At 64.6% G+C, this 56042-nt stretch carries 55 protein-coding genes (2 of these 55 cut by a window edge); 37 read left to right on the top strand and 18 right to left on the bottom strand.

What is annotated here, in order from left to right; genetic code table 11:
* The 7 genes from lptC to ACI0FO_RS13415 form a co-directional block, all read left to right on the top strand.
* Positions 1-496, top strand: the 3' portion of a protein-coding gene (gene lptC / locus ACI0FO_RS13445; protein WP_416027314.1) for an LPS export ABC transporter periplasmic protein LptC. It extends 137 nt beyond the left edge of the window; 496 of the gene's 633 nt are visible here — the last part of the coding sequence; the start codon falls outside the window, past its left edge; the stop codon is at positions 494-496.
* Positions 493-1143, top strand: coding sequence for a lipopolysaccharide transport periplasmic protein LptA (lptA, locus tag ACI0FO_RS13440; protein ID WP_416027313.1), 651 nt, complete (start codon positions 493-495; stop codon positions 1141-1143). The genes lptC and lptA overlap by 4 nt, the downstream gene beginning before the upstream one ends.
* A 33-nt stretch (positions 1144-1176) precedes the next feature.
* Complete coding sequence (gene lptB, locus ACI0FO_RS13435; RefSeq protein WP_416027311.1) at positions 1177-1971, top strand: LPS export ABC transporter ATP-binding protein; 795 nt, start codon at positions 1177-1179, stop codon at positions 1969-1971.
* A 221-nt stretch (positions 1972-2192) separates the two neighbouring features.
* Positions 2193-2531 carry a ribosome hibernation-promoting factor, HPF/YfiA family gene (gene hpf, locus ACI0FO_RS13430; RefSeq protein ID WP_006216296.1) on the top strand — a complete coding sequence of 113 codons (339 nt, stop codon included), beginning with the start codon at positions 2193-2195 and terminating at the stop codon, positions 2529-2531.
* A 376-nt stretch (positions 2532-2907) separates the two neighbouring features.
* Positions 2908-3363 (top strand): PTS sugar transporter subunit IIA, encoded by a 456-nt coding sequence (locus ACI0FO_RS13425; RefSeq protein WP_006224727.1) that lies wholly within the window; start codon positions 2908-2910, stop codon positions 3361-3363.
* 20 nt (positions 3364-3383) lie between these two features.
* Positions 3384-4310, top strand: coding sequence for an HPr(Ser) kinase/phosphatase (hprK, locus tag ACI0FO_RS13420; protein WP_006216298.1), 927 nt, complete (start codon positions 3384-3386; stop codon positions 4308-4310).
* A 22-nt stretch (positions 4311-4332) separates the two neighbouring features.
* Positions 4333-5766 (top strand): PLP-dependent aminotransferase family protein, encoded by a 1434-nt coding sequence (locus tag ACI0FO_RS13415; RefSeq protein ID WP_416027309.1) that lies wholly within the window; start codon positions 4333-4335, stop codon positions 5764-5766.
* 18 nt (positions 5767-5784) lie between these two features.
* Here ACI0FO_RS13415 and ACI0FO_RS13410 read toward each other — a convergent pair whose 3' ends face one another.
* Positions 5785-7068 (bottom strand): cytochrome c, encoded by a 1284-nt coding sequence (locus tag ACI0FO_RS13410; protein ID WP_416027307.1) that lies wholly within the window; start codon positions 7066-7068, stop codon positions 5785-5787.
* 10 nt (positions 7069-7078) lie between these two features.
* On the bottom strand, positions 7079-7837 hold the full coding sequence (locus ACI0FO_RS13405; RefSeq protein ID WP_416027305.1) for a c-type cytochrome: 759 nt from the start codon (positions 7835-7837) through the stop codon (positions 7079-7081).
* Positions 7838-8021: 184 nt separating this feature from the next.
* On the opposite strand from ACI0FO_RS13405, the gene rapZ reads away from it, so the two are divergent.
* Positions 8022-8894 (top strand): RNase adapter RapZ, encoded by an 873-nt coding sequence (gene rapZ, locus ACI0FO_RS13400; protein ID WP_105555986.1) that lies wholly within the window; start codon positions 8022-8024, stop codon positions 8892-8894.
* Positions 8891-9856 carry a septal ring lytic transglycosylase RlpA family protein gene (locus ACI0FO_RS13395; RefSeq protein ID WP_416027303.1) on the top strand — a complete coding sequence of 322 codons (966 nt, stop codon included), beginning with the start codon at positions 8891-8893 and terminating at the stop codon, positions 9854-9856. Before rapZ ends, ACI0FO_RS13395 begins: the two co-directional genes overlap by 4 nt.
* 41 nt (positions 9857-9897) lie before the next feature.
* Here ACI0FO_RS13395 and ACI0FO_RS13390 read toward each other — a convergent pair whose 3' ends face one another.
* Together ACI0FO_RS13390 and rsmI are read right to left on the bottom strand one after the other, a co-directional pair.
* Positions 9898-10482 (bottom strand): methylated-DNA--[protein]-cysteine S-methyltransferase, encoded by a 585-nt coding sequence (locus ACI0FO_RS13390; RefSeq protein WP_416027301.1) that lies wholly within the window; start codon positions 10480-10482, stop codon positions 9898-9900.
* A 3-nt stretch (positions 10483-10485) separates the two neighbouring features.
* A complete protein-coding gene (gene rsmI / locus ACI0FO_RS13385; RefSeq protein ID WP_313461987.1) occupies positions 10486-11421 on the bottom strand; it encodes a 16S rRNA (cytidine(1402)-2'-O)-methyltransferase in 936 nt (311 codons plus the stop codon).
* 65 nt (positions 11422-11486) lie between these two features.
* Here rsmI and ACI0FO_RS13380 point away from each other — a divergent pair, with 65 nt between their 5' ends.
* The 4 genes from ACI0FO_RS13380 to ACI0FO_RS13365 all read left to right on the top strand — a co-directional run bounded on the left by ACI0FO_RS13380 (position 11487) and on the right by ACI0FO_RS13365 (position 13901).
* Positions 11487-11969 (top strand): YraN family protein, encoded by a 483-nt coding sequence (locus ACI0FO_RS13380; protein ID WP_416027298.1) that lies wholly within the window; start codon positions 11487-11489, stop codon positions 11967-11969.
* Positions 11970-12079: 110 nt separating this feature from the next.
* The gene (locus ACI0FO_RS13375) at positions 12080-12673 is read left to right on the top strand and encodes a phosphoheptose isomerase (RefSeq protein WP_169274276.1); all 594 of its coding nucleotides are present in this window, start codon (positions 12080-12082) and stop codon (positions 12671-12673) included.
* Entirely contained in the window at positions 12670-13410 is a 741-nt protein-coding gene (locus ACI0FO_RS13370; RefSeq protein WP_416027296.1) for a BON domain-containing protein, read from the top strand. Before ACI0FO_RS13375 ends, ACI0FO_RS13370 begins: the two co-directional genes overlap by 4 nt.
* Positions 13407-13901, top strand: coding sequence for a peroxiredoxin family protein (locus tag ACI0FO_RS13365; RefSeq protein WP_105555897.1), 495 nt, complete (start codon positions 13407-13409; stop codon positions 13899-13901). The genes ACI0FO_RS13370 and ACI0FO_RS13365 overlap by 4 nt, the downstream gene beginning before the upstream one ends.
* Positions 13902-13976: 75 nt before the next feature.
* On the opposite strand, the gene ACI0FO_RS13360 is transcribed toward ACI0FO_RS13365, so the two are convergent.
* Positions 13977-14765, bottom strand: coding sequence for a MetQ/NlpA family ABC transporter substrate-binding protein (locus tag ACI0FO_RS13360; protein WP_416027293.1), 789 nt, complete (start codon positions 14763-14765; stop codon positions 13977-13979).
* A 263-nt stretch (positions 14766-15028) separates the two neighbouring features.
* On the opposite strand from ACI0FO_RS13360, the gene argB reads away from it, so the two are divergent.
* From argB to ACI0FO_RS13335, 5 genes are all read left to right on the top strand, one after another.
* Positions 15029-15931, top strand: a complete 903-nt coding sequence (argB, locus tag ACI0FO_RS13355; RefSeq protein WP_105555895.1) for an acetylglutamate kinase — start codon at positions 15029-15031, stop codon at positions 15929-15931.
* A 112-nt stretch (positions 15932-16043) separates the two neighbouring features.
* Complete coding sequence (locus ACI0FO_RS13350; RefSeq protein ID WP_416027291.1) at positions 16044-16790, top strand: pyrimidine 5'-nucleotidase; 747 nt, start codon at positions 16044-16046, stop codon at positions 16788-16790.
* Between the two features lie 54 nt (positions 16791-16844).
* Entirely contained in the window at positions 16845-17420 is a 576-nt protein-coding gene (gene slmA / locus ACI0FO_RS13345; protein ID WP_105555893.1) for a nucleoid occlusion factor SlmA, read from the top strand.
* A gap of 320 nt (positions 17421-17740) precedes the next feature.
* Positions 17741-19234: a DASS family sodium-coupled anion symporter gene (locus ACI0FO_RS13340; protein WP_416027289.1), complete on the top strand. Its 1494-nt coding sequence runs from the start codon at positions 17741-17743 to the stop codon at positions 19232-19234.
* 12 nt (positions 19235-19246) lie between these two features.
* On the top strand, positions 19247-20299 hold the full coding sequence (locus tag ACI0FO_RS13335) for an Ldh family oxidoreductase (protein ID WP_105555891.1): 1053 nt from the start codon (positions 19247-19249) through the stop codon (positions 20297-20299).
* 871 nt (positions 20300-21170) lie between these two features.
* On the opposite strand, the gene rodA is transcribed toward ACI0FO_RS13335, so the two are convergent.
* The 5 genes from rodA to ACI0FO_RS13310 all read right to left on the bottom strand — a co-directional run bounded on the left by rodA (position 21171) and on the right by ACI0FO_RS13310 (position 26807).
* Complete coding sequence (gene rodA, locus ACI0FO_RS13330; protein ID WP_416027287.1) at positions 21171-22307, bottom strand: rod shape-determining protein RodA; 1137 nt, start codon at positions 22305-22307, stop codon at positions 21171-21173.
* The gene (gene mrdA / locus ACI0FO_RS13325) at positions 22304-24232 is read right to left on the bottom strand and encodes a penicillin-binding protein 2 (RefSeq protein ID WP_416027286.1); all 1929 of its coding nucleotides are present in this window, start codon (positions 24230-24232) and stop codon (positions 22304-22306) included. Before mrdA ends, rodA begins: the two co-directional genes overlap by 4 nt.
* Positions 24233-24247: 15 nt before the next feature.
* Positions 24248-24808 carry a rod shape-determining protein MreD gene (gene mreD / locus ACI0FO_RS13320; RefSeq protein ID WP_035213076.1) on the bottom strand — a complete coding sequence of 187 codons (561 nt, stop codon included), beginning with the start codon at positions 24806-24808 and terminating at the stop codon, positions 24248-24250.
* Complete coding sequence (mreC, locus tag ACI0FO_RS13315; protein ID WP_105555888.1) at positions 24795-25679, bottom strand: rod shape-determining protein MreC; 885 nt, start codon at positions 25677-25679, stop codon at positions 24795-24797. The genes mreD and mreC overlap by 14 nt, the downstream gene beginning before the upstream one ends.
* Positions 25680-25763: 84 nt before the next feature.
* Positions 25764-26807 carry a rod shape-determining protein gene (locus ACI0FO_RS13310; protein ID WP_006216320.1) on the bottom strand — a complete coding sequence of 348 codons (1044 nt, stop codon included), beginning with the start codon at positions 26805-26807 and terminating at the stop codon, positions 25764-25766.
* A gap of 227 nt (positions 26808-27034) precedes the next feature.
* Between ACI0FO_RS13310 and gatC the strand changes: the two genes are divergently transcribed.
* Genes gatC through gatB form a run of 3 tightly spaced genes read left to right on the top strand, consistent with a single transcriptional unit; the run spans position 27035 to position 30335 of the window.
* Positions 27035-27343 carry an Asp-tRNA(Asn)/Glu-tRNA(Gln) amidotransferase subunit GatC gene (gatC, locus tag ACI0FO_RS13305; RefSeq protein WP_416027283.1) on the top strand — a complete coding sequence of 103 codons (309 nt, stop codon included), beginning with the start codon at positions 27035-27037 and terminating at the stop codon, positions 27341-27343.
* A 3-nt stretch (positions 27344-27346) separates the two neighbouring features.
* Positions 27347-28876, top strand: a complete 1530-nt coding sequence (gene gatA, locus ACI0FO_RS13300) for an Asp-tRNA(Asn)/Glu-tRNA(Gln) amidotransferase subunit GatA (RefSeq protein WP_416027282.1) — start codon at positions 27347-27349, stop codon at positions 28874-28876.
* Between the two features lies 1 nt (position 28877).
* Positions 28878-30335 carry an Asp-tRNA(Asn)/Glu-tRNA(Gln) amidotransferase subunit GatB gene (gene gatB, locus ACI0FO_RS13295; protein WP_416027280.1) on the top strand — a complete coding sequence of 486 codons (1458 nt, stop codon included), beginning with the start codon at positions 28878-28880 and terminating at the stop codon, positions 30333-30335.
* Between the two features lie 143 nt (positions 30336-30478).
* Here the strand turns inward: gatB and pyrE are convergent, their stop codons facing one another.
* Positions 30479-31165, bottom strand: coding sequence for an orotate phosphoribosyltransferase (pyrE, locus tag ACI0FO_RS13290; RefSeq protein WP_416027279.1), 687 nt, complete (start codon positions 31163-31165; stop codon positions 30479-30481).
* A 132-nt stretch (positions 31166-31297) separates the two neighbouring features.
* Here pyrE and ACI0FO_RS13285 point away from each other — a divergent pair, with 132 nt between their 5' ends.
* Positions 31298-32086: an exodeoxyribonuclease III gene (locus ACI0FO_RS13285; RefSeq protein WP_416027277.1), complete on the top strand. Its 789-nt coding sequence runs from the start codon at positions 31298-31300 to the stop codon at positions 32084-32086.
* On the opposite strand, the gene ACI0FO_RS13280 is transcribed toward ACI0FO_RS13285, so the two are convergent.
* On the bottom strand, positions 32068-32994 hold the full coding sequence (locus tag ACI0FO_RS13280) for a LysR substrate-binding domain-containing protein (protein WP_416027275.1): 927 nt from the start codon (positions 32992-32994) through the stop codon (positions 32068-32070). The two genes, ACI0FO_RS13285 and ACI0FO_RS13280, sit on opposite strands and share 19 nt — an antisense overlap.
* A 124-nt stretch (positions 32995-33118) precedes the next feature.
* Between ACI0FO_RS13280 and ACI0FO_RS13275 the strand changes: the two genes are divergently transcribed.
* A complete protein-coding gene (locus ACI0FO_RS13275; RefSeq protein ID WP_416027413.1) occupies positions 33119-33730 on the top strand; it encodes a LysE family translocator in 612 nt (203 codons plus the stop codon).
* A 431-nt stretch (positions 33731-34161) separates the two neighbouring features.
* Positions 34162-35508: an NADP-specific glutamate dehydrogenase gene (gdhA, locus tag ACI0FO_RS13270; protein ID WP_313458572.1), complete on the top strand. Its 1347-nt coding sequence runs from the start codon at positions 34162-34164 to the stop codon at positions 35506-35508.
* A gap of 196 nt (positions 35509-35704) precedes the next feature.
* On the opposite strand, the gene ACI0FO_RS13265 is transcribed toward gdhA, so the two are convergent.
* Both ACI0FO_RS13265 and ACI0FO_RS13260 read right to left on the bottom strand, forming a co-directional pair.
* Positions 35705-36205, bottom strand: a complete 501-nt coding sequence (locus ACI0FO_RS13265) for a copper chaperone PCu(A)C (protein WP_416027273.1) — start codon at positions 36203-36205, stop codon at positions 35705-35707.
* Positions 36206-36224: 19 nt separating this feature from the next.
* Entirely contained in the window at positions 36225-37124 is a 900-nt protein-coding gene (locus ACI0FO_RS13260) for a LysR family transcriptional regulator ArgP (protein ID WP_105555879.1), read from the bottom strand.
* Positions 37125-37272: 148 nt separating this feature from the next.
* On the opposite strand from ACI0FO_RS13260, the gene ACI0FO_RS13255 reads away from it, so the two are divergent.
* The 6 genes from ACI0FO_RS13255 to ACI0FO_RS13230 all read left to right on the top strand — a co-directional run bounded on the left by ACI0FO_RS13255 (position 37273) and on the right by ACI0FO_RS13230 (position 44150).
* The gene (locus ACI0FO_RS13255) at positions 37273-37905 is read left to right on the top strand and encodes a LysE/ArgO family amino acid transporter (protein WP_416027271.1); all 633 of its coding nucleotides are present in this window, start codon (positions 37273-37275) and stop codon (positions 37903-37905) included.
* Between the two features lie 115 nt (positions 37906-38020).
* A complete protein-coding gene (locus tag ACI0FO_RS13250) occupies positions 38021-38962 on the top strand; it encodes a LysR substrate-binding domain-containing protein (protein ID WP_416027269.1) in 942 nt (313 codons plus the stop codon).
* A gap of 284 nt (positions 38963-39246) precedes the next feature.
* On the top strand, positions 39247-40410 hold the full coding sequence (locus ACI0FO_RS13245) for an ABC transporter substrate-binding protein (protein ID WP_416027268.1): 1164 nt from the start codon (positions 39247-39249) through the stop codon (positions 40408-40410).
* A gap of 200 nt (positions 40411-40610) precedes the next feature.
* Positions 40611-41483: a branched-chain amino acid ABC transporter permease gene (locus ACI0FO_RS13240; protein ID WP_006216335.1), complete on the top strand. Its 873-nt coding sequence runs from the start codon at positions 40611-40613 to the stop codon at positions 41481-41483.
* Between the two features lie 3 nt (positions 41484-41486).
* Positions 41487-43409: an ABC transporter permease subunit gene (locus ACI0FO_RS13235; RefSeq protein WP_416027265.1), complete on the top strand. Its 1923-nt coding sequence runs from the start codon at positions 41487-41489 to the stop codon at positions 43407-43409.
* Positions 43410-43427: 18 nt separating this feature from the next.
* Positions 43428-44150 (top strand): ABC transporter ATP-binding protein, encoded by a 723-nt coding sequence (locus ACI0FO_RS13230; RefSeq protein WP_006224764.1) that lies wholly within the window; start codon positions 43428-43430, stop codon positions 44148-44150.
* A gap of 535 nt (positions 44151-44685) precedes the next feature.
* Here the strand turns inward: ACI0FO_RS13230 and ACI0FO_RS13225 are convergent.
* From ACI0FO_RS13225 to ACI0FO_RS13215, 3 genes are all read right to left on the bottom strand, one after another.
* Positions 44686-45111, bottom strand: a complete 426-nt coding sequence (locus ACI0FO_RS13225; protein WP_416027263.1) for an organic hydroperoxide resistance protein — start codon at positions 45109-45111, stop codon at positions 44686-44688.
* Between the two features lie 158 nt (positions 45112-45269).
* Positions 45270-45731, bottom strand: coding sequence for a MarR family winged helix-turn-helix transcriptional regulator (locus tag ACI0FO_RS13220; protein ID WP_416027261.1), 462 nt, complete (start codon positions 45729-45731; stop codon positions 45270-45272).
* A 59-nt stretch (positions 45732-45790) separates the two neighbouring features.
* Positions 45791-46498, bottom strand: a complete 708-nt coding sequence (locus ACI0FO_RS13215; protein ID WP_416027259.1) for a Crp/Fnr family transcriptional regulator — start codon at positions 46496-46498, stop codon at positions 45791-45793.
* 168 nt (positions 46499-46666) lie between these two features.
* On the opposite strand from ACI0FO_RS13215, the gene ACI0FO_RS13210 reads away from it, so the two are divergent.
* The 7 genes from ACI0FO_RS13210 to ACI0FO_RS13180 all read left to right on the top strand — a co-directional run bounded on the left by ACI0FO_RS13210 (position 46667) and on the right by ACI0FO_RS13180 (position 55246).
* On the top strand, positions 46667-48643 hold the full coding sequence (locus tag ACI0FO_RS13210; protein WP_416027257.1) for an AMP-dependent synthetase/ligase: 1977 nt from the start codon (positions 46667-46669) through the stop codon (positions 48641-48643).
* A gap of 5 nt (positions 48644-48648) precedes the next feature.
* Positions 48649-49446, top strand: a complete 798-nt coding sequence (locus ACI0FO_RS13205; RefSeq protein ID WP_169272591.1) for an ABC transporter ATP-binding protein — start codon at positions 48649-48651, stop codon at positions 49444-49446.
* An 11-nt stretch (positions 49447-49457) separates the two neighbouring features.
* Positions 49458-50387, top strand: coding sequence for a branched-chain amino acid ABC transporter permease (locus ACI0FO_RS13200; RefSeq protein WP_416027255.1), 930 nt, complete (start codon positions 49458-49460; stop codon positions 50385-50387).
* Positions 50388-50412: 25 nt separating this feature from the next.
* Positions 50413-51477, top strand: a complete 1065-nt coding sequence (locus ACI0FO_RS13195; protein ID WP_105555868.1) for a branched-chain amino acid ABC transporter permease — start codon at positions 50413-50415, stop codon at positions 51475-51477.
* Between the two features lie 150 nt (positions 51478-51627).
* Entirely contained in the window at positions 51628-52968 is a 1341-nt protein-coding gene (locus tag ACI0FO_RS13190; RefSeq protein WP_416027253.1) for an ABC transporter substrate-binding protein, read from the top strand.
* Positions 52969-53028: 60 nt separating this feature from the next.
* Positions 53029-53895 (top strand): ABC transporter ATP-binding protein, encoded by an 867-nt coding sequence (locus ACI0FO_RS13185; protein WP_416027252.1) that lies wholly within the window; start codon positions 53029-53031, stop codon positions 53893-53895.
* A gap of 82 nt (positions 53896-53977) precedes the next feature.
* On the top strand, positions 53978-55246 hold the full coding sequence (locus ACI0FO_RS13180) for a phenylacetate--CoA ligase family protein (protein ID WP_416027250.1): 1269 nt from the start codon (positions 53978-53980) through the stop codon (positions 55244-55246).
* A 7-nt stretch (positions 55247-55253) separates the two neighbouring features.
* Here the strand turns inward: ACI0FO_RS13180 and ACI0FO_RS13175 are convergent, their stop codons facing one another.
* Positions 55254-56042 carry the 3' portion of an NAD(P)/FAD-dependent oxidoreductase gene (locus ACI0FO_RS13175; RefSeq protein WP_416027248.1) on the bottom strand. The gene runs 459 nt beyond the window's last position, so the window shows 789 of its 1248 coding nt (coding positions 460-1248); the start codon falls outside the window, past its right edge; it ends in the stop codon at positions 55254-55256.

Raw genomic sequence — 56042 nt, 5'->3', positions numbered from 1 at the left:
GTGGTCGCGCGATTTCGTCATGCTGCGCACCGATCCATCGGGACGCCCCATCAACCGGCTGGAAGGCGAATACGCCGAACACTTCCCGGACGATGATTCGTACCACATCACGGCGCCGCGTGCGGTGGGCCAACGCGAAGCCAACCCCATCACGGTGGGCGTCTCGAAGACCGCCGTGATGGAGCAAGGCGGCAAGCGCATCGTCATGAACGGCGATGCCCACGTACACCGCCAGCCCGACGCCAACAACGACGTGCTGGACGTGCGCAGCCAGCAGTTGATCATCCTGCCGGACGAAGATGTGGTTTTCACCGACCTGCCCGCCGAGGTGATCAAGGGCCGTTCGCGCATGAACGGCAAGGGCATGCACTACAACAACAAAACACGCCAATTGCAGGTATCCGCGTCGACGGACGTCGAAATCTCCGGTTCCGAAGGCAAGCAGCAGCGCCAGACCGAGATACCCGCCAACAACTCTGACCAGAAGAAACCATGACCGACCTCCGGATTCTCCTTGCCCCGACGACCCGCCTGCTCGGCGCGGTCCTGCTGACGGCTTCGGTGCTTGCGCCGGCGCATGCCCAGGACGCCGCGGCCAAGCCCGCGGCCGGCGCGAGCAAGGCGGCAGCGCCCGCCGAGGAGCCCAGCACGCTGATCCTGTCGGACACGCTGCACTATGACGACGTGAAAAAGCAGAGCGTCTTCACGGGCAACGTCAACATGACGCGCGGCCTCATGACGCTGACCTCCGATACGCTGGAAATGCACGAGGACGCCCAGGGCGGCCAATACGGCACGGCGACCGCCAACAAAGGCAAAGTCGTGACCATCCGCCAGGAACGCCCCGAGACGTTCGAACTGATCGAAGGCAAGGGGCTGCGCGCCGAATACGACGGCACCAAAAGCACCTTCGACCTGATCGGCCAGGCCGTGGTCGTCCGTTACGTCTGTGGCAAACCGTTCGACACGATTCGCGGCGAACGGGTACGCTACAACGAGAAAACCGGAACCTACGAAGCCCAGGGCGGCCCGAATTCCGCGGCCGCTGGCGGACGCGTCCGCTCGGTCGCCGAGCCCCGCGCCAAGTCGGACGCGGCGGTCGCCGAATGCCGCAAACAGCAAGCCGCCAAGAAAGGGCGCTAAGCCGCCCCCCATGCAACACCACTCGCAGCCACGATGAATCAACCTTCTGTGCCGACCCCCGTGACCTCCGCCCCCTCCGGGGTCAAGCAGGGCAGCCTGCGCGCAACGGGTTTGCGCAAGACCTATAACGGCCGGACCGTGGTGCAGGACGTGTCCCTGTCCGTCGTCAGCGGCGAAGTCGTCGGCCTGCTGGGCCCCAACGGCGCCGGCAAGACCACCAGCTTCTACATGATCGTGGGCCTGGTGCCCGCGGATGCCGGCCGCATCGAAATCGACGGCGCGCCCATCACGGCAATGCCGATCCACAAGCGCGCGCGCATGGGCCTGTCGTACCTGCCGCAGGACGCCTCTGTATTCCGCCGCCTGACGGTGGAACAGAATATCCGCGCGGTACTGGAATTGCAGGTCGACGCCGACGGACGCGCGCTTTCCACGCCCAAGATCAACGAGCAGATGGAATCCTTGCTGGAAGAGCTCCAAATCGGCCACATCCGCAGCAATGCCGCGATCTCGCTGTCGGGCGGCGAACGCCGCCGCGTGGAAATCGCGCGCGCGCTGGCCACCAGCCCGCGCTTCATCCTGCTGGATGAACCCTTCGCCGGCGTGGACCCCATTGCCGTCATCGAAATCCAGCGCATCGTCCGGTTCCTGAAGGGCCGCGGCATCGGCGTGCTGATCACCGACCACAACGTGCGCGAAACACTGGGCATCTGCGACCGCGCCTACATCATCAGCGAGGGCAAAGTGCTGACCGACGGCCATCCCGACGAAATCGTGGGTGATCCGGCGGTGCGCCGCGTCTATCTGGGCGAGCACTTCCGCATGTAACAGGCACCCTGGGGAAGACCCCTAGCCCCCCTGCGGGCAAGGATGAATACCTCCCTGGGACTCCGCCATAAAAATGCCATGTTCTTGCGCTAGGTCAGCTTGTTTTATCGGCCCGAGTCTATACACTAGTACTTAACGAACCACCCAATCAAGGAGAACGCCTAACGACCTCACCGCGCATTTTGCGCACCCATTTTTCTCTTTTAGAAGGAGAGCACACTATGAACCTGAGCATCTGCGGTCGTCACCTCGACGTCACCCCGGCAATCCGGGAATATGTCATGAACAAATTGGCGCGAGTGCTGCGGCATTTCGATCACGTCATCGATACCCAGGTCATGCTCTCAGTAGAGCCCCTGCGGCATAGAGCCGAAATCACCATGCGTCTAAGCGGTAAGGACATTCATTGTGAAGCAACCGATGAAAACCTCTATGCAGCCATAGACCTTCTTGCTGACAAAGTCGACCGTCAGGTCATCAAGCACAAGGACAAGGTACGAAGTCACTCAGCGGAGTCCGTGAAGCGGCAAGCGGCGAGCCTCTCGCCACCCCAGCAGTAATGCGCTTCATGATCACTCGCCCTGGGCGATCAAGCTAAACAGCGATTGTAAAAATCCTGCCTAAGTCCCGGTGTCCCGCTAGACGTCAGTCCAGCCGGGGCATCGGCAAAAGTCCCTGCACTATCCCTTCCGCGTTACTCCCCAATAGCTTTGTCCCTGAATCTTCGGTTTGCCCGAAGACCCGTGGTTGCGCCGTGGATTTCCGGCTTTTCGCGTCGTTATCGGCCTGTTGAAGCGGGCGGCGGCCCTCGGAATGCCCACAATCCGGCGCGATCAGTCTATGCTGTCGCTCTTGCCGTAAGGTCGTCCGCCCACACGATGGGCGCGGCCCGAGGCCAATTTATTGCACTGCGTCATATAACCATATAATGATCCGATGAATCATTTGTCGCGCATCCTACCCGCCGGCAACGTCGTGCTCGATATGCTCGCAACGAGCAAGAAACGTGCGTTCGAACAAGCTGGCCTTCTTTTTGAAAACAACCATGGCTTGGCGCGCGCGCTCGTGTTCGACAGCCTGTTTGCCCGGGAACGTCTAGGCTCTACTGCCCTTGGGCAGGGCGTTGCCGTTCCCCACGGCCGCGTGAAGGGATTGGAGCAGGCGCTGGCGGCATTCATCCGCTTGGCGCAGCCCATCACTTTCGACGCGCCCGACGGGCAACCCGTGTCGATGCTGCTCTGCCTGCTGGTGCCGGAAACAGCCACCCAGCAGCACCTGGACATCCTGGCCGAACTCGCTCAACTCATGTCCAACAAGGCATTGCGCGAAGCCCTGGCCACGGAGGCCGATCCGGCCATCGTCCACAAGATGCTCACGACCGGCCAACTCTGACCCTCCGCGGAAACGCTGCCATGCTCACGGTGCAGGAACTCGTCGACGACAACGCCGACAAAATCCCCTTCAACTGGATCTCGGGCCAAGGCGCCGCGGACCGCGCAATTCCCGATGACGGCATGGCGGCCGCCGACCTCGTCGGCCACTTGAACCTGATCCACCCCTCGCGCATCCAGGTGTTCGGGCAGGAAGAACTGGCGTACTACACCCGCTTCGACCTGCGTCGCCGCATGCATCACATGGACGAGCTGCTGATTGGCGGCGTGCCCGCCATCCTGCTGGCCGACGGCCTGACGCCGCCGCAAGACCTGGTCGACCAATGCGACCAGCACCAGGTGCCGCTGCTGTCCACCCCCGTGGCCGCCGCCCAATTGATCGACCTGCTGCGTATCTACCTCGGCAAGAAGCTTGCGCCCACCACCACCGTGCACGGCGTATTCCTTGACGTGCTGGGTTTGGGCGTACTGATCACCGGCGAATCCGGCCTGGGCAAAAGCGAACTGGCGCTGGAACTGATTTCACGCGGACACGGCCTGGTGGCCGATGACGCCGTGGAATTCTCGCGCACCGCGCCCAACATGATCGAAGGCCACTGCCCGCAACTGCTGCAGAACCTGCTGGAAGTGCGCGGCCTGGGCTTGCTCGACATCCGCACCATCTTCGGCGAAACCTCGGTGCGCCGGAAGATGCGCTTGAAGCTGATCGTGCATCTGGTGCGCGCCACCGCACAAGACAAGTTCGAGCGGCTGCCGCTGCAAGACATCACGCAAGACATGCTGGGCCTGCCCGTGCGCAAGGTGATGCTGCAAGTGGCCGCCGGCCGCAACCTGGCGGTGTTGGTCGAAGCCGCCGTGCGCAATACGATACTCAAGCTGCGCGGCATCGACACGCTGGGCGAGTTCATGGAACGCCAGGCCATGGCGATCCTGCAAAGCAGTAAATGAACGCGCGTCGCCACGCGGCACCGTGAGCCTGTACGAAACCCTGGCCGCCGAGATCGCCCAATCGATCGCGGATGGCGTATTGCGCGTCGGCGACAAACTGCCGTCCGTGCGCGATGCCTGTGCGGCCCGGGGCGTCAGCCCTTCCACGGTGTTCCAGGCGTACTACCTGCTGGAAGCGCGCGGCCTCATCCGCGCGCAGCCACGCTCGGGCTACTACGTGCACGCTCCGGCGGAATCCCTTCCCCCCGAACCGGGAGCATCCAGCCCCGACGGCGAGTCCACCGAACTCGCGATCAGCGAACGCATCTTCGACATCCTGGGATCCGTGCGCAACCGCGACGTGACGCCATTGGGGTCTGCCTTTCCCTCGCCATTGCTGTTTCCGCTGGCACGGCTGGCGCAAGCGATGGCCACGCACCTGAAGCGCCACGATCCCCTGGATACCGTCGAAGACTTGAGCCCCGGCAATCCGGGCCTGCGACGCCAAATCGCGCTGCGCTACCTGATCGGCGGCATCAACGTGCCCGCCAGCGACATCGTCGTGACCAACGGCGCGCTGGAAGCGCTGAACCTGTGCCTGCAAGCGGTCACGCAGCCAGGCGACACCGTGATCGTCGAAGCGCCCACGTTCTACGGCGCATTGCAGGCGCTTGAACGGCAGGGGCTGAAGGCCCTGGAAGTGCCGACCCATCCGCGTACCGGCATCGACCTGAACGCGATGGAGGCGGCCATCCAGCGGCACGCCCCCAAGGCCTGCTGGCTGATGACACAATTCCAGAATCCGCTGGGCAGCCTGATGCCGGACGACAGCAAGCGGCAATTGGTGGAATTGCTGGCGCGCCATGAGATCCCGCTGATCGAAGACGACGTCTACGGTGAACTGTATTTCGGCGCTGCGCGGCCGGTGCCCGCCAAAGCCTACGACAAGCAAGGGCTGGTGCTGCATTGCTCGTCATTTTCAAAATGCTTGGCCCCCGGTTACCGCATCGGTTGGGTCTCGGCCGGCCGCTACACGCAGCGCGTCCAGCGCTTGAAGTTGACGTCCACGCTGTCCGCCTCTGGCCCGGCACAAGGCGCGATCGCCGAATACCTGGAGCAAGGCGGCTACGACCGCCATCTGCGCCGGCTACGCGAAACGCTGCAGGCCCAGCAAGAACGCATGGCCGACGCAATTGCGCGCGAGTTCCCCGCCGGCACGCGCGTGACGCGTCCACAGGGGGGATTTTTCCTGTGGCTGGAGTTGCCCGCCGCGGTTGACGCGCTGGCATTGCACCGCGATGCGCTCGCGCGCGGCATCAGCGTGGCGCCTGGGCCGATATTTTCAGCAAGCGGCCAGTTCGCCAGCGCCGTGCGCCTGAACTATGGGCACCCCTGGGACGCCGCGCACGACACCGCCATCCAGGTACTGGGGGCCCTGGCGCGGCAAGCCTGCGAGCAGGCCGTCCGGCCACGCTAGCGCGCCGTCAATTCAACGTCAGTTCAACGTCGAAGCGGCGCGCGCCCGCTTGACCTCAAGCGCCGTGACGCCGCCGGCCTCGTTGCCCCAGCTATTGCGCAGGTACGACACCAGCATGGCGATGTCGTTGTCGTTCAGGATCTGGCCGAACGGCGGCATGCCATGCGGGCGGGGGTTGGCCGCCGTCGCGGGCGCATAGCCGCCGTCCAGCACCATGCGTATCACGTTGAGGGGTGAAGGCGCCGTCACCGTGGGGTTGCCCGCCAGCGCCGGCCAGGCCGTGCCGCTTCCCTCGCCTTTCGACTGATGGCACTGCGCGCACTGTTGTTCGTAGATCTTGCGGCCCAGCTCCATCGCAGCCGGCGCCGCCGCCACCTTCTGCCGCGGCGTGGAGGCCGGCGTGGCCGGTAGCGACTTGATGTAGACGCCGATCGCCAGCGCGTCGTCGTCGGTCAGGTGCTGCGTGCTGCCCAGCACCACTTCAGCCATCGGCCCGCTGGCGCTGGAATGCGCGGCAATGCCAGTCTTGAGCAGCGCCGCGATATCGGCCGCCGACCAGCGGCCCATGCCCGTCTGCATGTCGTTGGTCAGTGGCGGCGCATACCAATCCAGCACCGGGATGACGCCGCCGGTCAGGGATGCCGACTCGCGCGTCGCGCCCAGGCTGTTACGCGGCGTATGGCAGGCGGCGCAGTGCCCCAGACCTTCGACCAGATAGCGCCCGCGGTTCCATTGCACCGACTGGCCCGCGTCGGTTTCCCGCACGCCGGGCTTGAAGTACAACGCGCGCCATGCGGCCAGCAAGGCGCGCTGGTCGTAGGGGAAGTCCAGTTCGGGTGGGCGGTTGGGCTGATTGACGGGCGCCACGCTGCGCAAATAGGCATAAAGCGCATCGGCGTCGGCGCGCGTGACGCGCGTGTATTCCGTGTACGGAAAGGCGGGATACAGCAGCGTGCCGTCTTTCGATTTGCCGTTGTGCAGCGCTTGCCAGAAATCGTCGGCGGTCCAGGTGCCAATGCCGGTTTTGTCATCGGGGGTGATGTTCGGGCCAAACACCGTGCCAAACGGTGTCGGGATCGGCGTGCCGCCTGCCAGCGCCTTGCCGCCCCGGCTGGTGTGACAGGCCATGCAATTGCCCGCCAGCGCCAGATAACGCCCGCGCTCGATCAGCGTGGAGGCGTCGACGGCAGCCGCGGCAGGCCCGGTGCTGGTGTCATCGCGCGTGCCCATCCAATACAGGGCCCCCGCCGTGGCAACCACGGCCAGCAGCAACACACTGAGGATTCTCTTTATCAGTTTCATCGGGCACCCTTCAGCGTTGAGCCTGGCTGCCGCACTCCGCGGGCAGGCGCAGCGATCCAGCGGCCTCGGGCAGATAGGGCTCGCCGACCGGTTGCGAAGACAGCCACGCCGCCAGGGCGCCGATGTCGGCGGGGGTGAGTTTGTCGGCGATGTCGGCCATGCAATCCGGCGCGGCGGCGCGGCGCAGGCCGTTCTTCCAACTGCCGATCTGCGAACCGATGTAGTCGCGCGGCAAGCCCAGCAGGCCGGGGACGGCTGGCATCAGGCCGCTAAGCGTGGCGCCGTGACAGGCAGCACAGGCGGGCAGGCCGCGGGCGGCGTCGCCGTGCAAGGCCAGCGTGCGTCCGGCTTCCATCGTGGCATTGGACACCTGCGCGCGCGTCGGTGGCGGATACGGCACATGCTGCTGGGAGAAATACGCGGCCATCTCGCGCAGGTAGTCGTCGGGCAGGCCGGCCAGCAGATGCGCCATGGGGCGGTACTGGCGACGGTCATCGCGGAAATTCAACAGTTGGTGATAGAGATAGTCTTGCGGCTTGCCGGCCAGACGCGGGTAATAGCCGTCGGTGCCGGCCTTGCCCTGCGCGCCATGGCAGGCCGTACAGGCCGCGACCCGGGCCGCCATGGTGTCGGGGCGCAACGTGTCGGAAGCGGCAGGCTGCGCCAGCGCGGACGTTGCCATAAAGGCAACAACAGCCACCGACATCACGCGGAAAAGCGCCCCAAACCGCGGCAGTGAAACACTACAAAACGAAATGAGGGCTAACATCTAGGTCGAATTCCAATCCCCCGAAACGCATGACGGCGGGGCGCGTAAGTGAATCGATCAAGTATCCGGCCTCAAGCTTACGCCAGGGCAGATGAAACGGTACAGGCGCAGATTCCGAGTTTACGGCCATATCAGATGCCATCCCGCCGGCATCGTCCTGGAAAAGCGTGCCACAATTATGTCCATGTTGAAAGTCGTCCTTGTCACCGGCATCTCAGGCTCAGGCAAATCCGTTGCCCTGCGCATGCTCGAGGATGCCAGCTACACCTGCGTCGACAACCTGCCCGTCCGCTTCCTGACTGAATTCATCGCCAACGCACGGGATGACGGCCTTGAGCGCGTTGCCGTCGCCATCGACGTCCGGTCCCCCGGCGAACTGGCCGAGCTGCCCGACGTGGTCACGGCCCTGCGCGCCATGGGCACCAGCCTGCGCGTGGTGTTCCTGGACGCCAACACCTCGACGCTGGTGCAACGCTACTCCGAATCCCGGCGCCGCCATCCGCTCACCGACCGCCTTCAGCGCGGCGGCACCGCACCGTCGCTCACCGATTGCATCGCACTGGAGCGCGAACTGCTGGCGCCGCTGCGCGAACAAGAACATGTGATCGATACGTCCGACCTGACGCCCGGCCAATTGCGCGCCTGGGTGCGCGACCTGATCCAGGCCGACCGCGCGCCGTTGGTGCTGACGTTCGAGTCCTTCGCCTACAAGCGCGGCGTGCCCGGCGACGCCGACCTGGTGTTCGACGTGCGCTGCCTGCCCAACCCGCATTACGACCGCAACCTGCGTCCGCTGACTGGCCGCGACGAACCCGTGGCCACATGGCTGGCGGGGTACGAGCAGGTCGGGCAGATGATCGACGACATCGCCGGTTTCCTGAACCGCTGGCTGCCGCAGTACACGCAAGACACCCGCAACTATCTGACCGTGGCGATCGGCTGCACGGGTGGCCAGCACCGCTCTGTCTATGTGGTCGAGCAATTGGCGCTGCGCTTCGCCGATCACGACCCCCTGCTGGTGCGCCACCGCAACCAATTGCCCACCGAATCCGCATGATCCTGTCCCGTCCGCTCCACCTGATCCTGATGTTGCTGCTGGCCATTGCCGTGGCGGGATGCTCTTCCACCGGTGGACGCAAAAAGGGCGGCGGTTACTACAAGGACGACGGCCCGGACGCCAACCCGCCGTCCAACCTGGACCAGGTGCCCGACGCGGTGCCGCGTATCGAACCCTACGCCAGCGGCGCCAACCGGCCCTACGTGGTATTTGGTCAGCGCTATGTGCCGGACACCAGCGGCCAACCGTACAAAAAGCGCGGCATCGCGTCCTGGTACGGCAAGAAATTCCACGGCAATTCCACGTCCATCGGCGAGTCCTACGACATGTACGCCATGACGGCCGCCCATACGACGCTGCCCATCCCCAGCTATGCGCGCGTCACGAGCCTGGTCAACGGCAAGACGATCGTCGTGCGCGTGAACGACCGCGGGCCGTTCCATAGCGACCGGATCATGGACCTGTCCTATGTCGCGGCGTACAAGCTGGGCATCATCGGGCCGGGCAGCGGCCAGGTCGTCGTGGAGAGCATTCCGCAAGCGGAGATCCGCCGCCTGGCCTCGCAGGGCGCGCCGGCCGCGCCGGCGGCGTCGGAACCCGCTTCCGCCACGGGCTCGTTGCCCGTGCTGGCGCCGGTGGCCGCCGAGCCCGTCGCGCTGACCGCCGAGCCGCTGCCGGGCCCTGCCGCGGGGTCCGCGCCGGTGCGCCAAGCCCCGTCGGGCGGTGTTGGCACGGTCTATCTGCAAGTGGGCGCATTCAGCCAGTCGGCCAATGCGCAATCGCTCGTCGCCCGCATCAATTCGCAGTTGGGCGCGGCGGGCGCGCCGTCCGCCCAGGTAGAGCAAGCCAACAACCTGTACCGGGTCAGAATCGGGCCTTACCCCGATCGGCAAAGCGCCTTGGACGCCGTGCAACTGGTGTCGGACCGAATCGGCATACTGCCGAGCATCGCCGCGCAATAAGCACGGCGGCGGGCCAAGCCGGTCAACCCCCTATCAGCCGCCTACCAGGGCAATTCGGCCTGTCCGTCGCAGACGCGGCGCGCACGCGCGTTGCGGCTGACATACCGGTTGCCTTCGTGCGCCAGCAGCGCCTGCTTGCGCGGCAAGCCGCCGCCGAAGCCCGTCAACGAGGTATCGGCGCCGATCACGCGATGACAGGGAATGATGATGATGATGGGGTTGCGGCCCACTGCGCCGCCCACCGCTTGCGCCCCCTTCGGACGCCCCACCGTGCGCGCCAGATCGCCATAGCTGGCGAGCTTGCCGAAATCCAGCGCGCACAGCGCGTGCCAGACTTTGTGCTGGAATGTCGTGCCCACGGGATCTAGCGCCACGTCGAAGCCGCGGCGCTTGCCCGCGAACCATTCGTCCAGCTCGCGCCGCGCCTGCTCCAGGATTGGATCGGTTTCGGAATGCGTCCAGCCTTCGGCCGACGGCAGCAGTTCCTGGTCAGTGAACCAGGCGCCGCGCAGGCCCTTGGAGCTGGCGACCAGGCGCATTTCACCCAGCGGCGTGGGCATATCGCGATAGGTAATGGGTTCGAGGGGATCGGCGGGCTTGTTCGCCACGACCGTTGAATACACCATGCCTTACTCCGACGACTTCTTGCGGGCCAGCGCCCGGTTGTACAACACGTCGCGCGCCACGCCCGTGACCTTGGCAGCCACGCGGGTGGCGTCGCGCACCGACATCGATTCCAGCAACGCGTCCAGCAGCACGTCCGTGCGAGGGTCGGCTTCCTCGTCGACGTCTTGGCCCGCTTGCGCGTGGGCGATCAACACGAATTCGCCCTGTTCGCGATGCGAGTCCGCGGCCAGCCAACCGGCGGCCTCGCCCAGCGTGAAGGTAGCGATCTCTTCAAATCGTTTGGTGAGCTCGCGCGCGACGGTCAGTTGACGGTCGGGGCCGCAGACTTCCAACAGATCGGCCAGCGTGGCGGCCAACCGGTGCGGCGATTCGAACATGACGACCGGTGCCGGCAAGGCGCACCAGGAACGCAGCCAACGCTGGCGCGCCACGGCCTTGGGCGGCGGAAAGCCGGCAAACGCATAGGCCGGGTTTTCGTCGGTGGTGACGCCGCTGCCCATCAGGGCCGTAATCACCGCGCTGGGACCGGGCACGGGCACCACGGTGAAACCCGCTTCGCGCACGGCGCGCACCACGCGCGCGCCCGGATCGCTGACGGCGGGCGCGCCCGCGTCCGACACGAGCGCCACGCGCTGGCCTTGCGCCAGGCGTTCACAGATGGCTTGGGCAGCCGCAGCCTCGTTGTGGCGGTGGGCCGCCATGAGCGGCGTGCTGACCCCCCAGGCGTCCAGCAAGGTCCGGCTGGCCCGCGTGTCTTCGGCCGCGATCACATCGGCGCGTTGCAGGGCATGCCAGGCCCTCAGCCCCAGGTCGCCCAGGTTGCCGATCGGCGTGGCCACGACGTACAACGTCGACGCGGGCCAATGCTGCCCGGCCACGCGTTCGGCAACGCGATTCCAGGCATCGCCGGCAGGCGGGGGTGAGACATTTTGATTCATTGCAGCCTACTGACACGGAAAACCATGTCAGTGTAGCCGCCAATGCCCGCCCTTTCGGAGCCCCCATGACGGACGACACCCTGCGCCTGGCCTGCGAACTGGCGCTGGCCGCGCGGCGCCGCGCGGACAAGCGCCGCCGCCGCGCCCGGCCGCGTACCACGCCGGAAGATGCGCCTGTACGCCGCTCACCCATGCAACGCCGCGGCGATCTCCATGAAGACGCCGCACTGCGCCTGCTACTGGCCCAGGGTCTGGTGCTGCTGGCGCGCAACCTCTGGACGCGGGCAGGCGAAATCGACTTGGCCATGCGCGACGGCGACACGCTGGTGTTCGTCGAGGTCCGGGCCCGCGGCCAAACCCGCTACGGCGGCGCCGCGGCCAGCATCGGCCGCGACAAGCAGGCCCGGCTGGCCCGCGCCGCCGCGCAATGGCTGCCGGAACTGGCCCGGCGGCATTGGCACGGCGCGCCGCCGCCGGCACGCTTCGATGCCGTGGTCTTCGACGCCGGCCAACCCCAATGGCTGCGCGGCGCTTTCCTGCTGCCTTGAGGCCGACGCCGGACGCGGCCGGCTCTGGCCGGACACCACCGTAACGTCCTGCCGCAGCGTCGTTACGGATCGACAGAACAGGGGGACCGCCGCGTGAGATAATCGCGGCCATGGATATGACCTCTCGTATGACGTCGCACTTTCGCGACGCCATGGCTGCGTGCGAACAAAGTATGAACGTCCTGGCCGAACCGCTGGCGGTGGCGGTGGACGTGCTATTCGGCGCCCTGGCGAACAACGGCAAGATTCTGGCTTGCGGCAACGGCGGATCCGCCGCGGATGCGCAGCATTTCATCGCCGAACTGGTGGGCCGCTTCGAACGCGAGCGCCTGCCGCTGGCGGGCATCGCGCTCAATACCGACACCGCGATCCTCACCGCAGTCGGCAACGACTACGGCTTCGATGAAATCTACGAACGCCAGGTCAACGCCTTCGGCCAGGCCGGAGACGTCCTGGTGGCGATCTCCACCAGCGGCAATTCCCCCAATGTGGTCCGCGCCATGGAAGCCGCCAGCGCGCGCGAGATGCATGTTCTTGCCCTGACGGGCAAGGGCGGCGGCGTCATGGGGGAACTCATTACGCCTATGGACGTCCATCTATGTGTTCCCAGCGACCGCACGATGCGGGTCCAGGAAGTCCACATTCTGCTGCTGCACGCGCTGTGCGACGGCATCGACGCTCTTCTGCTTGGAGACACTGAATGATTTCTGACGTCAGAACCGCAGTCCGACCCCTGATGCTTGCGGCCGCCCTGTCCACCGCGGCGTTGTCGTTGACGGCCTGCGCGCCCCTGATCGTGGGCGGCGCCGCCGCCACCACGGCGGTCGTAGTCACGGACCGCCGCACGTCCGGCACCCAGCTTGAAGACCAGAACATGGCCTTCAAGGCGCAAAGCCAGATCTCACAGAAATTGGGCGATACCGCCCGGGTCAACGCGATGGCCTACGGCGGCCACCTGCTGCTGACGGGCGACGTCCCCACCGAGGAAGCCAAAAGCCAGGCCACCGCCATCGCCCAGGGCATCGAAAACGTCAAACAGGTCATCAACCAGTTGAACGTGGGCCCGATCGCTTCGTTCGGCACCCGCTCGAACGACACCTGGCTGACCTCTAAAGTAAAGACCGCGCTGATCAACACCAAGTACGTGCCGTCCGGCACCATCGCACTGACGACGGACCACAGCGTCGTCTATCTGATGGGCAAGGTCACGCAGGCCGAGGGCGACTACGCCGCGAATGCCACGGCCGACGTCGGCGGCGTCGCGAAGGTGGTTAAACTGTTCGAGACCATCAGCCGGGAAGAAGCAATCCGGCTGTCCAACAGCAGCACCCGGGACCAATCCACGGAAACCAAGGCGCCCATTGAAAGCGGCGCCGGCGCAGCACCCAGCGGCAACGCGGCCGGCACGAGCAACGGCGTAGAGGCCATGCCCATCAAATGAAAAAAGCCATCGTAGCCCTGGCCGTCCTGGTGGCGGTCGGCATCGGCGCCTGGTTCGTCTGGCGCCCTGCCCAGACGGCGCCCGACGTCACCTTCACCACCCTGGAAGGCAAGTCCTTCTCGATGCAGGACCTGCGCGGCAAGGTCGTGCTGGTCAAGTTTTGGGCAACCAGCTGTGTGACCTGCGTGAAGCAGATGCCGGAAACCATCGCGGCTTATAAACAGTACGCCAGCAAGGGCTACGAGGCCGTGGCAGTCGCCATGGATTACGACCCGCCCAATTTCGTGCTGAACTTCGCCGAGCAGCGCAAGCTGCCCTTCCCCGTGGCGTTGGACACCAAGGGCGACATCGCCCGCGCCTTCGGCGACATCCGCCTGACGCCCACGGCCTTCCTGATCGACAAGCAGGGACACATCATCAAGCGCTATCTAGGCGAATACGATGTGGCCGAATTCCACGCCACCGTGGAAAAGGCGCTGGCCGCCGGCTAGACGCGCCGCCCGCCTCCCCATGAAAAAACCGCCCGATGGGCGGTTTTTTCATGGCTGGCCTGAGACTGGCCGGATTCAGAACGCCGGAATCACGGCGCCCTTGTACTTTTCCTGGATGAACGTCTTCACCTCGGGCGTGTGCAGGGCATCGACCAGCTTCTTGATGCCCGGCGCATCTTTGTTGTCGGCGCGGGTCACGAGGATGTTGGCGTAGGGTGAATCGGCGCCTTCGATGAAGAGCGCGTCCTTGGTGGGCACCAGGCCGGCTTCCAGCGCGTAGTTGGTGTTGATCAGCGCCAGGTCCACGTCGTCCAGCGAGCGCGGCAGCATCGCGGCTTCAAGTTCGCGGAACTTCAGCTTCTTGGGATTCTCGACCACATCGGCGGCGGTCGCCAGGATGTTGGAAGGATCCTTCAGCTTGATCACGCCCTGCTTTTGCAGCAGCACCAGCGCGCGGCCGCCGTTGGACGGGTCGTTTGGAATTGCGACCGAAGCGCCGTCCTTCAGTTCGGACAGGCTCTTGATCTTCTTGGAGTAGCCGCCGAAGGGTTCGACGTGCACCAGCGCCACCGGCACGAGCGTGGCCTTGCGGTCCTTGTTGAACGCATCCAGATAGGGCTTGTGCTGGAAGAAGTTGGCGTCCAGCTGTTTGTCGGCCAATTGCAGGTTGGGCTGCACATAATCGCTGAACACCTTGATGTCGAGCTCGACGCCCTGCTTGGCCAACTGCGGTTTCACCACTTCCAGGATCTCGGCGTGCGGCACCTGGGTTGCGCCCACCACCACTTTTTCAGCATGGGCGGCATTGGCCGCCACCAGGAAGGCCGATGCCGCAAGGGCAGAGCGGACGAAGTTCAAACGCATGTTTTGCCTCTTATAGGGATAAAAATGGGGGCCCATGTCCGCCCGGATGCGGATTCGCCCCCTTTTGCGGGGCGCCGCGCTCTCGAAAACGCCCCCAATTTACCTGAATGCCGGTTATTTGTCGGGCATATGGACATAGGTTTTAGGCATATGAAACCTGCGGGTACTACAATCCGTCGTATGCTTGCGCTACCGCGTCCCGAACGCGATTTTGTGCAGGCATTTTTTCTAACCACTCATACTTATTTGCCGACTTAGCTGCCATGACCGACACCCCCGACCCTGCTGCCGTTTCGTCCCCCGCTGTCAAAGCCGCGGTGCTTTCTGAAGCACTGCCGTATATCCGACGATTCCACGGCAAGACCATCGTGGTCAAGTACGGCGGCAACGCCATGACGGAAGAGCGCTTGCAGCGCAGCTTCGCGCACGATGTCGTGCTGCTGAAGCTGGTGGGTCTGAATCCGGTGGTCGTCCACGGCGGCGGTCCGCAGATCGACGACGCGCTGCGCCGCATTGGTAAGCAGGGCACCTTCATCCAGGGCATGCGCGTGACCGACGCCGAGACCATGGAAGTGGTCGAATGGGTGCTGGGCGGCCAGGTCCAGCAAGACATCGTCATGATGATCAACGAAGTCGGCGGCAAGGCGGTGGGCCTGACCGGCAAGGACGGCGGCCTGATCCAGGCCCAGAAGAAGCTGATGGCCAACAAGGACAACCCCGACGAACCGATCGACATCGGTTTCGTGGGCGACATCACCCTGGTCGAGCCGGCCGTGGTGAAAGCCCTGCAGGACGACCAGTTCATCCCCGTGATCTCGCCGATCGGCTATGGCGAAGACGGCACCGCCTACAACATCAACGCCGACGTCGTCGCCGGCAAGATGGCCGAAGTGCTGGGCGCTGAAAAGTTGCTGATGCTGACCAACACGCCGGGCGTGCTGGACAAGGCCGGCAAGCTGCTGCGCAGCCTGTCCGCCCAGACCATCGACGAACTGTTCGCGGACGGCACCATCTCGGGCGGCATGCTGCCCAAGATCTCGTCGGCGCTGGACGCCGCCAAGAACGGCGTGAACTCCGTGCACATCGTCGACGGCCGCGTGCCGCACTGCCTGCTGCTGGAAATCCTGACCGATCAGGGCGTTGGCACGATGATCAGCTCGCACTGATGCCCACCCCGCAGCGCTGCGCGGCGCCCCCCAGGGGGCGCCGCTGCGGACCGGCGGAGCCGGATCCGCGCGGCCCGGATCTGGGCGACCCGTTTCTCCGGTGGCGTTTTTGATGCAAGCGCGCCGACAATTGCTGCGGCCTGCGGTGCGCATGCGCCGTTCGCGCAGCGTGGCCACGGGCGTTTCCGAACGCCTGTGGTTGTTCGATCTGGACAATACGCTGCACGATACCTCGCACGCCATCTTCCCAAAGATCGACCACGGCATGACGATGGCCGTGGCCGAAGCCCTGAACGTGGACATCGACACGGCCAACGACGTGCGCCGGCTGTACTGGAAGCGCTATGGCGCCACGATGATCGGCATGGTGCGCCACCACGGCGTGAATCCGCACGACTTCCTGCACCGCAGCCACGACTTCGACGTCAATCCGCTGATCCGCGCTGAAAAGGCGCTGGCCTACAAATTGCGGCAGCTGCCGGGTCGCAAGGTGTTGCTGACCAACGCGCCGCTGCGGTACGCGCGCGCGGTCTTGGCCCGGCTGGGCATCTTGCGCCAGTTCGACAGCCTGTGGGCCATCGAGCACATGCGGCTGCACGGCGAATTCCGGCCCAAACCATCGCCCGCGCTGCTGCGCTATGTGTTGGCCCGCGAAGGCGTGCCCGCCCATCGCGCCGTCCTGGTGGAAGACACGCTGGCCAACCTGCGCGGCGCGCGCCGGGCCGGCGTCCGGACCGTGCACGTCTATCACCCCGGCACGCCCTTTTCCCGTGGCCGCTCACATCGTCCGGCCTATGTCGACTTGCGGGTAAACTCCGTCAGTGATTTGTTGTTACGCCGACGTCCCCTGCGGGGATAGCGGCGCGCTCCTCCCCCCATTCACCGTCAAGCCTGCGCGAGAGCAGTTCCTTCCATGGCGAGCAAACCCGGCGAGCGCAAGACCCAGATTCTGCAGACACTGGCCGAGATGCTGGAGCAGCCGCATGCGTCCCGCATCACCACGGCCGCGCTGGCCGCGCGCCTTGAAGTCTCGGAAGCCGCGCTGTACCGGCACTTCGCCAGCAAGGCGCAGATGTTCGAAGGGCTGATCGAATTCATCGAAACCAGCATCTTCACGCTGGTGAACCAGATTGCCACCGCCGAACCCTACGGCGTGCCGCAAGCGCACAAGACCGTCTCGATGCTGCTGACCTTCTCGGAACGCAACAAAGGCATGACGCGCGTGCTGACCGGGGACGCGCTGGTCACGGAAGACAACCGGCTGCAAGAACGCATCAACCACATCAACGACCGCATCGAGACGTCGCTAAAGCAATCGCTACGCATCGCCATCACCGACGGCGGCCTGCCGCCGGACGCGAATGTCGCCGCGCACGCCAGCCTGCTGACGCACCTGGTGCTGGGCCGGTGGCTGCGCTATGCGCAGAGCGGCTGGCGCGTGGCGCCCACGCTGCACCTGGACGAACAACTGCGCCTGGCCCTGGGCTAAGCCATCCACCGACGGCCGATTCGGGCCCATTTGCGGCATAACACGAACGAATTACCGAGGGCCTCTGAGTGCGCCTTGGACCCGTTCGACACAATTGGTGTGCATTTACGCAACATTCCCAAGCTTGCGACCGCCAAGGGCGGACGAGCATAATGCCCAAGGTGGGTTTCTACAAGCTCATATCTTCTTCGGTTTGACCCACATCAATACGGGTTTTCCTCAATGCCGTCACGATCATCCTGTAGCACCGACACATCGAATTAAACAAACCCGTGCTCGCGGGGAGTGTGTCGGAAGTTTGACCTCAACCGGAGATGGATATGACTGCGCCAGCCGCTGTCCCTGCCTCGCAAGCCCCAAAGAAAGCAAAAATTCCAATCGGACTCATCGCCGGCATCCTGGTGATGATCGGGGTGCTGATGATGCCCCTGCCTGCCGACCTGCCGGTCGCGGGCCACCGCATGCTGGCGATCCTGGCGTTTGCCGTGGTGGTCTGGATTACCGAAGCCGTGTCTTACGAAGCCAGCGCGATCATGATCACGACGCTGATGGCCTTCCTGTTGGGCACGGCTCCGACAATCAAAGACCCGAACGTGCTGTACGGCACGTCCGCCGCCATCAGCATGGCGCTTAACGGTTTTTCAAATTCGGCGCTGGCGCTGGTCACCGGCGCCTTGTTCATTGCCGCCGCCATGACCTTCACCGGGCTGGACCGGCGCATCGCGCTGGTCACGTTGTCGAAAGTCGGCACCAGCACGCGCCGCATCCTGATCGGATGTATCGCCGTGACGATCGTGCTGAGCCTGGTCGTGCCCAGCGCCACCGCGCGCAGCGCGGCCGTGGTGCCCATCATGATGGGCGTCATCGCGGCCTTCGGCGTGGACAAGCGGTCGAACATCGCCGCCGGCATCATGATCATCGTGGCGCAGGCCACCAGCATCTGGAACGTTGGTATCCAGACCGCCGCCGCGCAGAACCTGCTGACGGTCGGCTTCATGGAAAAGATGCTGGGCGAACGCGTGGCGTGGTCGGACTGGCTGATTGCCGGCGCTCCCTGGTCGCTGATCATGTCGGCCGTGCTGATCTTCGTCGTGCTGAAGTTGCTGCCGCCGGAAAGCGACAGCATCGCCGGGGGCAAGGAAGCGGTCGAAAAGTCGCTGATTGAACTGGGCCCCATGACAGGCGCGCAAAAGCGCCTGATGGCGGTGTCGGTCATGCTGTTGCTGTTCTGGTCGACCGAAGGCAAGCTGCACAAGTTCGACACGACCTCGACCACTTACTTCGGCCTGGTGCTGCTGATGTTGCCGCGCTTTGGCGTGATGACGTGGAAAGACGTGCAAGCGCGCATCCCATGGGGCACGGTCATCGTGTTCGGCGTGGGCATCAGCCTGGGCACCGCCCTGTTGACGACGCAAGCAGGCCAATGGCTGGGCAACCAGGTCGTGGCGCATACCGGGCTGGATCAACTGGGGCCGCTGGCGATCTTCGCCATCCTTGCCGCGTTCCTGATCGTCATTCACTTGGGTTTCGCCAGCGCCACCGCGCTGACCTCGGCCATGCTGCCCATCCTGATCTCGGTGCTGGCCACGCTGCCGGGCGATTTCAGCCGCCTGGGCATGACCATGCTGCTGGGCTTCGTGGTCAGCTACGGTTTCATTCTGCCGATCAACGCGCCGCAGAACATGGTTTGCCTGGGCACGGAAACCTTCAATGCCAAGCAGTTTGCCAAAGTCGGCATCATCGTCACCATCGTGGGGTACCTGCTGATGCTGGTCATGGGCGCGACGTACTGGCGCTGGCTTGGCTGGCTTTAAGGAGAACGCATCATGAAACTCTCCTTAGCCCAAGCCAATGAATACGGCCGCCGCGTGCTGATGGCGCAAGGCGTGCCCGAAGACATCGCCCGCGACGTGGCCGAACACCTGGTCGAGTCCGACCGGGTCGGCTACACCAGCCACGGCCTGTCGATCCTGACGAACTACCGGCGCGTGCTGTCCGAAGGCCTGGCCCAGGCCGACGGCCGGCCTGAACTGGTGAACGACCGCGGCGCCATGCTCGCCTATGACGGCCACCACGGCCTGGGTCAGTACGTTGGCAAGGTCGTCATCGAAAAGGCGATCGAGCGCACCCAGGAACACGGGCAATGCATCGTGACGCTGCGCCACAGCCATCACCTGGGCCGCATGGGTCACTTCGGTGAAATGGTGGCGGCCAAGGGCTTGATCCTGCTGGCCTTCACCAACGTGATCAACCGCGCGCCCACCGTGGCGCCGTTCGGCGGCGCCCAGGCGTGCCTGACCACCAACCCGCTGTGCTTCGCTGGTCCGCTGCCCGGCGGGCGCCCACCGTTCATCGTGGACATGGCCACCAGCTCCATCGCCGTGAACAAGGCACGCGTGCTGGCGGCCAAGGGCGAACAAGCGCCCCCGGGGTCGCTGATCGACGCCGACGGCAACCCCACGACCGATCCGAACGCGCTGTTCTCGGACCCGCCCGGCGCCCTGCTGCCTTTCGGCGGCCACAAGGGTTATGCGCTGGGCCTGGTGGCGGAACTGCTGGCCGGCGTCTTGTCGGGCGGCGGCACGATCCAGCCCGAACACCCCCGCAACGGCGTGGCCACGAACAACATGTTCGCGCTGTTGCTGGACCCGCAAGTGGACTTCAACACCGACTGGCGCACGATGGAAGTCGGCGCGTTCATCGACTACCTGCATGCGTGCAAACCGCAGCCGGGCGTCGAGGCGGTGCAGTATCCGGGCGAATACGAAGCCCGCAACCGCGCCGTGAACGCAGATTCGGTGGAGTTCGATAGCCGGATCTGGGATGGGTTGAAGAAGCTGGCGTCTGACCTGGGTGTGCCGGAGGCGTTACCGGGTTGATGGTGGGTGTTTTGGTGACGGCGGGTGCGGGTTCTTAAGACGCCCGTCGCGGCGGTGGCCTGCCGGACGCGGGTCAACGATTGCGGTCCGGAGCCTTCGCTCCGGACTGCCCCTTCGTCATCTTCGTCCAGGCCTTCGGCCTTCCCTTCAGATTCCCTCGGGCTTATCGACTCCCCGCGTCCGGCAGGCCACCACCACGACGGGCTCGCGCAGTTGAAAGCGGACGTCAGCTGGGACGAGCTGCATGCTTAGGGTTCTGGCATACGGCATCGAAAAGAGAAATAGCTTGTAGTGCCCGCCCCCAGCCGGCCGCGCGGGCGGCCTTTGGGGGCTTACGCAGCGTCTTGCATCGACACGCTGCCGCTACGCGTATAGGCAAGAAAACGGGCCGCCGCTAATCGTCACTTGAACCCCTGTGCCGGATGGGCGGCGTGCGCGAGAGGGTCTGCATACGCAACAGGCTCCCTGCCGCGCGCCGCCCATCTCTACCCGCCCCACTTGATTGCGGGCCCATCAGCAATGCCCCCACGCAAGCGCGCAGCGATCACATCACCGACGACGCACCGCGCGTAGGCCGATTGTGGCCGCCCGCGCGGCCGCAATCGGCGGGCCCCGCAAATCTCGACATGATTGACAGGCCCAGCAACGCGCCGAGCCAAGACGGCGTGAGCCCGTCGGGGTGGGCGGCATGGGCGCGAGCAACCTCGATGCGCCCGAGGGAATCTGAAGGGAAGGCCGTAGGCCTGGACGAAGATGACGAAGGGGAAGTCCGGCGCCTGCGCGCCGGACCGCAATCGTGGGCGCGAGTGCCCATGCCGCCCACGCCGACGGGCGACCCACGAAGCACTACACGACGAACCTCACTCCCGCATCAACCCTTCGCCGATCGATGCCTGCTGATGCTCATCATGATCCCGAACGCGATCCCCATCGTGAACAACGCCGTCCCGCCGTAACTCATGAACGGCAACGGCACACCGACGACCGGCAAGATCCCCGTCACCATCCCCACGTTCACGAACACATAGATGAACAGCATCATCGTCAGCGCCCCCGCCAGCAAACGTCCAAACTGTGACGATGCCCGCGAAGCGATCGTCAGGCCCCGCGCCATCATCAGGCCATACAGCACCAGGATCGCGATACCGCCATACAGGCCGAACTCTTCGGCGTACACCGCGAAAATGAAGTCCGTCGTGCGTTCCGGGATGAAGTCCAGGTGCGTCTGCGTACCCTTCATGTAGCCCTTGCCGTACACGCCGCCCGAGCCCACGGCGATCATCGACTGGATCGTGTGGAACCCCTTGCCCAACGGATCGGAACTGGGATTGAGCAGCGTGCAGACCCGATGCTTTTGATAATCGTGCAGCACCACCCAGTCCACATCCGGCTCGCATAGCTGGTCTTCGTAATACACCAGCGTACCGATCGCGATGATGCCGGCCAGCATCACCGGCACCAGAAGCTTGAACGACAGGCCCGCGAAATAGATCACGAAAAAACCGGCGCCGAACACCAGTAGCGCCGTGCCGAGATCAGGTTGCAACACGATCAGGCCGAACGGCGCGGCCAGCATGGCGGCGGCGGCCAGGAAGTCTCGGATGCGCACCGCGCCTTCGTGGCGCTGGAAGTACCAGGCCAGCATCATCGGCACCGCGATCTTCATCATTTCGGAAGGCTGGATGCGCGTCACGCCAAGATTCAGCCAGCGGGTCGCGCCCTTGCTGGTTTCACCGAAAAACTCCACGCCCAGCAGCAGCACCACGCCCACCACGTAGAAGGGCAACGCCAGCTTCATCAGCCACTTGGGCGGAATGAGCGCCATCGTCCACATCGCAAAGAACGCGATGACGAAGTTGCGCGACTGCTCCGCAAAACGCCAATCGGTGCCGCCCACCGCCGAATGCATGACGGTCAGGCCCAACGCGGCGAACATCAACAAAATCGCCAGCAGCGGCCAATCGAACGCCGTGAAGACGCGTAGCAGGATAAGGCCCAGGCGCTTCATTGTTGGCGCACCACGTCGGAAGTAATGGATTCAACGGAGGCCACGGGATCGGCCCGTTCCGGCCGCACGATCTTGTCCTGGCGGTCTTTGGCCAGCCAGTAGTCGAACACCTTGCGCGCGACGGGAGCCGCCACGCTGGCGCCCCAGCCGGCGTTCTCGACGATCAGCGACACGGCGATGCGGGGATGCTCCAGCGGCGCGAACCCCATGAAAAGCGCGTGGTCGCGCAGGCGTTCGTCGATCGCGCTGGCGCGGTAGTGCCCGCCCCGCAGGCTGAACACCTGCGCCGTGCCGGTCTTGCCGGCCGCCTGGTACGGGGCATTGGCGAATGCGCGGCGTGCCGTGCCCGCCCGCACCACGTCCGCCATGGCGTTCTTGATCACATCCACATTGGCCTGCTTCAGCGGGATTCGGTAGTCGGGCGTCGATTCCGTGGGCTTGGCCACGCCGCTGCGCGGATCGCGCACCGCGTGCACCAGGTGCGGGCGGCGGTAAAGGCCGTTGTTGGCCAATGTCGACGTGCCCTGCGCCAGCTGTAGCAGAGTGAACGCGTTGTAGCCCTGGCCCACGGCCACCGAAATGGTTTCGCCCGCATACCAGCGCTGGCGGTCCTTGTCCTTGTAGGCGGCGCGCTTCCAGTCCGTGGAGGGCAGCACGCCGCGCTTTTCGCCTTCCAGGTCGATGCCGGTGATCTGGCCAAAACCGAACTGCTTGGTGAAATCGTGCAGCGCATTCACGCCGATCTCGGGGCCCAACGAATAGAAATATGTGTCGGACGACACCACGATTGCCTTGTGCATGTCGGTCATGCCATAGGCGGCGCCGCCGGCGTTGCGGAACTTCTGCCCGCCGAATTCGTAGTAGCCCGGGTCGGAAATGCGGTCGGTCGCGCGGCGCTTGCCCAGTTCCAGGGCAGCCAGGCCAACAAAGGGCTTGTAGGTCGAACCGATCGGGTAGGTGCCATACAGCGGGCGGTTGATCAGCGGATGGTCCGGCGATTCGTTCAGCATCCGCCAGTTGTCCACGTCGATGCCGTCCACGAACAGATTGGGATCGAAGGACGGCTGCGACACAAAGGCCAGGACCTCGCCCGTGTCCGGGTCGATCGCGACGAGCGCGCCGCGCTGGCCTTCAAAGGCTTCTTCGGCCACCTTCTGCAGGCCCAGATCGATGGACAGCATGATGTCCGACCCCGGCACCGGGTCGATCCGGCGCAGCGTGCGCATGGGGCGGCCGCCGGCAGTGACTTCGACCTCTTCCAGGCCGGTGCGGCCATGCAGCTGCTCTTCCCAGGTTTTCTCGATGCCCTTCTTGCCGATCACATCCGTGCCGCGGTAATTGCCCAGCAGGCCGGCGCGTTCCAGCTCTTCGTTGTCGCCTTCCGCAATGCGGCCGATGTAGCCCACCACGTGCGCGGCCGACAGGCCCTGCGGATACTCGCGCACCCATCGCGCGCGCAGCTCGACGCCCGGGAACTGGAAGGAGTGCGCGGCAAACCAGGCGGCCTCGGTCTCGTTCAAGTTGTTGCGCAATTGCAGGCTGGCGTAGCGGCTGGACTCCGCCGCGCGCCGCTTGAAGCGCCGTTGGTCGGCGGGGCTGATGTAGACGACTTCGGTCAGGCGTTCGAACAGCTCCGTCATGTTGCCGGCGTGGGCCGGCACCACTTCGAGCGTGTAGGTGCGGTAGTTGCGCGCCAGGACTTCGCCATTGCGATCCAGGATCTCGCCGCGCCGGGGCGGGATCGGCACAACGGCAATACGGTTGCGGTCGGCGCGCTCGGAGAGGCCTTCGTAGCGGTCGACCTGCAAATACCAGAACCGTCCCACCAGCACGCCGAAACACACCAGGGCGAACACGCCGCCTACCCAGGCGCGCAGGCGGAAGCGCTGCTTCTGCTGCTGGCCAGTTTTCTTGAATTCGAACATGACGCGACGCCGCCGTCAGGCGGAGGAGGATTCGGCGTCGTCGGCACCGCGCTGCGGCAAGTGCAGCACCCAGCCCGCCAACGGCCACAGCGCAGCGGTGATGGCCACGCTGATGCACCAGTCCCAGCCCGGCCATTTTCCGGCAAGCCAGGCATGAATGATCTGGGTCAGGAAACGGGCGATGAAGAAGACAGGCAGCATGTGCATCGCCTGGCTCCAGAGATCGAACCGTTGCAGCCGGCGGTGCAGCACCACCGCGCCATAGGCGACCAGCGTGTACGACAACGCGTGCTCGCCCAGCGGGCCCGCATCGTGCACGTCCATCAGCAAACCGAAGAAAAACGCGGTGAACAGGCCCACGCGGCGAGGTTCATGTACGCACCAGAAGGCAATGATCAGCAGCAGCACGTCGGGCGCGCCCTGCCACAGGCGCCACGGCAGCAGGGACACCAGCCACACCAGCAGCACCGTGGCCCAGACGAAGACGCCATGAGCCGGACCGGACAGGCGGTCTGGGTGCACATTGCTGGGGGTGCCCAGGCGGCGCCTGGGTTGCGATTGATTAGTCCGATCCACCGGAATCGACCTCCTGACGGTTGGACTCGGCGCGGGCCACATCCACCTGCAAGACCAGGAAGTGGCGATAGCGTTCGGGATGAGCCAGCGGTTCACACACGGCACGCGCGAAACCGGAGGCGGTGTCGCGTTCGACCGAGGTCACCTTGGCCACGGGCAAGCCGGCGGGGAACAATCCGCCGACGCCGCTGGTGACGATAGTATCGCCTTCCTTGATATCGGCATTGGCGGCAAGGTAACGGACTTCCATCTTGCCCGGCGAATTACCACCGAACGCGATCAGCCGCAGCCCATTGCGCAGCAGCTGGACGGGAATGGACACCTGCTCATCCGTCACCAGCGCGGCTTCGGCCGTCATCGGCGTCACACGGACAATCTGCCCGACCACGCCGCCTTCGTCGATCACGGGCATGCCCGGCGCCAGGCCGGCCTTGCTGCCCTTGTTGAACACCAGGCGCTGGGTGAACGCGTTGGTGGGTTCGTACATGACCTCGACCACCACCGCCGATTGCGCCACGGTGTCGGTCACGCCCAGCAGGCGGCGCAGTTGCGCGTTTTCGGCGGCCAGTTGCGCCGCATGGCTGGCAACCTGGGCCAGTTCGATGCGCTGGCGCTGCAAGGCTTCGTTTTCGCTGCGGATGAGGTTGGCCGCATTGACCCACTCATTGACTTGCTGGACGAGGTCGCGCGGCGCCATGACGGCACGCTGGAAGGGGTAAATCGCCACGGACATCGCGCGGCGCGCCGGTTCCAGCATGCGCCATTGCGAATCCATGATGATCAGGGCCAAAGCAAGGACGACCAGAACGACCAGCCGCACCTCCGCTGGTGGGCCGCGCCTGAATAGGGGGGGGGTCCCTTGTCGTTGCATGAATCTCAGCCCGGACGCCCGCGTCCGTAGCTCCCACAGCGGCCGGAGCCGTAAACAAGCGGGGCTCCGGGCTGGCGGGCGGTATTAGTCGTTGATGAAGATGGCGCCCAGTTTCTCAAGGTGTTCCAGCGCTTCGCCGCAACCGCGCACGACGCAGGTCAGGGGATCGTCGGCCACCACGACGGGCAGGCCGGTCTCTTCCTGGAGCAGGCGATCCAGATCGCGCAGCAAAGCGCCGCCGCCCGTCAGGGCGATACCCTTGTCGGTGATGTCGGCGCCCAGTTCGGGCGGGGTTTGCTCAAGCGCGATCTTCACCGCGGAAACGATCTGGTTCAGCGGGTCGGTCAGCGATTCCAGGATCTCGTTGGACGAGACCGTGAAGCTGCGCGGCACGCCTTCAGCCAGATTACGGCCCTTGACTTCGATTTCGCGGACTTCGGAACCCGGGAATGCGGAACCGATTTCCTTCTTGATCAGCTCGGCGGTGGGTTCGCCGATCAGCATGCCGTAGTTGCGGCGGATATAGTTGACGATGGCTTCGTCGAACTTGTCGCCGCCGACGCGCACGGAACCTTTATAGACCATGCCGCCCAGCGAGATGACCGCCACCTCGGTGGTGCCGCCGCCGATGTCGACGACCATGGAGCCGCTGGCGTCGGACACGGCCAGGCCGGCGCCGATGGCCGCGGCCATGGGTTCTTCGATCAGGAAGACGTGGGACGCGCCCGCGCCCAACGCCGATTCGCGGATGGCGCGGCGTTCAACCTGGGTGGAACCGCAGGGCACGCAGACGATAATGCGCGGACTGGGCGCCAGCATGTTGCGGGGGTGCACCATGCGGATGAACTGCTTGAGCATCTGTTCGGTGACCGTGAAGTCGGCGATAACGCCATCCTTCATGGGCCGGATGGCCTCGATGTTGCCGGGCACTCGGCCAAGCATCTGCTTGGCTTCGTGGCCGACGGCCTGGATGATCTTTTTGCCGTGAGGCCCGCCTTCATGACGGATTGCGACCACGGAGGGCTCATCGAGCACGATGCCCTTGCCGCGGACGTAAATCAGCGTATTGGCGGTACCGAGGTCGATCGCCATATCGCTGGAAAAATAACTGCGCAGGAATCCGAACATGGGAGCTCAGCTAAATTCTGGGGGGAATTGGGTTCAAGTCGTGGGGCGTCTGGCCCGAGAAACGTCGGGTCCGCCTGTCATCACGGCGATTAAACCGTGAATCATAACTTATAATTTCCCCGGAAATAGCGCATAAATGCAGGCTATTCAAGCTTTGTAACGGGATTGGCGGGTGCATACTGCCCAGTCCCGCCCTTCGGCCTTCGCTTATCGATTTTGCAATCCCTATGGCGCTCAATGACACAGATGTGGCCCGCATTGCCCGGCTGGCCAGAATCGAACTGACCCCCGACCAGCGCACGCTTGCGCAGGCCGAGTTAAACGGCATCCTCCACCTGATCGAACGGCTTCAGTCCGTCGACACCCAAGGCGTCGAACCGCTGGCCCACCCCCTGTCCGCCCATGAGGACATTGTGCTGCGCCTGCGTGAAGACGCCGTTACCGAAGCCAGCTCGGAAGCCCGCCGCGCGGCGCTGCTGGCCAACGCCCCCGACGCCCAGGAAGGCTTGTTCCTGGTTCCTAAAGTCCTAGACTAAGCCATGACGAAACCTGCCTTGCATACCCAATTCGAGGGGATCGCCGCTTTGCGCGCGGCCCTCGCCCAACGCCAGGTCAGCGCAGTCGAACTGGCGCAAAGCGCCCTGGCGGCTGCCGATGCGGCCAGCGGCCTGAATTGCTTTTTACATATTGACGCTGAATTGACGCTGGCCCAGGCCCGCGCCGCCGACGCCGCCCTGGCCGACGGTTCGGCGGGCCCGCTGGCCGGCGTGCCCATCGCGCACAAAGACGCGTTCGTGACTCGCGGCTGGCGCACGACCGCCGGCAGCAAAATGCTGGAAGGCTATGTCAGCCCGTTCGACGCCACCGTCGTCGAACGACTGGCCGCAGCGGGCGCCGTGTCCATCGGCAAGCTGAACTGCGACGAATTCGCCATGGGTTCCGGCAACGAGAACTCGGCCTACGGCGCGGTGAAGAATCCCTGGGACCACGCCGCGGTGCCCGGCGGCTCGTCGGGCGGATCGGCCGCCGCCGTGGCCGCCCGCCTGGTGGCCGCCGCCACCGGCACCGACACCGGCGGCTCGGTGCGCCAGCCCGCCGCCTTGTGCGGCGTCAGCGGCATCAAGCCGACTTACGGCACCGTGTCGCGGTACGGCATGGTGGCGTTCGGCTCCAGCCTGGACCAGGCCGGCCCGCTGGCCGCCAGCAGCCGCGACCTGCTTGAGTTGCTGGACGTCGTGAGCGGTTTCGATCCGCGCGACGCGACCAGTCTGGAAAAGTGCGACGCCGCCGTGAACGAACCTGGCCGCGTCCGCCGCGACTTCGATTCGGCCCAGGCTGCGTTCGACGCGGCCGGCAGCCAACCCTTGAAGGGCTTGCGCATCGGCGTGCCGGAAGAGTATTTCGGCGCCGGCCTGGCCGCCGACGTGGCCGCTGCGGTGGAAGCCGCGCTGGCCCAGTTTGAGGCGCTGGGCGCTGTGCGCGTACCGGTATCGCTGCCGCGCACGGAACTCGCCATCCCCGCCTACTACGTCATCGCCCCGGCGGAAGCGTCCAGCAACCTGGCCCGCTACGACGGCGTGCGCTACGGCCACCGGACCGAGCAGTACGGCGATCTGACCGAAATGATCAGCCGTTCGCGCGCCGAAGGCTTCGGCAGCGAGGTCAAGCGCCGCATCCTGATCGGCACGTATGTGCTGTCGCACGGCTACTACGACGCCTACTACCTGCAAGCGCAACGACTGCGCCGCCTGATCGCACAGGATTTCCAGCGCGCCTACGCGGACCAGTGCGACGTCATCATGGGCCCGGTCACGCCAACGGTGGCCAAGAACATTGGCGACAACCGCGACGACCCGACGGCCGACTGGCTGGCCGACGTCTACACGCTGGGCGTCAGCTTGGCGGGCCTGCCCGCCATGTCCATCCCTTGCGGTTTTGGCTCGGGGCGGCCGGTCGGCCTGCAGATCATCGGCAACTACTTCGACGAAGGCAAGCTCCTAGCCATCGCCGACCGCTACCAACAAGTCACCGACTGGCACAAGCATTCGCCAGTAAAGCAGGACGCCTGACATGAACTGGGAAATCGTCATCGGCCTGGAAACGCATACCCAGCTTTCCACCGGCTCCAAGATCTTTTCGGGTAGCAGCACCGCCTTCGGCGCTGCGCCCAACACGCATGCCAACGAAGTCGATCTGGCGTTGCCGGGCAGCCTGCCGGTCATGAACCGCGGCGCGGCCGAACGCGCTATCCGCTTCGGCCTGGCCGTGGGCGCCACCATCGCGCCGCGCTCGGTGTTCGCGCGCAAAAACTACTTCTACCCCGACCTGCCCAAGGGCTACCAGATCAGCCAATACGAACTGCCGGTGGTCGTGGGCGGCTCGTTGTCGTTCTTCGTGGGCGAAGAAGAAAAAACCGTCAACCTGACGCGCGCGCACCTGGAAGAAGACGCTGGCAAATCGCTGCACGACGACTTCACCCTGGCCAACGGCGCGCCCGCCAGCGGCATCGACCTGAACCGCGCCGGCACGCCGTTGCTGGAAATCGTGACCGAGCCCGAAATGCGCTCGGCCGCCGAGGCGGTGTCCTATGCCCGCGCCCTGCACAGCCTGGTGGTCTGGCTGGGCATCTGCGACGGCAACATGCAGGAAGGCTCGTTCCGCTGCGACGCCAACGTGTCGGTGCGCCCGGTGGGCCAGAAGGAATTCGGCACCCGCACCGAGATCAAGAACGTCAACTCGTTCCGCTTCCTGGAACGCGCCATCGTCTATGAAGCGCGCCGCCAGATCGAACTGATCGAGGACGGCGGCACGGTCGTCCAGGAAACGCGCCTGTATGACGCCGACCGCGACGAAACGCGCAGCATGCGCAGCAAGGAAGACGCGCACGACTACCGCTACTTCCCCGACCCCGACCTGCCCACGCTGGTGATCTCGCCTGCCTGGGTGGACGAGGTGCGCGCCACCATGCCGGAACTTCCGGCCGCCCAGCGCGCCCGCTTTGAATCGGAATTCGGGCTGCCCGCCTACGATGCCGCGCAACTGACCGTCAGCCGCGATCTGGCCGCCTACTTCGAAGCCGTGGCGCGCGCGCTGCCGGCGGGCCAGGCCAAGCTGGCCGCCAACTGGGTCATGGGCGAAGTCGCCGCGGCCTTGAACAAAGAAGAAAAGGGCATCGCCGATTCGCCGGTGCAAGCGCCGGCGCTGGCTGCGCTGATCGGCCGCATCATCGACGGCACGATCTCCAACAAGATCGCCCGCGAAGTCTTTGGCGCCATGTGGGCCGGCGAGAACGGCGGCGACGCAGACGCCATCATCGACGCGCGCGGCCTGAAGCAGATCAGCGACACGGGTGCCATCGGCGCCATGATCGACGAGGTGCTGGCCGCGAACCCGGCCATTGTGGAAGAGTACCGGGCCGGCAAGCAAAAGGCGTTTAACTCGCTGGTGGGCCAGATCATGAAGGCCGCGCGCGGCAAGGCCAACCCGCAGCAAGTGAACGACCTGCTCAAGCAAAAGCTCGATAGCTGACTGCCCGAACGGGGATCACGCTGATCAAGGCCGCGGCACATTGCCGCGGCCTTTTACCTTGCGAAGAAGGGGGCCCGCCGAGCGCCGCCTTACTTTCAGCCCCTTACTTTCAGCCCCTTACTTTCAGCCCTTTACTTCACCCCTTACTTCACCCCGTACTTCGTCCGGTACGCCTGCACGGCGTCGCGGTTTTCGGCGAACGACGCATCGTCTTGCAGCAATGCCATGATGTCCGACAGCGACGCGATCGCCACCACCGGGATGCCATAGGTCTTGGCGACGTCCTGCACGGCCGAATGCGCCGACAGCGCGTCGTCCGGGCCGGCGCGTTCCATGCGGTCCATCGCGATCAGCACGGCAGCGGGTTCGGCGCCGGCGGCGCGGATGATTTCCACCGATTCGCGCACCGACGTGCCTGCCGTGATCACGTCGTCAATGATGACGACCTTGCCCTTGAGCGGCGCGCCAACCAGGGTGCCGCCTTCGCCGTGGTCCTTGGCTTCCTTGCGGTTGTAGGCAAACGGCACGTCGCTTTGGCCTTGCATGGCCGGGTGGCTGGCCAGCGCCACCGCCGTCGCGGTGGCCAGCGGGATGCCCTTGTATGCCGGGCCAAACAGCATATCGAATGCCACGCCCGAGTCCAGCAACGCCTGGGCATAAAACTGCGCCAGCTTGCCAACCGAGCCGCCGCTGTTGAACAGGCCGGCATTGAAGAAATACGGGCTGATCCGGCCCGATTTGACCTTGAAGCTGCCAAAGCGCAGCACGCCTTCGTTCAGGGCAAAACGGACGAAATCAAGGGAGGTGGCGGAAGAGGTGGCGGCGGGCATACGAAGGGATCCGATAGATGGCAAACCCCGGCATTTTATCCGTTGTCAGGGCTTTTCCCGGACGGCGGCGCCGAGTCGGTTAAATTCCTGGCATTGTTCCGGCCCCCGCGGCCGCTCTACAGGAGCTTCGCTTTGCTGCGCATCACGTCCATCAATCTCAACGGCATCCGGTCCGCCTTCCGCAAGGGTCTGCAACCCTGGATGGAGAAGCATGCCGCAGACGTCCTTTGCCTTCAGGAAATCAAGGTCGCCGATGCGGACTTGACCGATGACCTGCGCCATCCCCCCGGCTACACCGGCCATTTCCACCACGCGGTCAAGAAGGGCTATAGCGGCGTGGGCATCTACCTGCGCGACGCCGCCGAACGGGTAAATATCGGCCTGGGCTGCGAAGAGTTCGACCCCGAAGGCCGCATCATCCGCGCCGACTGGAAGAACCTGTCGGTGATCAGCGCCTACCTGCCCTCGGGCTCCAGCGGCGACGAGCGCCAGCAAGCCAAGTACCGCTTCCTGGACCGTTTCGGGCCCTGGATCGACGCGCTGATGCACGAGCACAAGACTACCGGCCGCGAATTCATCATCTGCGGCGACTGGAACATCGCGCACAAAGAAATCGACCTGAAGAATTGGAAGGGCAACCTGAAGAACTCCGGTTTCCTGCCCGAAGAACGCGCATGGCTGACCGACGTGTTCGACAAGCGCGGCTTCGTGGACGTGTTCCGCACCATCGACGACCGCCCGGACCAATACACCTGGTGGAGCAACCGCGGCCAGGCTTGGGCCAAGAACGTGGGGTGGCGCATTGATTACCAGATCGCGACGCCCGGCATCGCCGCCCGCGCCCGCAACGTGGCCATCTACAAAGACGAGCGCTTTTCGGACCATGCGCCGCTGACGATCGATTACGACGCCACGCTTTGATCCGTGCCCGGCCCGGCGCCGTCGCCTTCGGGGCCAGGCAGCGACGCGGCCGTTTCTTGCCGTAGCCACGCCAGAAAGACCGCCGCCCGGGGATCGTCCTGGAATGGCCTGGGCGACAACAAAAAGTACGCCGAACCGTCGCGGACGAACCCGCAAGGGGCCTCTAGCCGGCGGTCGCGCAATGCGTCCCGCACCATCAGCGCCGAGCCGATGGCCAGCCCCAATCCCGCCGCGGCCGCCTGCAGGCTGAGATAGAAATGCTCATAGACGGGCCCTGTCCGGCGCGGGACCTTGTGGCCGGACGCCTGTGCCCATTGGCGCCAGGCGCCCGGCCGGGTCGCGCTGCCCAGGGCCGTCACGCCCGTCCAGACGCCATCGCCAGAATCATCCGCCACGCCCGGCCGGCAGACCGGCCCCGTCCATTCATCGCATACCCGTTCGGCGTGCAAGGCGGCGTCCCACTCAAAATCGTTGCGCCGCAACGCCACGTCCACGCCTTGCGCCGCGAAATCCACGGGCCCGCCCGCCGCGTACAGATGCACCTGCACGCCGGGATGCGCCCGTTGAAAGTCAGGCAGGCGGGGAATCAGCCACATCATCGCGATCGTCGGTTCGCACGACAACACCAGGGGCGCGTCAGCGGCGGGTTGCCGCAATTGCGCCAGGCCGGCCGTCAACTGCTCGAACAGGCTACGGGTCAGCATGAGTAGCTGGCGCCCCGAATCGGTCAGAAAAACAGCCCGATTGCGGCGTTCGAACAAGGTCAGCCCCAACGCTTCTTCCAGCTGCTTGATCTGACGGCTGACCGCGCCGTGCGTCACATGCAGTTCCTGCGCTGCCCTGCCGAACGCCTCGTGGCGGGCCGCGGCATCAAAGACGCGCAACGAACCAAGCGGGGGAAGTTTCATGGCAATTAGTGATTTTTTCTAACGGATATCCGGCATTAAAAATCGTTTTTCGTCGCGGCGCCAGCGCCACACAATGGGCGCCCTTCCCCAAGCTTTCCCGGACGCTACCCCGCCCGCCGCCACCATGACCGAACTGATCGCCGTTGCCCTCATCACCGTGCTTGCCGTTATCAGTCCGGGGCCCGATTTTGCGATGGTCACGCGTTATAGCTACCTGTTCGGCCGACGCACGGGGCTGGTCTGCGCCCTGGGAATCGCCCTGGGCGTGCAAGTCCACGTGTTCTATACGATGTTCGGCGCGGGCCTGCTGGCCCATTATGCGCAGCCGGTGCTGCAAGGCATCAAACTTGCCGGCGCATGCTATCTGCTCTACATGGGTTGGCGAACTTTCTTCAATCGCACCCCGGTCAGCCAGGACCTGTCGGCACGCCCGCCGATTTCACCCTGGCAAGCGCTTTACCATGGCTTCCTGACCAACGCGCTGAATCCCAAGACCACCCTGTTCGTCATCAGCACCTACACCCAAGTGGTGGCGCCGGGCACGCCGCTAGCCCAGCAATTCGGCTACGGACTGTTCATGTCGTTTGCCCACTGGATATGGTTCAGCGTGGTCGCGTGGTCGGTGTCGTCGGTGATGTTGCGACGGGTTTTGCTTGACCATCAACGCACGGCCGACCGGATCGTGGGCGCGATCTTGATGGCGTTGGGTGCGGGGCTGGCGGTGGCGCAGGTCTGATCCGGCCAGCCGGCAGGTGATTTTTCTCAAGAAAATAACGGGGACGCATAACAGCTAAATGAGATGACCCGCAGACACCCAGCCCCGTCGAGAACCTCTTGTTTCCTATGAATCCGGGGCCATTCTGCCCTATCCGCATTGCACCACAATATAGGGACGCATCAATTTCCCCTGTAGATTCAATGCCGGTCGGCGTTAAACCACCTTGTCCGGCCCCTATTCCAGCCTTTTCCTCGATTATGCGTCCCTATTAATTGACGGTAAAAAGTGCTTTGATATCAAGGTGATGGCGGAATTTGCGGCTTTGCGCAGGGCAACATTTTGCCCCTACAATTCCGCACCACGCTGGTGCGATCGATGCACCAGGATAAATAATTTGCGCCCCAAAACGGCGCACATCCGCACCCTTTCGAAGCACCCCCGAGGAGATCATGTTGAAAGTGCAGAGTCTGGACGACTTCCTGCGTGGCGTCGCCGCGCGCGACCCGCAGCAGCCTGAATTCATGCAAGCCGTCCAAGAGGTGATGCTGAGCCTGTGGCCTTTCATCGAAAAGCACCCGCACTACGCCGAGCACGCCTTGCTGGAGCGCCTGGTGGAACCGGAACGCGTGATCCAGTTCCGCGTGTGCTGGTCCGATGACCAGGGCCGCGCCCAGGTCAACCGCGCTTTCCGCATCCAGCACAGCTCGGCCATCGGCCCGTTCAAGGGCGGCATGCGCTTTCACCCCTCGGTGAACCTGTCCATCCTGAAGTTCCTGGCCTTCGAGCAGACGCTGAAGAACTCGCTGACCACGCTGCCGATGGGCGGCGGCAAGGGCGGCTCGGACTTCGATCCCAAGGGCAAGTCGGACGCCGAAGTCATGCGCTTCTGCCAGGCGTTGATGATCGAGCTGTATCGCCATCTGGGCCCGGACACCGACGTGCCCGCTGGCGATATCGGCGTGGGCGCTCGGGAAGTCGGTTTCATGGCCGGCATGATGAAAAAGTTGTCGAATTCGACTGCCAGCGTTTTCACGGGCAAGGGCCTGACCTTTGGCGGCAGCCTGATCCGCCCCGAAGCCACCGGGTACGGCACCGTGTACTTCGCCGAAGAAATGCTCAAGCGCGTCGGCAAGTCCTTCGACGGCCTGCGCGTGTCGGTCTCGGGGTCGGGCAACGTGGCGCAATACGCCATTGAAAAAGCCATGTCGCTAGGCGCCAAGGTCGTCACGGTATCGGATTCGAACGGCACCGTGGTGGACGAAGCCGGCTTCACGCACGAGAAGCTGGTGGCCCTGATGCACATCAAGAACGACCTGCGCGGCCGCCTGGACACCTATGCCCAACAATTCGGCCTGAAGTACGAAGCCGGCAAGCGTCCCTGGCACGTGCCGGTGGACGTGGCCCTGCCGTGCGCAACGCAAAACGAACTGGAACTGGCCGACGCGCAAACGCTGATCAAGAACGGCGTGCTGTGCGTGGCCGAAGGCGCCAACATGCCCGCCACGCTGGAGGCCGCAAAGGCCTTCATCGCCGCCCGCGTGTTGTACGCGCCGGGCAAGGCCAGCAACGCCGGCGGCGTAGCCGTGTCGGGCCTGGAAATGGCCCAGAACTCCGCCCGCCTGTCCTGGACGCGCGAAGAGGTCGACACCCGCCTGCACGCCATCATGCGCGACATCCACGAAAATTGCGTGCGCCATGGCCATAGCGAACGCGAGTACGTCAACTACCTGGACGGCGCCAACATCGCCGGTTTCGTGAAAGTGGCCGACGCGATGCGCCAGCAAGGCTTGTATTAACCCCCCCGAAGCGCTGTGCGCTTCCCCCCCAGGGGGGCGCCGCTGCGGACCGGCGAAGCCGGCTCCGCGCGGCCCCGATTGGGGTAGACCTGTGCCTGGTCTGGAGAGACTTGCCCGATTGAGCCGATCAGGCTGGCTTCTCGGGTATTTCAGGTAAAACACACCCGCGCCATCAGACGCGGGCAGCGCAGGGCGCTTAGTGTTTCATCGTGCCGTGGTCCATGCCGCCATGGCTCATGCCGGGGTTGTGCGAGGCCGGCTTGACCTTGAACTGCACGGCGACTTCGCCGGCCTTTTCGAACTTCAGGGTCGCCGGCACGGTCGCGCCGTCGGTGAACGGCGCCTTCAACTTGATGAACATGACGTGGTAGCCGCCCGGGCTGAGCTTGACCTCGGTGTCGGCGGGCAGCGCGATGCCGCCTTCCACCTGGCGCATCTTCGACACGCCGTTCTCGGTCTGCACGGTATGCAGCTCGACGCGCTCGGCGGCGTCCGACGAGACCGACAGCAGGCGGTCGGCGGTCTTGGCGTCGTTATCGATGTCCATATACCCCGCACCATTGGACTGGCCCGGCGCCGAGGCGCGGACCCAGAGGTCGTCGACTTCGACCTGGCCGACCTTGTAATCCTTCGCCCATGCCGAGCCGGCCGTGCACAGGCCCAGGGCGGCGATGACTGCGAACTTGCGGATGTTCATGGGGTGTCCTCCTAGTGGGTTAACGCCGCCGGACCAAGCTGCGGGCGGCCGACAGAACCGAATCGGTCAAGGCTTCCATCGCCTCGGAGTTTACCCGCCAATGTTGCCAATACAGCGGCACATCCTCCCAGGCGCGGCCCCGAAGCAGCATCAACTGACCTGCATCAAGGTGCTCCTGGACGAGCGGCAACGGATTCATGGTCCAACCCAGGCCGCCCAGGGTGGCCTGCACGAAGGCGCGCGTGGACGGCACCCACCAGACAGGCGGCTGCCACGGCGCAGGGTCCGATATCTTGTGCGCAAAGCGTGCCTGCAAGGCATCCTTGCGGTTGAACACCAGCACGGGGGCTTCGGCCAGTGTTTGCGCATTCACGCCCTGCGCGAAGTAACGCTTGTGGAAATCCGGCGTGCAGGTGGCGACGTACCGCATGCTGCCCAGCGCGTGGATGCGGCAGCCTTGCACCGGATCCGCCAGGGTGGTCACCGCGCCCAGCACCGAGCCGTTGCGCAGCAGGGCCGCCGTGTGGTCCTGGTCTTCGGACAGCATGTCCAGCGTGGCCCGCGTGCGGGCCGCGAACTGCAAGGCCGCATCGACGAACCAGGTCTCCAGGCTGTCGTGATTGACCGCGATGGGAATGCTGGCGTGCGGCACCTCATCGTCCGACACCCCCAGCCGGTTCAACGCATCGTGCTCCAGCAACGCGGTCTGTTCGGCCAGTTGCACCAGCACTTGCCCATCCGCCGTGGCGGCGGCCGGCACGGTGCGCTGGACCAGCAGCCGGCCCATCCGGTCTTCCAGTGCCTTGATCCGTTGCGACACGGCCGACGGCGTCACGCTCAAGGACAGCGCGGCGCGCTCGAAGCTGCCTTCACGCACAACGGCGGCCAGTGCCCGCAGGTTTCCGTGATCGAGTTTCATTGATTAGTTTTACTTAATATAGTGAAGGAAAATTAGCTGTATTTCATCGCCCACGCAAGGGAAAATACGCTATCGCCGGGGTGCGCAATGCCTCCGGAGCCGTTATCGAAGCGCCGCCACAGGCGTTGCAGTTACAGGTATTCCCATCATGTTCGCCACCTTGTCATCCCCTCTCTTCCTGACCGCCTGGGCCAGCGGAACCGCCACCGGGCTGGGTCTGTTCGCCGTCGTCGGCGCGCAAAGCGCCTTCATCCTGCGCCAAGGGCTGATGCGCGCCCATCTGCTTAGCGTGGTCGCCATCTGCGCACTGATCGACGCCGTGTTCATCTTCGCCAGCGTGTCCGGGCTGCAAGCGCTGACGGCCTGGTTTCCGTGGTTGACGACCGCCATCCTGTGGTTCGGCGTGGCGTTCCTGTCGTGGTATGCGTTGCAGTCGGCCCGCCGCGCCTGGACGGCTCGGGGCGGCCTGGCCGCGGCGCGCGATGTGGTGCCTTCGCGCCGCGCCGCGATGCTGGGCGCATTGGGTTTTTCGTTGCTGAACCCCCACTTCTGGCTGGACATGGTGGTGGTGGGTTCCCTGGCGCACGGCTTCGACGACGCCCGCATGGCGTTCGCCGCCGGCGCCTTCACCGCCAGCTTGCTGTGGCTGGCCGTGCTGGGCATCGGCTCGCGCCTGTTCGCCCGCTTTTTCGCGAGCGCGTCGGCCTGGCGCGTCCTGGACGGCGTCATCGCCGTGGTCATGGCGGCACTGGCCGTCAGCCTGGCCATCAAGGGCATCTAAACCCGTCCGGCCTTTCCCGGGCAAGGCGGCGCGCCCCGAGCGCGCGCCGCCATCACTTTTATAATGCCCCGTTGCCACTCTTTCGTCGGGCGCACGGCCGGCCCGCCAGACGATCATGCGCGGACCCTCTCCCTCTAAAGATGTGCGCCTGCCCCCGCTGGCCGCCATCCAGGCCTTCGAAGCTGCCGCCCGGCTGGGCTCGTTCGAGCGCGCCAGCGAGGAACTCTTCGTCACCGCCAGCGCCATCGGCAAGCGGATCGCCGCGCTGGAGGCGTTGCTGGACGTCTCGCTCTTCATCCGCAGCAGCCGCGGCGCCACCCTCAGCGCAGCCGGCCGCGACTACCTGAACCAAGTGCGCACCGCGCTGGACCTGCTGTCCGACGCCTCGCTGCACAAGCGCGGCGAACCCAAGCCCGAACCGCTGCGCGTCGTCTCCACGCCGACTTTCGCCCGCCAGGTGTTGATTCCCTATCTGCCCGGTTTCACGGCGGCGCATCCCGACGTGGAACTGGAAATCATGCTGTCGATTCCCTACCTGGACATCATGCCGCCCAACGCGGACGTCTGGATACGGTTCGGCAGCGGCAAGTATCCCGGCCTGCAAGCGCGGCAGCTCACCGCGGACCCGGTGTTCGCCGTGTGCTCGCCGTCGTACCTGGCCCGGCACGGTCCGTTCCACCGTCCCGCCGACCTGGGCCCCGCCGCGCTGCTGCGTTGCCCGATGGAGCCCTGGCGCCCGTGGCTGGACGCGGCCGGCCTGGACTGGCCCGAACCCTCGCGCGGTGTCTGGCTGGTGGATCTGGGCATGATGCTGGCTGCCGCGCGCGCCGGCCAGGGCCTGGCCTTGACCCGCCGCACGCTGGCGGCGGAATGGCTCGATGAAGGCAAACTGGTGCGCGTGCTGGATATCGACATCCCTGGCGAATCCCAGTACTACCTGTGCACCGAAAGCGCGCGCCCCCCGGGCCGTGCGGTCCAAGCGTTTTCCCTATGGCTGGAAGACGTGTGCAAACAGGCATCCCAATGGCCACGCGGCCTGCCGGCCGGTCAGGAATAAATTTCCAGTGATGGGCGGAACGAATTTCCGCACGCTTGGGCGCCACGCTGGCTAGCATGCGGCGAACGTGGCCGGCCCGGCGCGGCGTCGCAGCGCCTGGCCGCACCCCGTGCGCCCGTACTAGGTATTTACGCGCAAAGCGCCCGCCGGGTCAGATTCGCGTAAGCGATTAAGCAGACAGTCACAACACGCAAGACAGGAGAGCGCCGCAGCAATCGATTCCCGCCGTTTGGCGCCGGCACACGGTTTTCCACGCAGTTCATCTAATTACAACGGAGACATCCATGGATTTTCGTTTGAAGCTGCTCGCAGGAACCCTTGCATTTGCCGCATCGGCCGCCTCTTACGCCGCCGACCCGATCAAGATCGGCGTGGCCGGCCCCTACACCGGCGGTTCCTCATCCATGGGCGTGAGCATGCGTGATGGCGTGCGGCTTGCCATTGAAGAAATCAACAAGAATGGCGGCGTGCTGGGACGCCAACTGGTGGCCGTCGAACGCGACGACGAAGCCAAGAACGAACGCGGCGTGCAGATCGCCCAGGAATTGATCAACAAAGAACAGGTAGCGGCCACGGTCGGCTACATCAATACGGGCGTGGCGCTGGCCTCGCAGCGCTTCTACCAGGAAGCCAAGATCCCCGTCTTCAACAACGTGGCCACCGGCAGCGTGATCACGCACCAGTTCAAGGCCCCGGAATTCCCCGACAACTACGTGTTCCGCAACGCGGCGCACGACAGCATCCAGGCCCCGATGATCGTGGAAGAAGCGATCACCCGCCGCGGCTTCAAGAAAGTGGCGATCCTGGCCGACTCCACCAACTACGGCCAGTTGGGGCGCGAAGATCTGGAAAAGGCCCTGAGCGCGAAGGGCATCAAGGCCGTCGCGGTCGAGAAATTCAACATCAAGGACGTCGATATGACGGCCCAGCTGTTGAAGGCCAAGGCCGCCGGCGCCGAAGCCGTGCTGACCTACGGCATCGGCCCGGAACTGGCCCAGGTCGCCAACGGCATGACCAAGCTGGGCTGGAAAGTGCCGATCATTGGCAGCTGGACCCTGTCGATGGCCAACTACATCGACAACTCGGGCACGAACGGCGAAGGCGCGCGCATGCCGCAAACCTTCATCCAGGACCCGGACACCCCCAAGCGCAAGGCCTTCATCGACGCCTACCTGGCCAAGTTCAAGCCCAAGAACAACCGCATCGATTCGCCGGTGTCGGCGGCCCAGGGCTACGACTCGGTCTTCCTGTTGGCCGCGGCCATCAAGCAGGCCAACTCCACCGATGGCCCGAAGGTGCGCGAAGCGCTTGAAAACCTGCAGGCGCCGGTGGAAGGCGTGGTGATGACCTACAACAAGCCATTCACCCACGACAACCACGACGCGATCACCGCGAAAGAAGTGGTCATCGGCGAGGTCAAGGCCGGGCGCGTCGTCAAGGCCAACTGATCGGCCCACTCCCGAAGCAGGCGCGGCGCTTCCCCACCGGGGAGCGCCGCGTGGGACCGGCAATGCCGCTTTCGCGCCGCTTCGATCATGCCCTTTCCCGCTTCATGTGATGCAGGTGGCGCGCAGCGCCTTGGACAACTGAACACCGCGTTCCGCGGGCGTTGCCTGGAACGGAACGCCGGCGTTATGAAAACACACCCATGATTCTTCTACAGCTTATCTATAGCGGTATCGCGCTAGGCATGATCTATGCCGTCATCGCGTTCGGATACCAGCTTACGTTCGCCACATCGGGCACCTTGAACTTTGGCCAGGGCGAAGCCTTGATGCTGGGCGCGCTGGTCGGACTGACGCTGGTCGGCCTGGGCGTGAACTATTGGGTCATGATCCCCATCGTTTGCATTTTTGGTTTCGCGCAAGGTGCGCTGGTCGAACGGGTGGGCGTGCGGCCGGCCATCAAGACCCGATCGGAATTCGGCTGGATCATGGCCACCATCGCCTTGGGGATCATCTTCAAGAACGTGGCCGAGAACATCTGGGGCCGCGACGACCTGCGCTTCCCGTCCCCGCTGCCCGAAGCGCCGATTCAGGTGCTGGGCGCGAACGTGCTGCCCATGGAGCTGCTTGTCGTCTTCGGCGCGCTGGGCATGATGATCCTGGTCGAGATCTTCAACCGCAAATCCATCTACGGCAAGGCCTTCGTCGCCACCTCCAATGACCGCGACGCGGCGGGACTGATGGGTATCAACACCGGCATGGTGATCACGTTTTCCTATGCGCTGTCGTCATTGACGGCGGCGTTCGCCGGCGTCCTGGTGGCGCCGTTGACGCTGACCGGCGCCACCATGGGCGCGGTGCTGGGGCTTAAGGCGTTCGCCGTCGCGATCATCGGCGGCCTGTCCAGCGGGATGGGCGTCGTGGTGGGCGGGCTGATCCTGGGGATCGCCGAAACGACCACCGGTTTCTATCTTTCGACGGGGTACAAAGACGTGCCGGGATTGGTATTGCTGCTGCTCGTTCTGACCTTCAAGCCCGCCGGCCTGTTCGGCAAGACCGCGATCAAGAAGGTGTAAGCGATGAAACCCCTGCACCTATTGCTCTCTGTCGTTGCCGTGGCCTGCCTGGCCGCCGTGCCGCTGGGCGTGACCAACACGTACTACCTGCATTTGATCGAAACGATCATGATCTATTCGATCCTGCTGTTCGGGCTTGATATCGTGGTGGGCTACACCGGCCAGGTGTCGCTGGGCCACGCCGGGCTGTTCGGCATCGGCTCGTATGTCGCGGGCGTGCTGTTCTTCCATCTGCAGATGCCCATCTGGGTGATCCTTCCCGCCGCCATCCTGATCGCGGCGGCGTTCGGCGCGGTGCTGGCGCTGCCCGCGCTGCGGGTCACGGGACCGTATCTGGCCATGGTGACGTTGGCGTTCGGCACGATCATCCAGATCCTGATCAACGAGATGACCTTCATGACCGAAGGCCCCTTGGGCATCAAGATCCCCAAGCCGTCCATCGGCGGGCACATCCTGACAAAAAGCGAGTACTTCTGGCTGGTGGGCGCGCTGCTGGTGATCTCGCTGATTGTCGTGCACCGCATCCTGAAGTCGCACCTGGGCCGTTCGTTCGAGGCCTTGCGCGACAGCCCGATCGCCTCTGATTGCATGGGCGTGTCGGTCTACCGGCACAAAGTGTTCGCCTTCGTGATCAGCGCCGGCTTTGCCGGCCTGGCGGGCGCGCTGTACTCGTATTCCGAGCAGTACATCTCGCCCAACACGTACAACTTCGAACTGACCATCCTGTTCCTGCTGGCCATCATCATGGGGGGCCGCAAGAGCCGCATGGGCGCCCTGCTTGGCGCATCCATCATCGTGTTGCTGCCCAAGATGCTGGACGACATCGGCACCTTCCGGCTGATTGCCCTGGCCGTGGCCATCCTGGTGACCGTGGGCAGCGTCATCGCGGTGTCCAAGGGCCGCGCCGAACCCCGGCGCGTGGTGGTGCCCGTCGTCGGCACCGTCGTGCTGGCGGCCTTCTCGTATTGGCTGGACGCCGTTACCGACTGGCGCCTGACCATCTTCGGCGCCATGATCCTGTTTGTCGTGTACTACCTGCCCGACGGCATCGTGGGCTTCGTCCGCAATCTGTTCTTTTCGAACCGCCGCGCGGCGCTGTCGGTCAAGTCGGACCTGGTGAAGGAACAAGAGGCCGTGCCCGATGCCGTGGCCGGCAAGGGTGAAACGCTGCTGACGGCCAAAAACGTGCTGATGCAGTTCGGTGGGCTGAAAGCGCTGAACGAGGTCGACCTGACGATCAAGCGCGGCACCATCCACGGGCTGATCGGCCCCAACGGGTCCGGCAAGAGCACCATGATGAACGTGCTGACGGGCATCTACGTGCCGACCGCCGGCGCGGTGGAATTCTCGGGCAAGTCGCTGGTGGGCCTGGCGCCCGCGGACATCGCGGCCGCCGGCATCGCCCGCACATTCCAGAACGTGCAGCTGTTTGGCGAGATGACCGCGCTTGAAAACGTGCTGGTGGGCCTGCACCACACCTTTACCACGGGGCTGGCCGGCATCGCGCTGCGTACCTCGAAGTGGAAGGGCGAAGAGCAAGGCGCCCGGGCCCGCGCGATGGCGCTGCTGGAATTCGTCGGCCTGGAATCGCTGGCCAACGAAGAGGCCCGCAACCTGCCCTACGGCAAGCAACGCCTGCTGGAAATCGCCCGCGCGCTGGCGCTGGACCCGCAGTTGCTGCTGCTGGACGAGCCCGCCGCCGGCCTGACCGCGCCCGACATCGTGGAGTTGCTGGCCATCATCCGCAAAGTGCGCGACCACGGCATCACGCTGATCCTCATCGAACACCATATGGATGTGGTGATGGGCGTGTGCGACACCGTATCGGTGCTGGACTTCGGCCAGAAAATCGCCGAGGGCCTGCCAAACGAAGTGCAAAGCAACGCCAAGGTTATCGAGGCGTATTTGGGCGGCGCGCCCGCCTGACGCCAAGAGGACGACAAGATGCTATCGATCAAGAATCTGGAAGCGGGTTACGGCAAGGTCAAGGTGCTTCACGGCATCAGCATGGAGGTACCGAAGGCGAAGGTCGTGACGCTGATCGGCTCCAACGGCGCCGGCAAGACCACCACGATGCGGGCGCTGTCCGGCATGATCCGGCCGACCGCGGGCGAGGTCACGTTAAGCGGCAAGCGCATCGACGGCCTGGAATCCCACCGCATCGCGCGGCTGGGCCTGGCCCATTCGCCGGAAGGCCGCCGCGTGTTCCCGACCCTGTCCGTGACCGACAACCTGCTGCTGGGCGCGTTCCCGCGCCTGACCGGCAGCCGCCCCAAAGGCGACGTGCAGGCCGACCTGGGGCGCGCCATGGACCTGTTCCCGCGCTTGAAGGAGCGCCGCGAGCAACTGGCCGGAACCTTATCCGGCGGCGAACAGCAAATGCTGGCCATGGCCCGCGCCGTAATGCTGAACCCTGAATTGGTGCTGCTGGACGAACCGTCGATGGGGCTGGCGCCGATCCTGGTGGAGGAAGTGTTCCGGATCATTGCGCGGCTGAAGGACGAAGGCGTGACGATGCTGCTGGTGGAACAGTTCGCGGCCGCCGCGTTGAATGTGGCGGATTACGGGTACGTGCTGGAGAACGGGCGCATATCTGTTCATGGCAGCGCGGAGAAGCTACGAGATGATCCGGCGGTGGTTGCGGCTTATCTTGGGGGGGGGCATTAGAGGAGGCTTTTTTTGCGGGTGTTGGTTTTTTTGGGCCGCCCGGCACGTGGGTGGCCTGGGCTCGGTTAGCTGCAATCTCAATGCAGCTGGGACGATCGGTGTTCTTTGGCTTCGCATCAATGGTGGGGGGTGGTGGACGGTCTTGCGGGGCCCGCCCCATGCCGGCCGCGCGGGCGGCCTCGTGGGGCTTACGCGGCGTCTTGCGTCGTGATGATGCCGCTTCGCGTGTGGCGCGCGCGTGTCGTCATTTTTCGTAGGATGGGTGGAGTGCGTTCGGGTCTACCCGCGAACGCGGACGCATGCCGCACGCAACCCATCTTCGACACATGCCGGAAGTCACCTTCATTGGCGCACGCCACAGGTCATCCGCCATCGAAACATGCTGACATGATGGGTTGCGCGCGATAGTCGGCATCGTTCTCGTGGCGGATTTCCCGCGCTCCACCCATCCTACGACGATTGCGCGCCGCCCCGGTGGCCGCAAGTCGGCGGGCAACCTACGAAGATCCCCCGCCCGCCCTGAACCAAGCAAAGATCAAACAATCGTCAACGTCACATCAATATTCCCGCGCGTAGCATTCGAGTAAGGGCAAACGATATGCGCCGCCGCCACCAGCTTCTGGGCCAACTCGCGCTCCATGCCCGGCAACGAGATCTTCAATTCGACTTCGATGCCGAATCCCGTCGGAATGGCGCCGATGCCGACGATGCCGTTCACCGACACGTCCGACGGGATGGCGATCTTGTCACGGCCGCCGACGAACTTCATCGCGCCCAGGAAGCAGGCCGAATAGCCCACGGCGAACAGTTGTTCCGGGTTGGTGCCGGCTGCGCCCGCGCCGCCCAGTTCGCGCGGCGTGGTCAGCTTGACGTCCAGGTTGCCGTCATCGCTGACGCCACGGCCTTCACGGCCGCCGGTTGCGGTGGCATTGGCGCGGTAGAGGACTTTTTCGATAGACATGATGCGTTTCCTTTATTGAAAGTTGAACTGCCTCGCCTGGCGGGCCCTCCCGCCGCGGCGCTTACCGATAACCTGCGGAACTGCTTAAAACTGAATAGCATACTATTACATCGTGCACTATGTATTAGACCGGATGATGACAGGCATCACTCCTTTCTTCAAAGACTGCCGACCAACTTCTCTCGCAGCGCATGCAGCGTCTTCATCATGCCCTGCGCCTCATCCAGCGTGCACTGCGCGGCGCCCGCGATGGCATGCGGGACGGATTCCGCCTGCTCGCGCAGATCTCGCCCTTGCTGGGTCAGCGACACGATCACCTGGCGCTCGTCATCCACGGCACGCTTTCTGCTGACCCGTCCCGCAGCTTCCAGGCGCTTCAAGAGCGGCGTCAGCGTCGCGGAATCCAGGAACAGGCGGTCGCCGATATCCGTCACCGTAATCTCGTCGCCTTCCCACAGCACCAGCATCACCAGATACTGCGGATAGGTCAGGTCCAACCCGCGCAGCAGCTTGCGGTACACCTTGCTCATCGCCAGCGACGTCGAGTACAGCGCGAAGCACAGCTGGCTGTCCAGCAGCAGCGGATTAACAGCGCCTTTGAGTTTGGATCTTGATTTCATTGCGCAATATTAAATAGCGCACTATGTATCGTCAAGTTTTTTTTTCGGCGCTTTTCGGATCAGGCCGTCTGTTCGCCCTCGACCGTGCTGCGGTCGGACCCGTACAGTTTCAGGCCTTCAAGATCCAGCACCCGGACGGCGCCGTATTCCACATTCAGCAGGCCGGCCTCTTCCAGCTTGCGCAACGCCTGGTTCGCGCGCTGGCGGGATACCCGGGCCAGATAGCCGACTTCTTCTTGCGTAATCGTCAGCCGCATCCCCATGCCGGGATACAGCAATGGGTTGAAGAGTTCGGCCAGACAGCGCGCCACGCGGGCGTCGGGATCCAGCAGTCGGTCGTACTCCGCCTTGCCGATGAACTGCGCCACCCGCTCGTTCAATTGATGGAGCAGATAGCGGTTGAACGGGATGCTGGTGTCCAGCAACCAGTCGAATGTGGGCGCGGGCAGGCGCGCCACCACCGAATCACGCAGCGCGACGATGTCGTACTTGCGGACTTCGCGCTTCAACAACGACCCTTCGCCGATCCACCCGCCGGCGGGCACGCCGGTCAGCGAGGCGACCTTGCCCTCGGCATTGCCAACCGATACCTTGACCAGCCCTGCCAATACGCCGATCCAAGCCTGGGCGAGTTCGCCTTTGCGCTCTATGATCGATCCGGCAACGACTTGCTGCACGGTCAGGTCCCGCTCGACGCGCGTCTGCTGTTCCGCATTAAGCAAGCGAAACCAGGCGGCGGCAAGTTGCAGGGAGTCGGCTAGCTGCATCGGGAATACCCTAAAAGTTCCTTGAATGTCGCGATGGTGACAGTTGGTAGCAACCCAACCTTATACCTTAACTCCTGCCGTAAATCTAAAACCAACTGGTCAAGCCCTTCATCGCCACTGCCGCTCCCGCGGGGTTCGGCGCGATGTGCCCAAACCGGAGGAGACAACGTGGCACATTCATCGCCCGCATCTGCACAGGTGCCGGCAGCGCTGGACACCTTTCCAGCGCTGCTGTTTGCGCATGCCGAAGTTCGCGGGTCGCGGCCCGCGATACGTGAGAAAGATCTGGGGATCTGGCAAACCCTTACGTGGTCCGACGTGGCCGCGCATGTCCGCCATGTGGCCAACGGCTTGGCCTCGCTGGGCATCCGGCCCGGCATGCACGTGGCCGTCATCGGAGAAAACCGGCCACGCCTGTATATGGCGATGATGGCGGCGCAGTCGCTGGGCGCGATCCCCGTGCCGCTCTACCAGGATGCCGTCGCGCAAGAGATGGTCTACGTGCTGCAAGACGCCGAGATCAGCGTGGCCGTCGTGGAAGACCAGGAACAGGTCGACAAGATGCTGGAAGTGCGCGAGCAGTGCCCGGCCTTGCAGCACGTGGTGTTCGATGATCCACGCGGCCTGCGCCATTACTCGGACCCCATGCTGTTGTCTTATGAACAGCTGGAAACGCGGGGCCAGGAATACGCGGCCCAACATCCCGATTACCTTTCCCACGCCATCGCCGCCGTGCAGCCGCACGACCCGGCCGCCATGTTTTATACGTCGGGCACCACCGGCAAACCCAAGGGCGTGGTGCTGACGCACCATGCGCTGATCGACCGCGCGCGTGCGGTGTCCGACATGGAAAAGCTGACCGACCAGGAGGACGTGCTGGCATACCTGCCGCCCGCATGGATCGGCCAGAACATGTTCTCGTACACGCAACTGCTGGTCACGGGCTTTACCGTGAACCATCCCGAATCGCCCGACACCGTCTCGATCGACATGCGCGACATCGGGCCGACCTACTATTTCGCGCCGCCGCGCGTGCTGGAAGGCCTGCTGACCCACGTGATGATCCGCATGGAAGACGCGGGTTTCATCAAGCGCAAACTGTTCGGCGCCTGCATGAACCTGGCGCGCCGCGTCGGCACGAAGATCCTGGACGGTGAATCCGTCAACGCCTGGGACCGCCTGCGCTACGCGCTGGGCAACGCGCTGATCTACGGTCCGCTGCGCAATGCGCTGGGCATGAGCCGCGTGCGCGTGGCCTACACCGCCGGCGAAGCCATCGGCCCCGATCTTTTTGTGTTCTACCGCTCTATCGGCATCAACCTGAAGCAGTTGTACGGTTCGACCGAAACGTCCGTGTTCGTCTGCGTGCAGCCCGACGGCCACGTGCGCGACGACACCGTTGGCCCGCCCGTGGCCGGCGTCGAGATCCGGGTGGCGGACAACGGCGAGATCCTGGTCAAAAGCCCGGGCCTCTTCAAGGAGTACTACCGCAACCCCGACGCCACGGCCGAGGCGCGCAGCGCCGACGGCTGGTTCCACACGGGCGACGCGGGCTATCTGGACACCGATGGCCAGTTGAAGATCATCGACCGCGCCAAGGATGTCGGCAAGTTGGCCAATGGCAGCCTGTTCGCGCCCAAGTACATCGAGAACAAGCTGAAGTTCTTCCCGCACATCAAGGAAGCCGTGGCCTTCGGCGCCGACCGCGAAGACGTGTGCGCGTTCATCAACATCGACCTGGAAGCCGTGGGCAACTGGGCCGAGCGGCGCGGGCTGCCCTACGCTGGCTACACCGACCTGGCCGCCAAGGACGAGGTCTACCAGCTGATCGCGGAATGCGTCGAACAGGTCAACGCCGATCTGGCCACCGACCCGAAGCTGTCGGCCTCGCAAGTCAGCCGTTTCCTGATCCTGCATAAAGAACTGGACCCGGACGACGACGAACTGACGCGCACGCGCAAAGTGCGCCGCGCCTTCATCGCGCAGAAGTACGGCGTGCTGATCGACGCGCTGTTCGGCGGCAAGCCGTCGCAGTTCATCGAGACCGAAGTGAAGTTCGAAGACGGACGCTCCGGCAAGATCTCGGCCGACCTGAAGATCCGCCCCGTCAAGACGTTCCCCGCCATCACTGCCAAGGCCGCGTAGAGATCATGAGCAACAACGACCGCGACCAGCGTATCGGCGACGTCATGCTGGACATGCAGAACATCTCCCTGTCCTTTGGCGGCGTCAAGGCGCTGACGGATATTTCCTTCAATGTGCGCGAGCACGAGATCCGCGCCATCATCGGCCCCAACGGCGCGGGCAAGAGTTCGATGCTGAACGTCATCAACGGCGTCTACACGCCGCAGCAAGGCGGCATCGCGTTCCGGGGCGAGCGCTTCTCGAAGATGAATCCGCGCCGCGCCGCCGAAATGGGCATCGCGCGCACGTTCCAGAACCTGGCCCTGTTCAAGGGCATGAGCGTGCTGGACAACATCATGACGGGCCGCAACCTGCGCATGAAGTGCGGGCTGCTATCGCAGGCGTTCCGCCTGGGGCCGGCCGAGCGCGAAGAAACCCGGCATCGGGAATTCGTCGAGAACATCGTCGACTTCCTGGAAATCCAGGCCTATCGCAAGACACCGGTAGGACGCCTGCCCTACGGCCTGCAAAAGCGCGTGGACCTGGGCCGCGCGCTGGCGATGGAGCCGCGCCTGCTGCTGCTGGACGAGCCGATGGCCGGCATGAACATCGAGGAGAAGCAGGACATGAGCCGCTTCATCCTGGATGTGAACGACGAATTCGGCACGACGATCGTGCTGATCGAGCACGACATGGGCGTGGTCATGGATATTTCCGACCGCGTGGTGGTGCTGGACTACGGCAAGAAGATCGGCGACGGCCGCCCGGACGAAGTCCGCGCGAACGAAGACGTCATCAAAGCCTACCTCGGCGTGTCGCACTAAGGCGGACAGACATGGGATTTTTTCTAGAGACCTTATTCGGCGGCTTGATGAGCGGCATGATGTATGCGCTGATCGGCCTGGGCTTCGTGCTGATCTTCAAGGCATCGGGCGTCTTCAACTTCGCGCAGGGCGCGATGGTGCTGGTCGCCGCCTTGTCCATGGCGCGCTTCTCGGAGTGGATACCGCGCTGGCTCGGCTTTGACAACATGATCCTGGCGAACGTGCTGGCGTTCATCGTCAGCGCCATCGTGATGTTCCTGCTGGCCGTCGCCATCGAGCGCTTCGTGCTGCGCCACCTGGTCAACCAGGAAGCCACGACCTTGCTGATGGCCACGCTGGGCATCAGCTACTTCCTTGACGGCCTGGGCCAGATCACGTTTGGCAGCTCGGTGTATTCCATCAACGTGGGCATGCCGAAGGATCCGATGATGATCCTGGACACGGTCTTCGAAGGGGGGTTGCTGATCAACCTGGAAGACCTGACGGCGGCGGTCATCGCGGCGTTGCTGGTGGCCACGCTGGCGCTGTTCTTCCAGTACACCTCCACCGGCCGCGCGCTGCGCGCGGTGGCCGACGATCACCAGGCCGCGCAATCCATCGGCATCCCGTTGAACCGCATCTGGGTGATCGTGTGGTGCGTGGCAGGCCTGGTTGCGCTGGTGGCGGGCATTATCTGGGGATCCAAGTTCGGTGTGCAGTTCACGCTGTCCACCGCGGCGCTGCGTGCGTTGCCGGTCGTGATCCTGGGCGGGCTGACGTCGGTGCCGGGCGCCATCCTGGGCGGCCTGATCATCGGCGTGGGCGAAAAGCTGTCCGAGGTTTATCTGGGGTCGCTCGTGGGCGGCGGTATCGAAATCTGGTTCGCCTATGTGCTGGCGCTGGTGTTCCTGCTGTTCCGTCCGCAAGGGCTGTTCGGCGAGAAGATCATCGACCGCGTGTAAACACCAGGCCCTCTAGGATAAAAACATGTTCTATCGCGAAAACGGCCAATTCAAGACCAGCTACCGGGCCGACCAGCAGATCTTTCCGATCCGCCAAGACCGCATTTTCATCTGGCTGCTGCTGGCGGTGGCGTTCATCGCCGTGCCGGCGCTGTCGTCCGACTACCTGCTGCGCGCCATCCTGATCCCGTTCCTGATCCTGTCGCTGGCTGCGGTGGGCCTGAACATCCTGGTCGGCTATTGCGGCCAGATCTCGCTGGGTACCGGCGCCTTCATGGCGGTGGGCGCGTATGCGGCCTGGAACTTCGGCGTGCGGTTCCCCGGCATGCCGCTGGTTGCCCAGATCTTGCTGGGCGGGTGCTTCGCCACCATCGTGGGTGTGATCTTCGGCATTCCCAGCCTGCGCATCCGCGGGCTGTACCTGGCCGTGGCCACGCTGGCCGCGCAGTTCTTCGTGGACTGGGCATTCCTGCGCATCCCGTTCTTCACCAACTATTCGTCGTCGGGCAACGTGTCGGTGCCCCCCCTGACGGCCTTCGGCCTGCCCGTGCAATCGGCGATGGAAAAGTACCTGTTCGTGCTGATCCTGGTGGTGATCTTCAGCCTGCTGGCCAAGAACCTGGTGCGCGGCGCCATCGGCCGCCAATGGATGGCGATCCGCGACATGGACGTGGCGGCCTCCGTCATCGGCATCCGGCCCATGTACGCCAAGCTGACGGCGTTCGCGGTCAGTTCATTCATTGTCGGCGTGGCCGGCGCCTTGTGGGGCTACATCCATCTGGGTTCGTGGGAACCGCTGGCCTTCGACCTGACGCGTTCGTTCCAGCTGCTGTTCATGGTGATCATCGGCGGGCTGGGTTCGATCATCGGCAGCTTTTTCGGCGCGGCCTTCATCGTGCTGGTGCCGGTGGCGCTGTCGAACATCCCGCACGCGCTGGGCATTCCGCTGTCGGTGGACACCGCCGCGCACATCGAGCACATGGTGTTCGGCGCGCTGATCGTGTTCTTCCTGATCGCCGAACCGCACGGGCTGGCGCGGCTGTGGAGCATCGGCAAAGAAAAGCTGCGCATCTGGCCGTTCCCCCACTGAAGGGGCGCATTGCCTTGAATTGATTTCGCATTGATTTCTGCGGATCGCGGCGGCAAAAGTGCCGTGATCCACATCCTGAATACCCGGCTCAAGACCGGGCCAATCCCGGTGTCCCAGGGTTTATTGCCCCAAACACCACGCAGGAGGTAAATGGAGATGAAGCGTCTTAACCTGAAGTTGGCGGCAGCCCTGGTGGCCGCAGCCGGCGCCATCGGCGCCGTGGCCACGCCGGCAATGGCGGCCGAAGAGCAGTTCGTTCCGTTGCTGGTGTACCGCACCGGGTCGTTCGCGCCGCTGGGCATTCCGTGGGCCGATGGCAAGCTGGATTACCTGAAGCTGGTCAACGAGCGCGACGGCGGCGTCAACGGCGTCAAGATCACGTATGAAGAATGCGAGACCGCCTACGCCACCGACCGCGGCGTGGAATGCTATGAACGCCTGAAGGGCAAGGGCACGGGGGCCTCGGGCTTCGACACCCAGTCCACCGGCATCACATTCGCGGTCAGCGACAAGGCCATGGTCGACAAGGTGCCCGTCGAAACGATGGGCTACGGCCTGTCGCAATCGGTCGATGGCAGCGTGTTCGAATGGAACTTCCCCCTCTTGGGCACATACTGGACCGCGGCCGACGTGATGATCCAGGACATCGCCAAGAAAGAAGGCGGCATGGATAAGCTCAAGGGCAAGAAGATCGCCCTGGTCTACCACGACTCGCCCTATGGCAAGGAACCGATTCCGCTGCTGCAGAAGCGCGCCGCCAAGGAAGGCTTCGAACTGGTGCTGTATCCGGTGACCGCGCCGGGCGTCGAGCAAAAGTCCACCTGGCTGCAAATCCGCCAGGCACGCCCGGCCTATGTGCTGCTGTGGAGCGCGGGCATCATGACGCCCACCGCCATCCGCGAAGCGCAGGCCAGCGGCTACCCGCGCGACAAGATGTACGCCATCTGGTGGGCGGGCTCCGAAGGCGACGTGAAAGACCTGGGCGATGTCGCCAAGGGCTACAACGCCATCACCGTGCACAACAGCGGCGCCGAGCACGACAAGGTCTATGACGACCTGAAGAAGTTCGTCTACGACAAGGGCCAGGGCTCGGACAAGACGGCCAAGAACACGCTGGGCACCATCGCCCACACGCGCGGCATGATGATCTCGATGCTGCAAGTGGAAGCGATCCGCACGGCGCAAGAGAAGTACGGCAAGGGCAAGGCATTGACGCCCGAGCAGGTCCGCTGGGGCTTCGAGAACCTGAACCTGACGCAAGAGAAACTGGACAAGCTGGGCTTTGGCCAGATCATGCGCCCGGTCAAGACTTCGTGCAGCAACCACAAGGGCGACGATTGGGCCCGCATCGTGCAGTGGGACGGCGCCAAGTTCAAGGTTGCCTCCGACTGGTACCAGGCCGACAAGACCATCCTGGACCCGATGGTCAAGGATGCCGCGGCCAAGTACGCCAAGGAAAAGAACATCACGCCCCGCACTTGCGAGAACTGATGTGAACCGGCGGCGGGCGCCTTTGCCGGCGCCCGCCGCCACCACGCCGCAGGAATCGTCATGACCGCTGCAACAATTGCCGCCTCTACCGCTGCACCCGCCGCTTCCCCCGCCGCCGACGCGCCCAAGGTGCTGCTCGACGTGAACGGGATCGAGGTGATCTACAACCACGTCATCCTGGTGCTCAAGGGCGTGTCCCTGCAAGTGCCCGAAGGCAAGATCGTGGCGTTGCTGGGCGCCAACGGCGCAGGCAAGACCACCACGTTGCGCGCCATCTCGAACTTGCTCAAGGGCGAGCGCGGCGACGTTACCAAGGGCCATATTCAATACCGCGGCCAGCGCATCGAAAGGCTGTCCCCGTCGGAACTGGTCAAGCGCGGCGTCGTGCAGGTGATGGAAGGCCGGCATTGCTTCGCCCACCTCACCATCGAAGAAAACCTGCTGACCGGCGCCTACACCCGCAGCATGAGCCGCGGCGACACCGCTGCCGCGCTGGAGCGCGTCTACCAGTATTTCCCGCGTCTGAAGCAGCGCCGCAGCAGCCAGTCCGGCTATACGTCGGGCGGCGAACAACAGATGACTGCCATCGGCCGCGCCCTGATGGCCAACCCCAACATGATCCTGCTGGACGAACCCTCCATGGGCCTGGCCCCGCAGATCGTGGAAGAAATTTTCGAGATCGTGCGCGACCTGAACCAGCGCGAACGCGTGAGCTTCCTGCTGGCCGAGCAGAACACCAACATCGCGCTGCGGTATGCCGACTACGGCTACATCCTGGAAAACGGGCGCGTGATGATGGACGGCGCCGCGCTGGACCTGGCCCAGAACGAGGACGTGAAAGAGTTCTATCTGGGTATTTCCAGCGGCGAAAGAAAGAGTTTCCGCGACAACAAGTTCTATCGCCGCCGCAAACGCTGGCTGGCCTGATTCCTGGAGCGGCAGCGCCGGTGTGGACCGGCGCCCGGCCGGCAACGACACCGCAGTAAGGCACACGAGAGGGTGCGATCCCATGTCCGAGTTTTTCGATGTTCTGGAAACCCGAGCGCCCGAGCAACGCGAGCGCGAGCTGATGGCCGCGTTGCCCGGCGCGATCACACGGGCGATGGCGCGCGCGCCGGCGATCGCCGAGCAGCTTCGCGGCATTGACCCCGCCACCATCACGTCGCGCGCGGCGCTGGCCCGGCTGCCCGTGCTGCGCAAGCACGAACTGCTGGAACGCCAGCAGCACAGCCGTGACGATGCGACGACACCCGCCGGCCCCGGCAAGGCCTTTGGCGGTTTCTCGGCGATCGGCTGGGGCGAAGCGATGCGCGTCTTCGCCTCGCCCGGCCCTATCTACGAACCGGAAAGCGTGCGCGCCGACTACTGGCGCTTCGCGCGCGCCCTGTACGCGGCGGGCTTTCGCGCCGGCGAACTGGCGTACAACTGCTTTTCCTACCACTTCACACCGGCCGGCTCCATGATGGAGACGGCGGCGCATGCCGTGGGATGCACGGTCTTTCCCGGCGGCACGGGCCAGACCGAACAGCAGGTGCGCGCCATCCAGGACCTTGCGCCCAGCGGCTACACGGGTACGCCCAGCTTCCTGAAAATCATCCTGGAGAAATCCGACGAGCTGGGCGTGAAGCTGGATTCGCTGCGGCGCGCGCTGGTGTCCGGCGAGGCCTTCCCGCCATCGTTGCGCGACTGGCTGGCGGCCCGTGGCATCGAAGGCTACCAGGCCTACGGCAGCGCCGACCTGGGCATGATTGCCTTCGAGACGCCCGCCCGCCAAGGGCTGGTGCTGGGCGAAGACATCATCGTCGAAATCGTGCGCCCCGGCACCGGCGAACCCGTGCCCGACGGCGAAGTCGGCGAAGTGGTCGTCACCACCTTGAACCCCGACTATCCGCTGGTGCGATTCGGCACCGGCGACCTGTCGGCGGTCATGCCGGGCATCTCGCCTTGCGGGCGCACCAACACGCGCATCAAGGGCTGGATGGGCCGCGCCGACCAGACCACCAAGGTGCGCGGCATGTTCGTGCATCCGTCGCAAGTCGCCGACGTGGTGCGGCGCCATCCTGAAATCCTGCGCGCGCGCCTGGTCATCAGCGGCACCACCGGATCGGACCGCATGGTGCTGAAGGTGGATGCGCGCGTGCGCGGCGAAGACCTGTCCCAGCGCATCGCCGAATCGGTGCGCGACGTGACCAAGCTGCGCGCCGACGTGGAATGGGTGGACGCCGACGGCCTGCCGAATGACGGCAAAGTCATCGACGACGTGCGCACCTACGAGTAGCGCGCGCTTAATTGCCCAGCGGCCGCGCCAACCATTCGCGGCCACGCAGCATGCCGTTCCAGTAGATCCACGGCAGTAGCGTGGCCTTCAGGAACCAGGCGCTCTTGCGGGGCACGGTCGGGTCCAGCGGGAACGTAGGCAGCAGTTTTCCGCCATAGCCGAACTCGGCCAGCACGATACGGCCACGCTCGACCGTCAACGGGCATGAGCCATAGCCGTCGTAGGTGACCGGCATGGCGTGGCCTTCGCGCACGGCGATCAGATTTTCGGCCACGGTGACGATCTGCTTGCGCGCGGCGGCCGCCGTCTTGGCATTGCTGGTGCTGATGCCGTCGCCCAGGCCAAACACATTGTCGAAACGCACGTGACGCAAGGTGCCGGGGTCAACCTCGCACCAGCCTGCCACATCCGCCAGCGCGCTGTCGCGCACCACGTCGTGCGGCACTTGCGGCGGCACCGCATGCAGCATGCCGAACGACTTCTCCACGCGGGACACGGCGCCATCGGCGCCCTTCCTGTCGAACCAGGCCTTGCCGGCCGGGCCGTCCACCGCCACCAACGTAGAGTTGAAGGCCAGATCGATGCCATAGCTTTCAACGTAGCGCATCAGCGGCGGCACAAATGCCGGCACGCCGAACAGCGCCGCGCCTGCCAGGTCGAATTCGACCTGCATGCGACCCAGCACGCCAGTACGACGCCAATGGTCGCAGGCCAGGTACATGGCCTTTTGCGGCGCGCCCGCGCATTTGATCGGCATGGCGGGCTGGGTGAACAGCGCCTGCCCCTCTTTCATCGA

Source organism: Achromobacter marplatensis (assembly GCF_049060505.1).
Classification (GTDB): Bacteria; Pseudomonadota; Gammaproteobacteria; order Burkholderiales; family Burkholderiaceae_B; genus Achromobacter; species Achromobacter marplatensis_A.
The sequence above is the reverse complement of the archived record's forward strand: the minus strand, read 5'-3'. Positions and strand labels throughout refer to the sequence as shown.

Coding starts and splice junctions, on each gene's coding strand:
- lptA (WP_416027313.1), top strand. CDS start 493: ATGACCGACCTCCGGATTCTCCTTGCCCCGACGACCCGCCTGCTCGGC.
- lptB (WP_416027311.1), top strand. CDS start 1,177: ATGAATCAACCTTCTGTGCCGACCCCCGTGACCTCCGCCCCCTCCGGG.
- hpf (WP_006216296.1), top strand. CDS start 2,193: ATGAACCTGAGCATCTGCGGTCGTCACCTCGACGTCACCCCGGCAATC.
- ACI0FO_RS13425 (WP_006224727.1), top strand. CDS start 2,908: ATGAATCATTTGTCGCGCATCCTACCCGCCGGCAACGTCGTGCTCGAT.
- hprK (WP_006216298.1), top strand. CDS start 3,384: ATGCTCACGGTGCAGGAACTCGTCGACGACAACGCCGACAAAATCCCC.
- ACI0FO_RS13410 (WP_416027307.1), bottom strand. CDS start 7,068: ATGAAACTGATAAAGAGAATCCTCAGTGTGTTGCTGCTGGCCGTGGTT.
- ACI0FO_RS13405 (WP_416027305.1), bottom strand. CDS start 7,837: ATGTTAGCCCTCATTTCGTTTTGTAGTGTTTCACTGCCGCGGTTTGGG.
- rapZ (WP_105555986.1), top strand. CDS start 8,022: ATGTTGAAAGTCGTCCTTGTCACCGGCATCTCAGGCTCAGGCAAATCC.
- ACI0FO_RS13395 (WP_416027303.1), top strand. CDS start 8,891: ATGATCCTGTCCCGTCCGCTCCACCTGATCCTGATGTTGCTGCTGGCC.
- ACI0FO_RS13390 (WP_416027301.1), bottom strand. CDS start 10,482: ATGGTGTATTCAACGGTCGTGGCGAACAAGCCCGCCGATCCCCTCGAA.
- rsmI (WP_313461987.1), bottom strand. CDS start 11,421: ATGAATCAAAATGTCTCACCCCCGCCTGCCGGCGATGCCTGGAATCGC.
- ACI0FO_RS13380 (WP_416027298.1), top strand. CDS start 11,487: ATGACGGACGACACCCTGCGCCTGGCCTGCGAACTGGCGCTGGCCGCG.
- ACI0FO_RS13375 (WP_169274276.1), top strand. CDS start 12,080: ATGGATATGACCTCTCGTATGACGTCGCACTTTCGCGACGCCATGGCT.
- ACI0FO_RS13370 (WP_416027296.1), top strand. CDS start 12,670: ATGATTTCTGACGTCAGAACCGCAGTCCGACCCCTGATGCTTGCGGCC.
- ACI0FO_RS13365 (WP_105555897.1), top strand. CDS start 13,407: ATGAAAAAAGCCATCGTAGCCCTGGCCGTCCTGGTGGCGGTCGGCATC.
- ACI0FO_RS13360 (WP_416027293.1), bottom strand. CDS start 14,765: ATGCGTTTGAACTTCGTCCGCTCTGCCCTTGCGGCATCGGCCTTCCTG.
- argB (WP_105555895.1), top strand. CDS start 15,029: ATGACCGACACCCCCGACCCTGCTGCCGTTTCGTCCCCCGCTGTCAAA.
- ACI0FO_RS13350 (WP_416027291.1), top strand. CDS start 16,044: ATGCAAGCGCGCCGACAATTGCTGCGGCCTGCGGTGCGCATGCGCCGT.
- slmA (WP_105555893.1), top strand. CDS start 16,845: ATGGCGAGCAAACCCGGCGAGCGCAAGACCCAGATTCTGCAGACACTG.
- ACI0FO_RS13340 (WP_416027289.1), top strand. CDS start 17,741: ATGACTGCGCCAGCCGCTGTCCCTGCCTCGCAAGCCCCAAAGAAAGCA.
- ACI0FO_RS13335 (WP_105555891.1), top strand. CDS start 19,247: ATGAAACTCTCCTTAGCCCAAGCCAATGAATACGGCCGCCGCGTGCTG.
- rodA (WP_416027287.1), bottom strand. CDS start 22,307: ATGAAGCGCCTGGGCCTTATCCTGCTACGCGTCTTCACGGCGTTCGAT.
- mrdA (WP_416027286.1), bottom strand. CDS start 24,232: ATGTTCGAATTCAAGAAAACTGGCCAGCAGCAGAAGCAGCGCTTCCGC.
- mreC (WP_105555888.1), bottom strand. CDS start 25,679: ATGCAACGACAAGGGACCCCCCCCCTATTCAGGCGCGGCCCACCAGCG.
- ACI0FO_RS13310 (WP_006216320.1), bottom strand. CDS start 26,807: ATGTTCGGATTCCTGCGCAGTTATTTTTCCAGCGATATGGCGATCGAC.
- gatC (WP_416027283.1), top strand. CDS start 27,035: ATGGCGCTCAATGACACAGATGTGGCCCGCATTGCCCGGCTGGCCAGA.
- gatA (WP_416027282.1), top strand. CDS start 27,347: ATGACGAAACCTGCCTTGCATACCCAATTCGAGGGGATCGCCGCTTTG.
- gatB (WP_416027280.1), top strand. CDS start 28,878: ATGAACTGGGAAATCGTCATCGGCCTGGAAACGCATACCCAGCTTTCC.
- pyrE (WP_416027279.1), bottom strand. CDS start 31,165: ATGCCCGCCGCCACCTCTTCCGCCACCTCCCTTGATTTCGTCCGTTTT.
- ACI0FO_RS13280 (WP_416027275.1), bottom strand. CDS start 32,994: ATGAAACTTCCCCCGCTTGGTTCGTTGCGCGTCTTTGATGCCGCGGCC.
- ACI0FO_RS13275 (WP_416027413.1), top strand. CDS start 33,119: ATGACCGAACTGATCGCCGTTGCCCTCATCACCGTGCTTGCCGTTATC.
- gdhA (WP_313458572.1), top strand. CDS start 34,162: ATGTTGAAAGTGCAGAGTCTGGACGACTTCCTGCGTGGCGTCGCCGCG.
- ACI0FO_RS13265 (WP_416027273.1), bottom strand. CDS start 36,205: ATGAACATCCGCAAGTTCGCAGTCATCGCCGCCCTGGGCCTGTGCACG.
- ACI0FO_RS13260 (WP_105555879.1), bottom strand. CDS start 37,124: ATGAAACTCGATCACGGAAACCTGCGGGCACTGGCCGCCGTTGTGCGT.
- ACI0FO_RS13255 (WP_416027271.1), top strand. CDS start 37,273: ATGTTCGCCACCTTGTCATCCCCTCTCTTCCTGACCGCCTGGGCCAGC.
- ACI0FO_RS13250 (WP_416027269.1), top strand. CDS start 38,021: ATGCGCGGACCCTCTCCCTCTAAAGATGTGCGCCTGCCCCCGCTGGCC.
- ACI0FO_RS13245 (WP_416027268.1), top strand. CDS start 39,247: ATGGATTTTCGTTTGAAGCTGCTCGCAGGAACCCTTGCATTTGCCGCA.
- ACI0FO_RS13240 (WP_006216335.1), top strand. CDS start 40,611: ATGATTCTTCTACAGCTTATCTATAGCGGTATCGCGCTAGGCATGATC.
- ACI0FO_RS13235 (WP_416027265.1), top strand. CDS start 41,487: ATGAAACCCCTGCACCTATTGCTCTCTGTCGTTGCCGTGGCCTGCCTG.
- ACI0FO_RS13230 (WP_006224764.1), top strand. CDS start 43,428: ATGCTATCGATCAAGAATCTGGAAGCGGGTTACGGCAAGGTCAAGGTG.
- ACI0FO_RS13225 (WP_416027263.1), bottom strand. CDS start 45,111: ATGTCTATCGAAAAAGTCCTCTACCGCGCCAATGCCACCGCAACCGGC.
- ACI0FO_RS13220 (WP_416027261.1), bottom strand. CDS start 45,731: ATGAAATCAAGATCCAAACTCAAAGGCGCTGTTAATCCGCTGCTGCTG.
- ACI0FO_RS13215 (WP_416027259.1), bottom strand. CDS start 46,498: ATGCAGCTAGCCGACTCCCTGCAACTTGCCGCCGCCTGGTTTCGCTTG.
- ACI0FO_RS13205 (WP_169272591.1), top strand. CDS start 48,649: ATGAGCAACAACGACCGCGACCAGCGTATCGGCGACGTCATGCTGGAC.
- ACI0FO_RS13200 (WP_416027255.1), top strand. CDS start 49,458: ATGGGATTTTTTCTAGAGACCTTATTCGGCGGCTTGATGAGCGGCATG.
- ACI0FO_RS13195 (WP_105555868.1), top strand. CDS start 50,413: ATGTTCTATCGCGAAAACGGCCAATTCAAGACCAGCTACCGGGCCGAC.
- ACI0FO_RS13190 (WP_416027253.1), top strand. CDS start 51,628: ATGGAGATGAAGCGTCTTAACCTGAAGTTGGCGGCAGCCCTGGTGGCC.
- ACI0FO_RS13185 (WP_416027252.1), top strand. CDS start 53,029: ATGACCGCTGCAACAATTGCCGCCTCTACCGCTGCACCCGCCGCTTCC.
- ACI0FO_RS13180 (WP_416027250.1), top strand. CDS start 53,978: ATGTCCGAGTTTTTCGATGTTCTGGAAACCCGAGCGCCCGAGCAACGC.